The organism is Hyphobacterium sp. SN044, from assembly GCF_021864465.1.
Lineage (GTDB): Bacteria > Pseudomonadota > Alphaproteobacteria > Caulobacterales > Maricaulaceae > Hyphobacterium.
In genome coordinates this window covers 45,521-102,031 of record NZ_JAKKUV010000007.1, presented here as the reverse complement: position 1 = coordinate 102,031, position 56,511 = coordinate 45,521, and the positions used below count along the sequence as shown (strand labels likewise).

53 protein-coding genes and 1 tRNA gene (1 of these 54 running past the window's edge) are annotated in these 56,511 nt (G+C 65.5%); 27 read left to right on the top strand and 27 right to left on the bottom strand.

Translation table 11 applies throughout. The annotated features are described in order from the left end of the window. A protein-coding gene (locus tag L5876_RS10915; RefSeq protein WP_236956391.1) for a hypothetical protein crosses the window boundary here: on the top strand, positions 1–836 show its 3' portion. 223 nt of this gene lie to the left of the window's left edge; the window shows 836 of its 1,059 coding nt (coding positions 224–1,059); the start codon falls outside the window, past its left edge; its stop codon occupies positions 834–836. A gap of 125 nt (positions 837–961) precedes the next feature. Further along, a complete protein-coding gene (locus L5876_RS10910) occupies positions 962–3,463 on the top strand; it encodes a DUF305 domain-containing protein (RefSeq protein WP_236956390.1) in 2,502 nt (833 codons plus the stop codon). On the opposite strand, the gene L5876_RS10905 is transcribed toward L5876_RS10910, so the two are convergent. Beyond that, the gene (locus L5876_RS10905) at positions 3,464–4,273 is read right to left on the bottom strand and encodes a DUF3108 domain-containing protein (RefSeq protein WP_236956389.1); all 810 of its coding nucleotides are present in this window, start codon (positions 4,271–4,273) and stop codon (positions 3,464–3,466) included. It abuts the gene before it with no gap. Between the two features lie 12 nt (positions 4,274–4,285). Continuing rightward, the gene (locus L5876_RS10900; protein ID WP_236956388.1) at positions 4,286–7,552 is read right to left on the bottom strand and encodes an amidohydrolase family protein; all 3,267 of its coding nucleotides are present in this window, start codon (positions 7,550–7,552) and stop codon (positions 4,286–4,288) included. 113 nt (positions 7,553–7,665) lie between these two features. Here L5876_RS10900 and L5876_RS10895 point away from each other — a divergent pair, with 113 nt between their 5' ends. The 4 genes from L5876_RS10895 to bfr all read left to right on the top strand — a co-directional run bounded on the left by L5876_RS10895 (position 7,666) and on the right by bfr (position 9,420). Next, positions 7,666–7,872 carry a hypothetical protein gene (locus L5876_RS10895; protein ID WP_236956387.1) on the top strand — a complete coding sequence of 69 codons (207 nt, stop codon included), beginning with the start codon at positions 7,666–7,668 and terminating at the stop codon, positions 7,870–7,872. An 80-nt stretch (positions 7,873–7,952) separates the two neighbouring features. Next, positions 7,953–8,561, top strand: a complete 609-nt coding sequence (locus L5876_RS10890; RefSeq protein ID WP_236956386.1) for a DUF6445 family protein — start codon at positions 7,953–7,955, stop codon at positions 8,559–8,561. A gap of 85 nt (positions 8,562–8,646) precedes the next feature. Continuing rightward, complete coding sequence (locus tag L5876_RS10885; RefSeq protein ID WP_236956385.1) at positions 8,647–8,841, top strand: bacterioferritin-associated ferredoxin; 195 nt, start codon at positions 8,647–8,649, stop codon at positions 8,839–8,841. Between the two features lie 99 nt (positions 8,842–8,940). Next, positions 8,941–9,420, top strand: a complete 480-nt coding sequence (gene bfr, locus L5876_RS10880) for a bacterioferritin (RefSeq protein ID WP_039712531.1) — start codon at positions 8,941–8,943, stop codon at positions 9,418–9,420. Between the two features lie 19 nt (positions 9,421–9,439). Here bfr and L5876_RS14830 read toward each other — a convergent pair whose 3' ends face one another. After that, on the bottom strand, positions 9,440–11,926 hold the full coding sequence (locus L5876_RS14830) for a cytochrome c peroxidase (RefSeq protein WP_236956384.1): 2,487 nt from the start codon (positions 11,924–11,926) through the stop codon (positions 9,440–9,442). Between the two features lie 225 nt (positions 11,927–12,151). Between L5876_RS14830 and L5876_RS10870 the strand changes: the two genes are divergently transcribed. The 4 genes from L5876_RS10870 (at position 12,152) to L5876_RS10855 (ending at position 14,403) form a co-directional block, all read left to right on the top strand. Further along, a complete protein-coding gene (locus tag L5876_RS10870) occupies positions 12,152–12,640 on the top strand; it encodes a DJ-1/PfpI family protein (protein WP_236956383.1) in 489 nt (162 codons plus the stop codon). Positions 12,641–12,722: 82 nt separating this feature from the next. Then, positions 12,723–13,838, top strand: a complete 1,116-nt coding sequence (locus tag L5876_RS10865; protein ID WP_236956382.1) for a DUF2891 domain-containing protein — start codon at positions 12,723–12,725, stop codon at positions 13,836–13,838. A gap of 2 nt (positions 13,839–13,840) precedes the next feature. Beyond that, on the top strand, positions 13,841–14,104 hold the full coding sequence (locus L5876_RS10860) for a DUF4287 domain-containing protein (protein ID WP_236956381.1): 264 nt from the start codon (positions 13,841–13,843) through the stop codon (positions 14,102–14,104). A gap of 26 nt (positions 14,105–14,130) precedes the next feature. Beyond that, positions 14,131–14,403, top strand: coding sequence for a DUF5655 domain-containing protein (locus L5876_RS10855; protein ID WP_236956380.1), 273 nt, complete (start codon positions 14,131–14,133; stop codon positions 14,401–14,403). 396 nt (positions 14,404–14,799) lie between these two features. On the opposite strand, the gene L5876_RS10850 is transcribed toward L5876_RS10855, so the two are convergent. After that, positions 14,800–15,486 (bottom strand): SDR family oxidoreductase, encoded by a 687-nt coding sequence (locus L5876_RS10850; RefSeq protein WP_236956379.1) that lies wholly within the window; start codon positions 15,484–15,486, stop codon positions 14,800–14,802. 145 nt (positions 15,487–15,631) lie between these two features. Here L5876_RS10850 and L5876_RS10845 point away from each other — a divergent pair, with 145 nt between their 5' ends. Next, positions 15,632–20,521: an NAD-glutamate dehydrogenase gene (locus L5876_RS10845; RefSeq protein WP_236956378.1), complete on the top strand. Its 4,890-nt coding sequence runs from the start codon at positions 15,632–15,634 to the stop codon at positions 20,519–20,521. 4 nt (positions 20,522–20,525) lie between these two features. Here the strand turns inward: L5876_RS10845 and L5876_RS10840 are convergent, their stop codons facing one another. From L5876_RS10840 to L5876_RS10815, 6 genes are all read right to left on the bottom strand, one after another. Then, entirely contained in the window at positions 20,526–21,377 is an 852-nt protein-coding gene (locus tag L5876_RS10840) for a dienelactone hydrolase family protein (protein WP_236956377.1), read from the bottom strand. Then, entirely contained in the window at positions 21,374–22,237 is an 864-nt protein-coding gene (locus L5876_RS10835; RefSeq protein WP_236956376.1) for a dienelactone hydrolase family protein, read from the bottom strand. Before L5876_RS10835 ends, L5876_RS10840 begins: the two co-directional genes overlap by 4 nt. Positions 22,238–22,239: 2 nt before the next feature. Next, on the bottom strand, positions 22,240–23,835 hold the full coding sequence (gene purH, locus L5876_RS10830) for a bifunctional phosphoribosylaminoimidazolecarboxamide formyltransferase/IMP cyclohydrolase (protein ID WP_236956375.1): 1,596 nt from the start codon (positions 23,833–23,835) through the stop codon (positions 22,240–22,242). Between the two features lie 79 nt (positions 23,836–23,914). After that, entirely contained in the window at positions 23,915–25,669 is a 1,755-nt protein-coding gene (locus L5876_RS10825; RefSeq protein WP_236956374.1) for a heparinase II/III family protein, read from the bottom strand. Between the two features lie 6 nt (positions 25,670–25,675). Then, entirely contained in the window at positions 25,676–26,338 is a 663-nt protein-coding gene (rpe, locus tag L5876_RS10820; protein WP_236956373.1) for a ribulose-phosphate 3-epimerase, read from the bottom strand. A 61-nt stretch (positions 26,339–26,399) separates the two neighbouring features. Further along, positions 26,400–27,701 carry an RsmB/NOP family class I SAM-dependent RNA methyltransferase gene (locus tag L5876_RS10815; RefSeq protein ID WP_236956372.1) on the bottom strand — a complete coding sequence of 434 codons (1,302 nt, stop codon included), beginning with the start codon at positions 27,699–27,701 and terminating at the stop codon, positions 26,400–26,402. Between the two features lie 66 nt (positions 27,702–27,767). Here L5876_RS10815 and L5876_RS10810 point away from each other — a divergent pair, with 66 nt between their 5' ends. Together L5876_RS10810 and L5876_RS10805 are read left to right on the top strand one after the other, a co-directional pair. Then, positions 27,768–27,965: a DUF1674 domain-containing protein gene (locus L5876_RS10810; protein WP_369281031.1), complete on the top strand. Its 198-nt coding sequence runs from the start codon at positions 27,768–27,770 to the stop codon at positions 27,963–27,965. Between the two features lie 83 nt (positions 27,966–28,048). Further along, a complete protein-coding gene (locus tag L5876_RS10805; protein ID WP_236956370.1) occupies positions 28,049–29,167 on the top strand; it encodes a hypothetical protein in 1,119 nt (372 codons plus the stop codon). A gap of 169 nt (positions 29,168–29,336) precedes the next feature. Here the strand turns inward: L5876_RS10805 and pyrF are convergent, their stop codons facing one another. The 3 genes from pyrF to L5876_RS10790 all read right to left on the bottom strand — a co-directional run bounded on the left by pyrF (position 29,337) and on the right by L5876_RS10790 (position 31,433). Then, positions 29,337–30,029, bottom strand: coding sequence for an orotidine-5'-phosphate decarboxylase (pyrF, locus tag L5876_RS10800; RefSeq protein WP_236956369.1), 693 nt, complete (start codon positions 30,027–30,029; stop codon positions 29,337–29,339). Positions 30,030–30,041: 12 nt separating this feature from the next. Next, complete coding sequence (locus L5876_RS10795; RefSeq protein WP_236956368.1) at positions 30,042–30,668, bottom strand: LysE family translocator; 627 nt, start codon at positions 30,666–30,668, stop codon at positions 30,042–30,044. Positions 30,669–30,743: 75 nt separating this feature from the next. Further along, positions 30,744–31,433, bottom strand: coding sequence for a YggS family pyridoxal phosphate-dependent enzyme (locus L5876_RS10790; protein WP_236956367.1), 690 nt, complete (start codon positions 31,431–31,433; stop codon positions 30,744–30,746). Here L5876_RS10790 and L5876_RS10785 point away from each other — a divergent pair. After that, a complete protein-coding gene (locus L5876_RS10785) occupies positions 31,432–32,043 on the top strand; it encodes a thiamine phosphate synthase (protein WP_236956366.1) in 612 nt (203 codons plus the stop codon). The two genes, L5876_RS10790 and L5876_RS10785, sit on opposite strands and share 2 nt — an antisense overlap. Before the next feature lie 60 nt (positions 32,044–32,103). Here the strand turns inward: L5876_RS10785 and L5876_RS10780 are convergent, their stop codons facing one another. After that, entirely contained in the window at positions 32,104–32,535 is a 432-nt protein-coding gene (locus L5876_RS10780) for an NtrZ family periplasmic regulatory protein (protein WP_236956365.1), read from the bottom strand. A 133-nt stretch (positions 32,536–32,668) separates the two neighbouring features. Further along, positions 32,669–33,904, bottom strand: coding sequence for a porin (locus L5876_RS10775; protein ID WP_236956364.1), 1,236 nt, complete (start codon positions 33,902–33,904; stop codon positions 32,669–32,671). A 269-nt stretch (positions 33,905–34,173) separates the two neighbouring features. Between L5876_RS10775 and L5876_RS10770 the strand changes: the two genes are divergently transcribed. The 4 genes from L5876_RS10770 to holA are packed head-to-tail and all read left to right on the top strand — an operon-like array spanning position 34,174 to position 38,845. Next, on the top strand, positions 34,174–34,665 hold the full coding sequence (locus L5876_RS10770) for a DUF3576 domain-containing protein (protein WP_236956363.1): 492 nt from the start codon (positions 34,174–34,176) through the stop codon (positions 34,663–34,665). A gap of 51 nt (positions 34,666–34,716) precedes the next feature. Further along, positions 34,717–37,314 (top strand): leucine--tRNA ligase, encoded by a 2,598-nt coding sequence (gene leuS / locus L5876_RS10765; protein WP_236956362.1) that lies wholly within the window; start codon positions 34,717–34,719, stop codon positions 37,312–37,314. Positions 37,315–37,318: 4 nt separating this feature from the next. Next, positions 37,319–37,810 carry an LPS assembly lipoprotein LptE gene (gene lptE, locus L5876_RS10760; protein ID WP_236956361.1) on the top strand — a complete coding sequence of 164 codons (492 nt, stop codon included), beginning with the start codon at positions 37,319–37,321 and terminating at the stop codon, positions 37,808–37,810. Continuing rightward, entirely contained in the window at positions 37,811–38,845 is a 1,035-nt protein-coding gene (holA, locus tag L5876_RS10755) for a DNA polymerase III subunit delta (protein WP_236956360.1), read from the top strand. It begins immediately after the preceding gene. Here the strand turns inward: holA and L5876_RS10750 are convergent. Continuing rightward, on the bottom strand, positions 38,842–39,621 hold the full coding sequence (locus L5876_RS10750) for an SDR family oxidoreductase (protein WP_236956359.1): 780 nt from the start codon (positions 39,619–39,621) through the stop codon (positions 38,842–38,844). The genes holA and L5876_RS10750 overlap by 4 nt on opposite strands. After that, complete coding sequence (locus tag L5876_RS10745; protein ID WP_236956358.1) at positions 39,618–39,896, bottom strand: 4a-hydroxytetrahydrobiopterin dehydratase; 279 nt, start codon at positions 39,894–39,896, stop codon at positions 39,618–39,620. The genes L5876_RS10750 and L5876_RS10745 overlap by 4 nt, the downstream gene beginning before the upstream one ends. 126 nt (positions 39,897–40,022) lie before the next feature. On the opposite strand from L5876_RS10745, the gene L5876_RS10740 reads away from it, so the two are divergent. Continuing rightward, positions 40,023–40,295 carry a histidine kinase gene (locus L5876_RS10740; protein ID WP_236956357.1) on the top strand — a complete coding sequence of 91 codons (273 nt, stop codon included), beginning with the start codon at positions 40,023–40,025 and terminating at the stop codon, positions 40,293–40,295. 315 nt (positions 40,296–40,610) lie between these two features. On the opposite strand, the gene bioB is transcribed toward L5876_RS10740, so the two are convergent. After that, a complete protein-coding gene (bioB, locus tag L5876_RS10735; RefSeq protein ID WP_236956356.1) occupies positions 40,611–41,588 on the bottom strand; it encodes a biotin synthase BioB in 978 nt (325 codons plus the stop codon). On the opposite strand from bioB, the gene L5876_RS10730 reads away from it, so the two are divergent. Both L5876_RS10730 and L5876_RS10725 read left to right on the top strand, forming a co-directional pair. Continuing rightward, positions 41,587–41,979, top strand: coding sequence for a hypothetical protein (locus tag L5876_RS10730; RefSeq protein WP_236956355.1), 393 nt, complete (start codon positions 41,587–41,589; stop codon positions 41,977–41,979). The genes bioB and L5876_RS10730 overlap by 2 nt on opposite strands. Beyond that, the gene (locus L5876_RS10725; protein ID WP_236956354.1) at positions 41,976–42,794 is read left to right on the top strand and encodes a heme-dependent oxidative N-demethylase subunit alpha family protein; all 819 of its coding nucleotides are present in this window, start codon (positions 41,976–41,978) and stop codon (positions 42,792–42,794) included. Before L5876_RS10730 ends, L5876_RS10725 begins: the two co-directional genes overlap by 4 nt. A gap of 47 nt (positions 42,795–42,841) precedes the next feature. Here L5876_RS10725 and L5876_RS10720 read toward each other — a convergent pair whose 3' ends face one another. Beyond that, complete coding sequence (locus tag L5876_RS10720) at positions 42,842–44,377, bottom strand: sodium:alanine symporter family protein (RefSeq protein WP_236956353.1); 1,536 nt, start codon at positions 44,375–44,377, stop codon at positions 42,842–42,844. 165 nt (positions 44,378–44,542) lie between these two features. Between L5876_RS10720 and L5876_RS10715 the strand changes: the two genes are divergently transcribed. Beyond that, positions 44,543–45,844 (top strand): S41 family peptidase, encoded by a 1,302-nt coding sequence (locus L5876_RS10715; RefSeq protein WP_236956352.1) that lies wholly within the window; start codon positions 44,543–44,545, stop codon positions 45,842–45,844. A gap of 2 nt (positions 45,845–45,846) precedes the next feature. On the opposite strand, the gene L5876_RS10710 is transcribed toward L5876_RS10715, so the two are convergent. The 3 genes from L5876_RS10710 to L5876_RS10700 form a co-directional block, all read right to left on the bottom strand. After that, complete coding sequence (locus L5876_RS10710; RefSeq protein WP_236956351.1) at positions 45,847–46,404, bottom strand: molybdopterin-dependent oxidoreductase; 558 nt, start codon at positions 46,402–46,404, stop codon at positions 45,847–45,849. A gap of 61 nt (positions 46,405–46,465) precedes the next feature. Next, positions 46,466–46,879: a CBS domain-containing protein gene (locus L5876_RS10705; protein ID WP_236956350.1), complete on the bottom strand. Its 414-nt coding sequence runs from the start codon at positions 46,877–46,879 to the stop codon at positions 46,466–46,468. 122 nt (positions 46,880–47,001) lie between these two features. Then, positions 47,002–47,181, bottom strand: coding sequence for a hypothetical protein (locus tag L5876_RS10700; protein ID WP_236956349.1), 180 nt, complete (start codon positions 47,179–47,181; stop codon positions 47,002–47,004). 67 nt (positions 47,182–47,248) lie between these two features. On the opposite strand from L5876_RS10700, the gene L5876_RS10695 reads away from it, so the two are divergent. The 3 genes from L5876_RS10695 (at position 47,249) to L5876_RS10685 (ending at position 51,141) form a co-directional block, all read left to right on the top strand. Then, positions 47,249–47,509, top strand: a complete 261-nt coding sequence (locus L5876_RS10695) for a hypothetical protein (protein WP_236956348.1) — start codon at positions 47,249–47,251, stop codon at positions 47,507–47,509. 64 nt (positions 47,510–47,573) lie between these two features. After that, complete coding sequence (locus tag L5876_RS10690) at positions 47,574–50,087, top strand: vitamin K epoxide reductase family protein (RefSeq protein ID WP_236956347.1); 2,514 nt, start codon at positions 47,574–47,576, stop codon at positions 50,085–50,087. 19 nt (positions 50,088–50,106) lie between these two features. Beyond that, a complete protein-coding gene (locus L5876_RS10685; protein ID WP_236956346.1) occupies positions 50,107–51,141 on the top strand; it encodes a sodium:calcium antiporter in 1,035 nt (344 codons plus the stop codon). A 71-nt stretch (positions 51,142–51,212) separates the two neighbouring features. Here the strand turns inward: L5876_RS10685 and L5876_RS10680 are convergent, their stop codons facing one another. After that, on the bottom strand, positions 51,213–51,419 hold the full coding sequence (locus L5876_RS10680; protein WP_236956345.1) for a hypothetical protein: 207 nt from the start codon (positions 51,417–51,419) through the stop codon (positions 51,213–51,215). 126 nt (positions 51,420–51,545) lie between these two features. On the opposite strand from L5876_RS10680, the gene L5876_RS10675 reads away from it, so the two are divergent. Next, a complete protein-coding gene (locus tag L5876_RS10675; RefSeq protein WP_236956344.1) occupies positions 51,546–52,145 on the top strand; it encodes a superoxide dismutase family protein in 600 nt (199 codons plus the stop codon). Between the two features lie 388 nt (positions 52,146–52,533). Here the strand turns inward: L5876_RS10675 and L5876_RS10670 are convergent, their stop codons facing one another. From L5876_RS10670 to L5876_RS10655, 4 genes are all read right to left on the bottom strand, one after another. Then, positions 52,534–53,736, bottom strand: coding sequence for a hypothetical protein (locus L5876_RS10670; RefSeq protein WP_236956343.1), 1,203 nt, complete (start codon positions 53,734–53,736; stop codon positions 52,534–52,536). A gap of 157 nt (positions 53,737–53,893) precedes the next feature. After that, positions 53,894–55,165 (bottom strand): 26S protease regulatory subunit, encoded by a 1,272-nt coding sequence (locus L5876_RS10665; RefSeq protein WP_236956342.1) that lies wholly within the window; start codon positions 55,163–55,165, stop codon positions 53,894–53,896. Between the two features lie 45 nt (positions 55,166–55,210). Continuing rightward, a complete protein-coding gene (locus L5876_RS10660) occupies positions 55,211–55,606 on the bottom strand; it encodes a hypothetical protein (protein WP_236956341.1) in 396 nt (131 codons plus the stop codon). Positions 55,607–55,663: 57 nt separating this feature from the next. Next, a tRNA-Arg gene (locus tag L5876_RS10655) sits at positions 55,664–55,740 on the bottom strand. Positions 55,741–55,826: 86 nt separating this feature from the next. Here L5876_RS10655 and L5876_RS10650 point away from each other — a divergent pair. After that, positions 55,827–56,511 (top strand): cation:proton antiporter (locus L5876_RS10650; protein WP_236956340.1); only part of this gene is annotated, 685 nt, incomplete at its 3' end.

Here is a 56,511-nt window from a genome sequence, read left to right as displayed (position 1 = left end):
CCTTTGCTCAGGCAGGCCACCTAGACGGAGCCGCTTGGTCATCTTGGAGCAGGGGAAATCTACTCCAGCAATTCGGTGACCATCGTGCAGCGCTGGTATCTTTCACGGCATCTTTGAAACATGCGATTTCGGCAAGGAACAGCACAGCCGCGAAGTATGCGCTGGCGGGAAATGCGGAGGTTTTGCGGATATGTGGTCGCTATCGCATGGCCACGCAAAGGCATATCGAGCTGAGAGACCTCTTTCGAAGCGTTCAAGACTATCGCGGTGTCGTCTGGGCTGAACAGGGACTGGCCCAGATCGCCTTGAGGCAAAGCGATTTCGGGAACGCGATGAAACGGTTCGAACTCAGCCTGGAATTCGCCTCCGGACTTAACGACCGACGCGGTATTGCATGGGCGAAGCGAGGGATAGCGGAGGTCTTGCACCGCGAGGGGCGGCATCGGTCTGCATTAAACGGAGCGGTCGAGGCGCGCGCCATTTTTGCCGAGGCGGGGATCCGAATTGGTGCCGCCTATGCGATGGTCACTTCAGCGCGCTGTCAAATAGCATTGCGGAAATGGGACGAGGCGCTCCAATACCTGTTGGAGGCCGACAGAGAATTCGAGCTCTGCCGACATGCGAGGGGATTATACTTTTCCGGAATTGAGCAGAATCGTCTGATGCGGCATCACCCTTGGGCGGCGGCTGAACTGCCGAAGGGGCCGCGCATTGCTCCGGCCCTCACAGGGAAACGGGCGCCGATTGCTGTTGTCGACGGCGTACGGCGGTCACCGGATTCGTCCTGTAACCACAATGGCGCGCTTCCAAAGCGATCGCCGACATCGATGTCGTGAGTTCGAATCTCATCGCCCGCTCCATTCTTTCTCCTCGATTTTCAGTTCCGGCACCGGCTTTTCTTGCCGCCCCCGCCTCCCATGCTAGCTTTCCGGGCAAGGATAATTGCCTCGGGGAGTGAGACATGCCGATCCGTTCCTTCAAGTCCGCCTGTCTGGCGGGCGGTTTCGCGTCCGTCCTGATCGCCGCAGGCGCGGTGGCGCAAGAAACGCAAGCCGACATTCCCATCGTCCAGCCCGGCGCGCCGGGTCAGGCGGGGCGCACGCTGACGCCCGACGAGGCGACGCGGATCGCCGACAACCGCTACTCGCAGGACGATGTGCGCTTCATGCAGAACATGATCCTGCATCACTGGCAGGCGGTGGAGATGGCGGCCTTGGTCGAGGACCGGACCAACAATCCGGAGATCGTCACCGCGGCGGGCCGGATCGATGCCTCGCAGGACGACGAGATCGCCTTCATGAGAGGCTGGCTGACCGAGCGCGGCGAGGACGCACCCGACCCGGCCAACGCCCATGCCGATACTCAGACCGGGCACCATGGCGGCCATGCCATGCACGGCCAGCACGCCATGATGGACGGGATGGCGAGCCCGGAAGAGATGGCGGAACTGGCCGCGGCGGACGGGACGGAGTTCGACCGGCTCTTCCTGCGGCTGATGATCGCCCACCACGAAGGTGCGGTGACCATGGTCGACGAGCTGCTCTCCCGCCCCGGCTCCGCCTATGACCCGGTGCTGCTCGATTTCGTCACCGACGTGAAGAATGAGCAGCGCTCCGAAATCCGCCGGATGACGGCCCTGCTCGGCGATCTGTCGGAAGACCCGCGCGTCGGCCTTTCCGCCGGCTTCCGCGACGCGGGCGAGGCGATTTCCAACCTGACGCTGGTCGCCAGCCTGCCGAAACCGACCGGCTTCTTCGATCCGGCCAATCCGTCGGGCCTGCCCCCGGTGCTGGAAGATGACGAAGATGACGGGGAAGACGCGGATGAAGCCGGTGAAGATGGGGGGGAAGATGAGGGTGATGAACCGCGCCGCCGCTTCGGCGAGCGCGCGCCCTTCCTCAGTTTCTCCAACACCGACATGGCCTTTGCCGGCAGTTTGATGGCGGTCGGGAATTATCACGGCTTCAACCTCTACCGCCTCGGCGAAGCGGCGGAACCGCAACTGATCTCGTCCGTCGTCTGCCCCGGCGGCCAGGGCGATGTGTCGATCGTCGGCGACCTGCTGATCATGTCGGTGGAGCAGACGCGCGGCCGCGTGGATTGCGGGCTGCAGGGCGTTGACGAGGACGTCAGCGCCGAGCGTTTCCGCGGGCTGCGCATCTTCGACATTTCCGATCCGCTGATCCCGGTCCAGGTCGGCCAGGTGCAGACCTGCCGCGGCTCGCACACCCATTCCGTCGTGTCCGGCCCGGATCCGGACGGGGTGATCGTGGTCTATAATTCCGGCACGTCCTCGGTCCGCGACGAGGAAGAACTGGCCGGCTGCGTCGACGGGAATATCGGCGACGAACGCACCGCCCTCTTCCGCATCGACGTGATCGAGATTCCGGTCGCCGATCCGTCGCAGGCGCGGATCGTCGACAGCCCCGCCGTCTTCGCCGATGACGAGACCGGCGCGCTCGCCGGGCTGTGGCGCGGCGGGGATCATGGCGACGGCACGCAGACCACCAGCGTCACCGACGAATGCCATGACATCACCGTCTTCCCGTCGCTGAACCTCGCCGCCGGGGCGTGCTCGGGCAATGGCATCATCATGGACATTTCCGATCCGCGCGCGCCGCGCCGGATCGATGCGGTGTCCGATACCGGCTTTGCCTACTGGCACTCCGCCACCTTCAACAATGACGGCACGACCGTGTTGTTCACCGACGAGTGGGGCGGGGGCGGACGTCCGCGCTGCCGCGCGCAGGACCCGATGAACTGGGGCGCGAACGCCTTCTACGACGTGGTCGACGGCCAGCTGGTCTTCGCCAGCCATTACAAGCTGCCCGCCGCGCAGAGCGAGGAAGAGAATTGCGTCGCCCATAACGGGTCGATCATCCCGGTGCCGGGCCGCGATATCTTCGTGCAGTCCTGGTATCAGGGCGGCATCTCGGTGATCGATTTCACCGACACGTCGAACCCGGTCGAGATCGGCTATTTCGACCGCGGACCGATCGACCCCGACACGATGGTGCTGGGCGGTTACTGGTCGTCCTACTGGTATGACGGGCGGATCTACGCGACCGAGATCGTGCGCGGCCTCGACGTGTTCGAACTCGCGCCCAGCGAATTCCTGTCGGAGAACGAGATCGCGGCCGCCCGCCTTGGCGACCAGGGCGCGGTGTTCAACCCGCAGCAGCAATTCCCGGTGACATGGCCCGACCACCCGGTCGTGGCGCTGGCCTATCTCGACCAGCTGAACCGTTCGGAGACGCTCGATGCCGGCATGGCCGCCGCGATCGGCGAGGCCCTGCAACGTGCCCTGACGATCGTCGAAGCCGGCGAGACGGACGCCGGCCTTGCGGCCGAACTCAACGCGCTGGCGGGTGACATGCCGGCCGACGCCGGGGACGCCATCACGCAAAACCGGCTTGAGGAGTTGCGCTTCAATCTCGAGGGCATCGCCGCCACGCTGGGCTGATCAGCGCAGCGTGATCTCGCGGGCTTCGATGGTGACGCCGCCGAAGCCTGCGCGCGTGTGGGCGCGGACCGGGATGAAAGCCGCCCCATCGCCGACCGGCGCGATCCACAGGCGCAGCGGATGGCTTGTCTCGCCCGGCTCCGGCCAGTCTTCGGGGTCATAGCCGGAGACCGGTTCGTAATAGGCATCGCAGACCAGCGCCTCGCCGCGCCAGCCGCGCGTGCGGATCTCTTCCGTGCCCCGGGCGGTGAGGTTCAGATTGTAGCGCTGCTTGCCGTCGAAGACGGGCAGGCTGCCGGTGCAGGGCTCGCCCCCCGCCTCGGCGAGGGATTGGGACAGGAAGAGCACCGCCGTCATCGGGTCGATCGTACCGGTGCGGTCGGCCTCGCTGGCCGGCGGCTCGCCCCATGAGGAGAAGGGCGGCTCGGCGCTCGGCTGCGCCACGCCGGTCCCGAACCCCACTTCGACCGTGCGGACCTTGTTGCCTGTGCGCTCGACATGGCCATAGCGGTCCGGGCGCGGGGCCAGGCCGTCCATCCGGCCCTCGACCTCGCTGTCGATCTCGAAATCGGTGAAGAGCGCGGCCAGCCCCGCCGCTTCGACATGGGCATCGGCGGCATAACGGCCGCCCGCGACCTCGGCGGTCACGTCGATCCGCCCGACCGGGAAGATCAGGACCGAAGTGGAATAGGTCGCGGTGAGGCGCAGGGTTTCACCCTGCGGTGCAGGAGCATTGTCGCCGCCCGCGCCCGGCGTCCAGCACAGCGCGGTGAGCGCGGCGATCGGGACGAGGGCGGGGCGGGCGATCATGACGGCGTCAGACTACTCCCAGAAATAGGGCGAACGTTCGGCATCGCCCGTGACGACTTCATCCATGGTGACGGGATCGTACATCCGGCCATTGAGCATGATGTATTCGATGTCGTCGGTGTTCTGGATGTCGTCGAGCGGGTTGGCGGTCAGCACGACGAGGTCGGCCAGCATGCCCGGTTCGAGGCGGCCGATATCGGTGAAGCCGAGGAATTCCGCAGGCGTCACGGTCGCGGCCTGAAGCGCCTGAAGCGGCGTCCAGCCACCCCGGACGAAGGACCACATCTCCCAGTGCGCGGCGAGGCCTTCGCGCTGGCCATGCGCCCCGATCGACACCATCACGCCGGCATCGGCGAGCTGGCGCGCGACAGCGGCGGCATCGTCATCGACGAAATCCTCCTCCGGCGCGGTGGTCCGGCGCACGGTCGCGGCCTGCAAAATTCGCGGCGGCACGTGCTGCGACAGGATCGGGTGACGCCAGACATCGGTCGCCTGGGTCCAGTACGGGTCGGCGGCGAGACCGCCATAGGTCACGACCAGGGTCGGCGTGCTGGCCACATGGGTCTGCGACCACATCTGGAGGACGTCGTCATAGATGCGGGCAGTCGGGATGTTGTGCTCGATCGACGTATTGCCGTCGGCCACCATCGCCATGTCCATGTGGTAGTTCGACCCGCCTTCCGCGACGACGGCCAGATCGGCCTCGATCGCGGCGGCCACGACCTGCTGGCGCTGGTCACGGCGCGGCTGGTTGTAGTTCTTGATCGAGTGCGCGCCCTGCGCCTGCAGGCGGAAGACGTGCTCGCGGGCATCGTCGATGTCGTCGATCTGGGCATAGACCGAGGCGGCGCGGGCGCCATAGACGATCTCGCCGGTCGAGTAGAGGCGCGGGGCGAGATAATCGCCGGCCCGCTGCAGTTCGCTCGCCGCGAAGATCTGGCTCGCCGCGTTGGACGGGTCGTGGATGGTCGTGACACCGAAGGCGAGGTGGGCGATCGCCGACCAGTTCTGCTGCGGGATCAGGTCATCCGTGCCCTGCGGGCCGTGCGCGTGCGCATCGATATAGCCCGGCACGATGGTGCGGCCCGCGACATCGACGGTCTGCGCGCCGGCCGGGATTTCGACCGCGTCGGCAGCGCCGACGGCGGCGATGCGATTGTTCTCGATCACGATCGTGCCGTTCTCGATCACGCCGCCCTGATCGTCCGACATGGTGATGATGCGCGCGCCGGTCAGGGCGACGGCGCCGCTCGGAATGTCCGCATTCACCGTCATCGACAGCGATACGCCGGTCTCCGGCGGCGTGAATTCGAAGGCATCCTCGCCCTCGCGGCGGGGATGGGTCGGGAACATGTCGGCAGTGCGGGCGGTGTAGAGCACCGGTCCCATCGTCCAGTTCAGGCGCGAGCCATCCTGCGACCAGTGATAATAGGTCGCGCCATTGCCGCTGACCTCGGTGACCGGCACGGCATTGCCGCCCGGCGCCGCCGAGAGGTTCTGCGGACCCGGCGCCATCGGCATGACATAGACGTCGTAGTTCTGGCGGAAGGCCAGGTGACGGTCGTCCGGCGAAACCTCGAACCGGGTCGCCATTTCGCCGCTGGCGTGGGTGCGCTCTTCGCCGCCATCGAGATTGACGCTGACGAGGCTTTGCGAGCCGCCGCCGCCACGCGTCACGAAGATGCGGTCGTTCGATGCCGCGAAATGCGGCGAAGACCCGCTGTCGGTGACGTGATGCATCTCGCCGCCGCCGACGGGGATGGTGAATATGCCGTGGGATTGCGACCAGTCCGGGCTGGTCAGATAGCCGCCCTCACCCTTTTCGAACACCAGCGTCCGGCCATCGGGAGAGAAGCGCGGACGGGCATAATGGCCCGGCTCCGACGTCACGGCCCGCTCGTTGCGGCCATTGGCCGAGATCGTGCGGATCGAGCCGAGGCCCTCATCCGTCCAGGCGACGAAGGCAAGCGTGCGGCCATCGGGCGACCAGGAGGGGAAGAGCTCGCGGCGATCCTCATTGGAGCGCGTCAAGCGCTGCGGCGTGCCGCCCGCGGCGTTCATCGTGTAGAGGCGTCCGAGGGATTCAAAGACGACCTGGGAGCCGTCCGGCGAGACCACGGCGAAGCGCGGCATGCGGGTCTCGAACGTCGCCGGAGCGACTTCGACCTGCGGCCGCGGCGGGTCGATCACGGTGCGGGTGTCGCTCACTTCGAACGGGATGGTCTGAACATCGCCGCTGGCGACATTCACGCGGTGAATCTCGCCGTCCGACCAGAAGACGATGGCGGAGGAATCCGGCATCCAGTCCATGTTCGGATACATGCCGGTCACGCCCCAGGTCTCCATGTTGTCGGGGTCGAGGCCGGAATAGATGCGGCGCTCCTGACCGGAGTTCAGATCGCGGATCCAGAGCCCGCCCTGAAGGCGGTCGCCCTCACCATCGGCCACGCGTTCGCGGCGCACGAAGGCGATATGGCGGCCGTCCGGCGACGGCGCCGGGCGGATCGCGCCGCCCGCGCCGGACACGACCGTATCGGTCTCACCGGTCTCGAGATCGTAGCGCAGGATGTTGAACAGGTCGGTGTTGGAATCCTGGGCGTAGATGAAGGTGTTACCCGGGGTCACATTCATCGTGTAGTAGACGTAGCGCCCGTCCGGCGAAAAGATCGGCTCGCCCAGCTCCTTCTGGAATTGCTCGCTCGGCCGCTCGACCAGGCGCACGCCCGACCCGCCCGACACGTGATACATCCAGATCTCGCCGGTCCCCGCCGAGCGCGAGGTCGTGAAGTGCTTGCGCGCGGCGATGTATTGCCCGTCCGGCGACCAGGCCGGGTTGTTCAAGAGGCGGAAATTCTCGTTCGACACCTGCAGCCGGTCGGAGCCGTCGACATTCATCGTCCAGATATTGTCGCCGCCGCCGCGGTCGGAGATGAAGGCGATGCGCGCGCCGTCCGGCGAGAAGCGCGGCTGGATCTCCCACGGCAGGCCGGACGAGATCGAGGTCGCGCGGCCGCCGGTGATCGGCATGGTGTAAATGTCGCCCAGCATGTCGAAGGCGATGGTCTGACCGTCGGGGCTGACATCGAGGCTCATCCATGTGCCCTGCGTGACGTTGATCGTCACTTCCCGGGTCGGCAGCGGGGGATTGGCCACGTCCCAGCGGGCATCGGCCGCTTCGGCTTCCGCCTCCGGTGCGGCGGCTTCGGTGTCGGCATCCTGTGCCCAGGCGGCGGCGTGAACCAGCGCCGCCAGCGAGACGGCGGTCAGGTAGCGTTTCATGGAAATCCTCCCCGGAATTCGTCTTTTCGGCCGGAAAGCTAGGGCGCGGCCTTGACTGAATCACATGAACATCCTGTAATGAACTTTATCGGAACCGCTGGGGAGGGGTAACGATGAAGGTGATTCTGGGCGGTATTGCCGCTCTCGCAATCGCGACAGGTGCCGGGCTTTGTCCCGATCATGTTCGCGACAGGGCCGCCAATTCGATCGAGATTTCCGAAGAAACCCGCGCCGAGTTCGCGCGGCAGATGGATCTGTTTCTGGAGTCGATGCGGCCCGAAACCGCGGACTTCAGCCGCAACGAACCAGCCCGCAGCTAACAAAGTTGTAAACTGACCCGCCGGGTCGTTCCGGTTTAGTTTCGCCAGCCTTTATTTGGCTGTGCGGGTAACCCGGTTTCATGTTCCAGTCGCTGATCGTCGTCGATGACGTGCTGCCGAATGCGCGGCAGTTGCGGGAGATCGCGCTTGGGCTGGACTATCCCGAACCCGGTCCGGACGAGCATTATCCCGGGCGGAACTCTGCCCGGCCGCTGCGGCTTCCCGAGCTGGAATCCCGGATCGAGACGATCGTGGGCGAGCGGCTGGCGCCGGGCACGCCCGATCATGGCAAGTTCCGGATCACGCTGGGTTCGGATTCCTCCGACACCGACATCCATGTCGACGAGTGTCACTGGTCGGGCATCTATTACCTGTCCCGGCCGGAGGATTGTCAGGGCGGCACCGACTTCTTCCGGCACAGGGGCACAGGCGCGGATCACGCGCCCTACAGCCAGAAGCATCTGTCAGACTGGGGTTTTGCCTCCTACCGGGAATTCGTCGAGCGCGTCTCGAAGCCGCATTCGAAGGACCGCAGCCAGTGGGAGCACCTCATGCGGGTGCCGATGAAGTTCAACCGGCTGATCCTGTTCCGCCCCTGGCTGTGGCACACGGCAGGCCCGGCCTTCGGTGACCGGCCCGAAAATGCGCGGCTGATCTATCTGCTCTTCATGAACAGCGCCGGCGCGTGACGCCCGTCCGCCCTGCGAACGTGTTTGACAATCATTCGCAGGTGTGGCTCAATCCGGTGGTGATCGGAAGGGGTCTGGCACGCTCATGTATGTGTGCATCTGCAACGCGCTGAAACACGGCCAGCTGTCCGCCGCCGCGGCAGATCCTTCGGTCGAGTCGGTGCCGCACCTGTTCAAGACATGTGGCGCGCGCCCGAAATGCGGGCGATGCATTGATGACATGGCCGATTTGATGAGCGCCGTTCGCCAGCCCGAATCCGCCGCCCTCGCCGCCGAATAATTTCAGCACCTGCAAGTCATTCACCCGTTTTCCGGTTGGACCCCGACCGGAAAAGACTAGGTTGTGGGCCAATCACAAGGCAGCGACAGGAGACCAGCCATGAAGGGCGACGCGACCGTCATCGAACACCTGAACAAGGCGCTGAAGCTCGAACTGGCGACCATCAACCAGTATTTCCTGCATGCCCGCATGTTCAAGGACTGGGGCTTCGCCCGGCTCGCCAAAATCGAATACGACGAATCGATCGACGAGATGAAGCACGCCGATGCGCTGATCGAGCGGATCCTCTTCCTCGAAGGCCTGCCCAACGTCCAGGATCTCGGCCGCATCTATATCGGCGAGACGGTCAAGGAATGCCTCGAGTGCGACCTTCGCGCCGAGCGCAACGCCCACCCGACCTATATCGCCGCGATCGAATACTGCGAGAGCGCGAAGGACTATGTCTCGCGCCAGCTGCTCGACGAGATTCTGAAGTCCGAGGAAGAGCATATCGACTTCCTCGAGACCCAGCTGGGCCTGATCGAACGCCTCGGCGAAGAGCGCTACATGCAGCTGCAGGTGCGCGGGGACGACGACTAGCGCCGCCCCCGCAGCCGGGTCAGTTCGCGAACGGGTCCGAGAACCGCTCGTCCGTGAGGAATTCCTGATCGGTCAGCGTGTGCAGGAAAGCCTCCAGCGCGGCCTTTTCCTCGTCGGTCAGATTGAGCCTTTGCGGGTTCGGTCCCTGGCGCATCCGGCCGTCGAGATCGGGATTGGCCTGGACCCCCGAATTGTAGAACTCGATCACCTCGGCCAGCGTCGTGAAGCGGCCGTCATGCATGAATTGCGGACGGACCGCCACATTGCGCAATGACGGTGCCTTGAACGCGCCATTGCCGGCCCCGGCATCGGCATCATTCGTCGCGTCGAGGCCGATATTGTGGATGTCGTCGCTGATATGGGCGAGCGTCGTATGGCACGCGCCGCAATTCAGTGCCTGGATGTCCGACCCCGGCACCGGCATGAAGAGCTGCAGGCCGAGATATTCCTGCTCCGTCAGCTGTGCCTGAAAGGCCGCCGACCCGACCGGACCGGCATCAAGTGCCTGATCGAAGCGGGAATTGTGGCTGGTCATCGAGCGGACGAATTGCGCCATGGCCAGGGCCATGCGCTCGGCTGTCACACCGGCATCGCCGAACGCGTCGGTGAACAGGCCCGCATAGAAGTCTTCCGCCGCAACGCGCGCGACGGCCTGATCGAGCGGCAGGCCCATCTCGACTTCGTTCGGGATCGGGATCAGCACCTGGTCCTCGAGCGTGTCGGCCCGTTCGTCCCAGAAGAAATGGCCGCGGTCGTAATAGCGGGCATTGGTCAGGCCGGGCGAATGCCGGCCGGTCAGACCGCCCTCGAATCCGGTTGAAAACTGGCCGTCATCGGAAAAGCCGAGCGCCTGGACATGGCAGGAGGCGCAGGACACGGCGTTGTTGAGCGACAGGCGCCGGTCGTAGAACAGCACACGGCCCAGCGTTGCGCCGGCATTGGTGATCCGGTTGTCGATCGGCGTATTGTCCGCCGCCACGACCGGACCGTTGCGGTAGTAGTTCGGCAGGTTTACGTCGGCATCGGCATAGAGGAAGGACACTTCCGGCAGGATCGGTTCGGTCAGCAGCGTCCGGATCGCGACCGTGGTCGAGCCGCGCACCGCGCCGCCCTCACTGAACAATACCCGGATCCGGTTGGTGGCCGGAGCGAAGGCGATGGGCACATCGCCCGCGGCGAACACCGCAAAACTCGGCGTCGCACCGGCATTTATGTCGAGCGTCAGCTCGGTGGACGGCGAGGCGAGGCAGGCTCCTGTCCCGGCGTCGGTCTGGCACACCCGGACGGTGACCGGGATGTCCGATGTCGGGGCCGCGGACACGGTAATCGTGCCGGAGGCGCCGACATTGGCAGTGGCGACCGCAAACGGGCCGCGCCGCTGGCGGTCGAGAATATCGACCACGCCGGGCAGGGCATTCAGCCCGACCGACGCGCCGGTGTCCGCAATCGCGATGATGTCCGGCACGGCATTCGCCGAAGCCGAGAACCACAGCGTGTTCACGCCCGAATTCATGACGGCGGAGGCCCGGTTCGTACAGGTGAATTCCAGCGGCAGGTCGCCGCCCGGTTCGAACGTCGTCGAAGGGGTGAAGGAGAAGATGTAGGACTGCGCGCCATTGGCCGGGATGTTGACCGGCGTGTCCGGCGTCCCGGCGGGCTGATTGAGCGCGTCGGTGATCTGGTAGCTGAAACTGCCCGCGGGCGACGCCCCGGTGAGCGCCAGGCCGCAGGACGTCGCCTCTCCGGCTCCGGCATTGATGATGGTCGCGAAGGCGGTCGCGGGATCACCCACACGGACCGCCCGGCTCGACGGCAGGACGGCGGCGACGATCACGTCCGCGGCGATGGTGTCGAGACCCGCAAAGGCGATGCCGGGCGTCGAGGATGCGCCCGTGTCAGCGCCGCGCAGCGCGACGAGCTCGATCGAGACCTCCCGGCCCAAATCGGCCAATGCGGCATTGACGGCTTCGGCGAGATCCTGTGCGCGCAACCGCGATGCGAGACCGTGACGGCGCACGAAGCTGTCACTCAGTTCAGCCTGTAATTCGAGAATTCCAGAGGCATCGTGCGGCAGAGCCGCAAGGGTTTGCGCCACGACAAGGCGCTCTTCCTCGGCGAGATCGGAGGATGCAAGGCTTCCCGGCGCCAGGAACTGGCCCTGACCGGACCCATTCGGGCGCCAGCGTTCCATACCGGCGGCGGTGTAATAACCGGTACCGCCCAGCGTCAGCCGCACCGGTTCGCCGGTGCCATCGACCGTGCCGGTGACCGCGACATCGCCCAGCGGCCGCGCGGCGATCGTGGCGACACGGATACGCACGCCTGCCGCGCCATCAGGCAGACGAATGACCGCGCCCGGTTCGATACGGGCCGCGGCATCCATCGGGAGCGCCGCATCGGGAGCGGAGAGGTCAAATGTCCGGGAGGTCTGGCCATCCGACGGCGAGGCGGCCACCAGACAAAGGGCCGTTGTCAGCGCAAGGGCGCTGCTGAATGTCCGGGTCACGTTTCATCCTTCCGTTCCGGTACAAAACAAGCGCGTCGCCCCCAATGCCTCCAACGCGGGACGATGTTTCAATCCGTTGCGTTTGACCGCAAATAAGTTCGATCCGGGTGTGAAGGGTTGCGGACCCCCCGGCCAACTCCCTATATCCATGCCCGTACCCGACCATAGATATCAGTAGCGCGCGTGGGCCTGCGCATCGCCTGCTCACGTGCAGAAGGAGGTTTCGTGAACCGTTTTTCCCGCCGCAGACACCAGCTTAAAGGCCGCGTTGCCGCCATTGCCAGCGACCGGCTCAATGCAGAAGATCTCATGCGTGCCACCCGCCCCCTCGAACGCGCGGGCTATGGAGTGGCGGTTGTGAGCGGCGGAGAAGCGATGCTCACAGCGAAGTCCGAACGGTCCGACGATGTCCAGCTTCTGGCCGCATCGACCATCGGCGACATGGATTTCGACCGCTATTGCGCGCTGATCCTGCCGGGCGGCGTGGGCGAGATTTCCGAGTCCGCGCGCCTCGTGGCCGACCGCTTCCTCGAAGCGGGCAAACCGATCATCGCAATGTCCGATGGTGTGAAACTGCTTGCCGATGCCGCCAATTCGCCGGACGCCGCCGACGCAACGGCCGCGATTTCCATGCGCGGCCAGGTCTTCGCCGCGCGCGGCGAGACTGCAATCGAGGACGCGACCGAGCTGTTCGCCGAAGGCCTCGCGGCTTGACTCACGTGATGGAATGACTCGACAGGCGGCCCCGGATTTCCGGGGCCGTTTTCTTTTGCGGGTTCGGCGCTAGGCTGGGCGCATGAAAACGCTCTTCCGCCTTGTGCTTCCCGCCCTGTGTCTCATGGTGACGGCCATGCCCAGCGCCCGCGCCGACACGCCCGATCCCGAACTCGCCAATCGCTTCGCGCGCCTCGCGCTCGATTGCGTGCAGCGGGAATACCCCAACAAGATCGCCCATGTGCTGCAGTCCGATGAGGACGCGCGGCCACCGAGCGAACTGACCCCGGTCTTCTACGGTTGCTATGACTGGCATTCCGCCGTGCACGGGCATTGGCTGCTGGTGCGCCTTATCCGCCTGATGCCGGATGCCGGGTTCGCGGAAGAGGCCGAAGCCGCCCTTGCGGCGAATTTCACGGCCGAGCGTGTCGCCGGAGAGGTCGAGTATTTCGCCGGAGATGGCCGGGCGAGCTTCGAACGCCCCTATGGCCTTGCCTGGTTCCTGCAGCTGATGACCGAACTGCGCGAATGGGACGATCCGCGCGCCGCACAATGGGCCGAAGCGCTCGCCCCGCTCGAAACCGTGGTGGCTGATCGCTATCGCAGCTGGCTGCCCAATCTCGCCTATCCGATCCGCATCGGCACGCACAATCAGTCCGCCTTCGGCCTGGCGCTGGCGCTCGACTGGGCGCGGACAACCGGCGATGTGGCGCTGGAACAGCTGATCGTGTCGAAGACACTCGAATTCCACCTCGAGGACGTCAACTGCCCGCTGAATTACGAGCCGTCGGGCGAGGATTTCCTGTCGCCCTGCCTCTACGAGGCGGATCTGATGCGCCGCGTCCTGCCTTCCCCCGTCTTCGCGGCCTGGCTCAGCAACTTCCTTCCGGGCATCCCCACGGACGGGTCCGGCGACTGGCTGGAACCCGGTGTCGTGCTCGACGCGTCGGATGGCAAGCTCGTCCATCTCGACGGTGTGAACCTCTCCCGCGCCTGGAATCTGGAAGCCATTGCGGCGGCCCTGCCCGAACGTGACGAGCGCATTGCCTCCCTGCTCGCCGCGGCGGACATTCACCGGGAGACCGGCGTCGCTTCGGTGTCCGACGAACACTATGAAGGCGGGCACTGGCTGGGCAGTTTCGCGACCTATCTGGTGACCGGGCGCGGCCTCGAAGCGCCGCGTATGAGGGAGGAGTAGTCATGGCAACGCCGGAGGAAATGGCGGCGACGATGGAAGCCAATCTCGCCGAGAAGACCGGCAAGCCGCTCAGCGAATGGGTGAAAATCGTGAAGGCGTCGGGGGCGGCGAAGCATGGCGAGATCGTCAAGCTGCTGAAGACCGACCACGGCATGACGCATGGCTATGCCAATCTCGTCGCGCATCGGGCGCTGGCGTCGTCTGCCGACATGGCCGAGGACGCCGATCTCGTCGCGGCGCAGTATACGGCAAGAAGGCGGATCTGAAACCGCTCTACGACCGGCTGACGGCGATGGTTTCGGGCTTCGGCAAGGATGTCGAGATCGCTCCCAAGAAGGCTTATGTCAGCGTGCGGCGGAAGAAGCAGTTCGCGATCTTCCAGCCGTCGACCGCGACGCGGCTCGATGTCGGGATCAATCTCGGCGAGGCTTCGCCCGAGGGCCGTCTCGAGGCTTCGGGCAGCTTCAATGCGATGGTCTCACACCGCGTGCGGGTCGAAGGCGCTGACGGGATCGATGCCGATCTCGAGGCCTGGCTGAAGGCGGGCTACGACCGCGCGGGCTGAACCGACCGTCTGCGCAGTCATTATGCGCAATTTTGCATAACAGAATTCACGCGGACGTGACGCGAGCGGGACTTCCAAAAGTCACCGACCAACCCATATGCGCTTTTCTCTCCACGCGGCAACACTGCCGAGTGGAGCAAGAAGACGAGGGAAAACAATGAAATCGGTTGCGTCGTTTGGCGTCGTCCTGCTGGTCCTTGCCGCTTCTGCTGCGGCATGGTCTTCCGTTTCGGGCGGCACTCTCTATATCGCTTGAACTGACGCTTGTCTTGAAACAGGAAGCGCCAAGAGATCAGGCCTCAATGTGCGTCCCCCCAGCCTGCCATTAGGGGCCTGACAGGCACCGCCGGACTCCCCCCTGTCCCTGTCCGGCGGTGCCGCCCTTCCTTCCCCGCCCTACCAGGGCAGAACCTCCCCCGACTGATGCCAGAAGGTCCCCGACGTCTCGAGCGAGAGATCGTCGATCAGTTTCTGTTGTCCGGAGACCGCTTCGTCGGCCGACAACGGGGCGGATGATCCCCCCATGTCGGTCTGCACCCAGCCGGGATGCATGATCGCGACCGAGATGCCCTTGTCCTTCAGATCGATCGACAGGGATTTGCCGATCGCATTGAGCGCGGCTTTCGACGGGCGATAGACATAGCCGCTGCCGGAATCATTGTCGGCGATCGAGCCCATCCGGCTCGACTGCAGCACGATCTTCTTCTGCTCCGATTGAGCGACAAGGCCGGCGAAAGCCTGGGCCAGCAGGAGCGGCGCGAGGGCGTTGATCCTCAGCGCGTTCATCCAGTCATCCGGTGACACCTGGCCGAAGGCCTGCTTGCCGCGCTCCGCGCCCATCACGCCGGCATTGGCGAACAGCACGTCGACGGGCTGGGCCACCGCATCGGCCAGATCAGCCGGCGCGGCAGAATCGGCGGCATCATAGCGATGGATGTAGAGGTCGCCGCCAAGCGCGTTCAGGGCGTCGGCCGCCTCAGGGTCCCGGCAGGCCGCATGCACCGTCCAGCCCCGCTCGAGATAGCGGCGCACATGCGCCAGACCCAGTCCGCGATTGGCTCCTGTGATGACGATAAGCGGCATCGGCATTTCCTCCTTGCAAGCCTGTTCGGAATGAGAAACTAGCGGGCTGAGCAAATGAGTCTAATCCACCGTCCGCACGGCTTGCGTGCGCCGTCAGTCGGGCTAGGCTCGCAGCAAATCAGACCCGCAGGCAAAGGGGCACTCAATGACTGCTGTCGTGGGCGTGGCACACGCCTTCACCAAGGCCGCCTTCAGCAAGGCCGCCAAGGCCCGATGGACCTCCGTCTTCAGTGCCGATGCCTACAATGATCGGGTCAGATCCTATATCGACCAGATCTACGAGGACGCGCTCGCGGAAGACCTCGAAGGGATTTCCGCCGCCGACCTCGCCGCGCTGGTCACGGAATTCTACCGCTGGGGACAGACCCGCAAGCCGGGCGAGATCATCATCCGCGTGCGCCCTTCGGGCGAAGACGGCCAGCCCGATGTCGGCCGCGACATTGTCGAGATCTGCGGCCCGGACCGGCCCTTCCTGGTCGATTCCGTCATGGGCGAGATCGGCGCGCAAGGCCTCGACGTCCTCGCCATGTTCCACCCCATCCTCGATCCCGTCCGCAAGGGCGGCCGGCCGGAATCGCTGATCCAGGTCCATATCGAGGCACTGGACGCGGAACGCCGCAAGGAATTGCAGGCCGACCTGACCGCGACTCTGCAGGATGTCGAACTGGCCACGGACGACTGGGCCGACATGCGCGCCGCGATGGATATGGCCATCGCCCATATCGAGAACGCGAACACGCCGGCCAGTTTCGAGGAAAAGGCCGAGACGCTGGATTTCCTGCGCTGGCTGCGCGACGACCACTTCGCCTTCCTCGGCTGCCGGGTCTACGAATTCCAGATGGACAAGGACGGCAAGATTGCCGACCGCCAGCCCGACATCCAGCCGAATTCCGGCCGCGGCATCCTGCGCGATCCCGATCGTCAGGTCCTGCGCCAGGGATCCGAGCCCGCGCTTCTGACACCAGCCATCGAGAGCTTCCTCAACGAGCCTTCGCCGATCATCGTCGCCAAGGCGAACATCAAGTCGCGCGTCCATCGCCGCGTCTACATGGATTATATCGGGGTCAAGCGGTACCGCGAGGACGGGACCGTGTTCGGCGAGGCCCGCTTCGTCGGCCTGTTCACCGCCGATGCCTATGACCGCATGGCGCGCGACGTGCCGCTGATCCGGCGCAAGGTCCGCCGGGTGCTGGAGCGGGCCGACCGGGTGCCGGGCACGCACAGCGACAAGAAGCTGCGCAACATCGTCGAGAATTATCCGCGCGACGAGCTGTTCCAGACCGAGGAGGATGATCTCCTCCAGCTCAGCCTCGGCATCCTGCACCTCTATGACCGGCCGCGCACCAAGCTGTTCATCCGCCGCGACCGGTTCGACCGCTTCGTGTCAGTGCTGCTCTTCGTGCCGCGCGACCGCTACAATTCGAAGGTCCGGGAACTGGCCGGCGAACTGATCCGAAAGGAGTTCGGCGGCCGCCTCTCGGCCTACTACCCGCAATTCGGCGACGGCCCGCTGGCGCGCGTCCACTACATCATCGGCCTCGACCCGTTCGACCATCCCGAACCGGACGTGCTGGAGCTTGAACGCGCGGTCGCCAATCTCGCGCGGACCTGGGACGACGATTTCGAATCTCTCGCCCGCCGCCGCCTGACCGAGCATCTGCGCGACCGCATCAGCGCCTATGACGGGGCCTTCTCCGCCGGGTATCGCGAGCGCTTCACGCCGGACGACGCGATCGAGGACCTGATCAAGATCGAGAGCCTCGGCGAGGAGACGCCGCTGGCCGCGCGTGTCTATCGCAGTGCCCGCGACGGCGAGCATGGCCTCCGGCTGAAACTCTACCGCGCCGGGGAAGCGGTGCCGCTCACCGACATCATGCCGGTGCTGGAGAATATGGGCCTCACCGTGCTGCAGGAGTCGGGCTACGAGGTCGAGCGCGAAAACGGGGAGGCCCCGGTGGCCTTCGTCCATGACTTCGAAATGCGTTTCGCCGGCGGCTCCGGCCGCAGCTGGGAGGAGTTCGCCCCCGCCTTCGAAGACGCCCTGCTCGCCATCCTCGCCAACCGTGCGGAAAATGACGGCTTCAACAAGCTGATCCTCCAGCTTGGCGTGTCCTGGCGCGGCGCGGCCTTCCTGCGAACCTGCGCGCGCTACCGGCAGCAAACCGGTCTCGATCCGTCGCAGGCGATCCAGGAAGAGGCGCTCGCCGCCAATCCGGAGATCGCGCAGGGCCTGCTCGATCTCGCGCGGATCAAGTTCGACCCGTCGACCGGCCAGGACCGGGAGGCGCGCCGCAGCGAGGCCGAGGCCAAGGCCGAGGAGTTGCGCGGCAAGCTGGAAGCGGTCGCAAGCCTCGACCATGACCGGGTGCTGCGCCGTCTGCTTCGCCTGATCGAGTCGACGCTGCGGACGAATTACTACCAGACCGGCGAGGACGGCCTGCCGAAGGCGCATATCTCGATCAAGATCGCCAGCCGCGAAGTCGAGGAATTGCCGCTTCCCAAGCCGTATCGGGAAATCTTCGTCTGGGCCCCGAATGTCGAAGGCGTGCACATCCGCTTCGGCCCGGTCGCGCGCGGCGGGCTTCGCTGGTCGGACCGGCGGGACGATTTCCGCACCGAGGTGCTGGGCCTCGTGAAGGCGCAGCAGGTGAAGAATGCCGTGATCGTGCCGGTCGGCTCGAAGGGCGGATTCTATCCCAAGCAGCTGCCGAAAGCCGGCTCGCGCGAGGAATGGCTCGCAGAGGGCCAGAACGCCTACCGCACCTTCATCCGCGGCCTCCTCGACATTACCGACAACATCGTCGACGACACGGTCAGCCCGCCGGAAGACACCGTCCGCTGGGACGATGACGACCCCTATCTGGTCGTCGCCGCCGACAAGGGCACGGCGACCTTCTCCGACCTCGCCAATGGCGTGGCGACCGGGGAATATGATTTCTGGCTCGGCGATGCCTTCGCGTCGGGCGGGTCGGCGGGTTACGACCACAAGAAGATGGGCATCACCGCGCGCGGCGCGTGGGAATCGGTGAAGCGCCACTTCCGCGAACTGGGCAAGGACGTCCAGAACGAGGCCTTCTCCGTCATCGGCGTGGGCGACATGTCCGGCGACGTGTTCGGCAATGGCATGCTGCTCTCGAAAAAGATCTCGCTGGTGGCCGCGTTCGACCACCGCGACATCTTCATCGACCCCCACCCGGCCGATCTCGAGGCCTGCTGGGCCGAACGCCAGCGCCTGTTCGACCTGCCGCGCTCGAGCTGGCAGGACTACGACAAGTCGTTGATCTCCAAGGGCGGCGGGGTTTTCCCGCGATCGTCCAAGACCATCACGCTGACCTCGGAAATCCGCGAACTGACCGGGATCGAGGCCGACAAGGCCAGCCCGACCGAGCTGATAAGCGCGCTTCTGAAAGCCGAGACCGAACTTCTGTGGTTCGGCGGGATCGGCACCTATGTGAAGGCGACCGCCGAACAGCATTGGGAGGTCGGCGACAAGGCGAATGACGGACTGCGCGTCAATGCGTCGGAAGTCGGCGCGAAAGTCGTCGGCGAGGGCGCCAATCTGGGCTTCACCCAGGCGGCGCGGATCGAGTTCGCTCGCCATGGCGGCCGGGTCAATGCCGACTTCGTGGACAATTCCGCCGGCGTCGACACGTCGGACCACGAGGTCAATATCAAGATCCTCCTGAACCCGCTGATGCGGGCGGGCGATCTCAGCCGCGAGAAGCGCAACACGCTGCTCGGCAAGATGACCGACCAGGTCGCGCGCCACGTGCTCAAGCACAACTATGACCAGACGCTGGCCCTGACGATGGCAGAAAGCGAGGCCGTCGCCGATATCGACGCCCACGAGCGGCTGATGTCCAAGATGGAAGCGCTCGGCCGGCTCGACCGCAGGGTCGAAGGCCTGCCAACCAGCGCCCAGATCGCCAATCTGAAGGAGCAGGGGCAGGGGCTGACGCGGCCCGAACTCGCCATCCTGATCTCCTACGCCAAGATCTCGCTGTTCGACCAGCTGGTCGCCTCCGACGTGCCGGACGATCCGCATTTCGCGGCAACGCTGAAGGGCTATTTCCCGGAAGACCTCGACAAGTACGAGGACCGGATGCAGGCCCACCGGCTGCGGCGCGAGATCATCGCCACGGTTCTGGCCAACGACATGATCAATCTCGGCGGTCCGACCTTCGTGCACCGGGCCAAGGAATCGACCGGGGCCTCCACTGCGGCGATCGCCCGCGCCTTCGAGGCGGGACGGCAGATCTTCCGCTTCGCGGAGCTGACCGAACGGATCAATGCGCTCGACAACAAGGCACCCGCAGAAGTGCAGATCGCGCTGCACCGCGAGATCATCCGCCTCCTGCGCCGTCAGACCTACTGGCTGGCCCGCCGCGGCCGCGGCAAGGAGGCCGACGCGCCGGTGTCGATCGATGGCGTCATCGACGCCTATCGCCCCGGCGTCGACGCATTGCGCGGCAAGGCCGGCGACATCGTCTCCGATTTCGAGCGCAAGCGCGTCCGTCAACGCGCCAAGGGCTTCGTCACGGCCGGCGCGCCGAAGGATCTGGCACACGATGTCGCCAGCCTGCGACCGCTGACCTCCTCGTCCGACGTGGTCGACCTCGCCCTTCGCAAGGACTGGCCGCTGGAATCGGCAGCGTGGGTCTATCACGCCGCGGGATCGCGCTTCACCTTCGACCGGCTGCGGTCGATGGGCGGCGAAGTGTCCTCCGACCTGCACTGGGACCGTCTGGCCGTCCGGCGCCTGATCGAGGACCTCTATGCCAGCCAGTACACGGTCGCCGCCTCGGCGATGCGCCACGCGCGGGAATCCGGCGGCGCGCTGGCGAAGGGGATCGAGGAGCCCGGCGGCGAGTGGGCGCAGGACGTGATCGAGGCGTGGAGCGTCGCGAACGCCGAAGAGGCCGGCCGGGTCGATTCCGCGATCGAGGAACTCGATACGACCGGCAGCTGGACGCTGTCCAAGCTGGCCATTGCCTCGACCCAGCTTCGCGAGATGGCACAGAACGCCGAACCGTGAGGTATCAGGCGAGCAGCCGGCGTTTCAGGAAATCCGTGAAGGCCGCTTCGGCGGCCTTCACCTTTTCCGGGTCGAAGACGAGGCCCGATCCGGGCAGGTGGTTGTCCTCGTCAAAGCCGTGCGTCACGCCGGTCCAGACCTGCCAGCCGACCTCGGCCCCTTCGGCGCGCTGGCGCTCGAAGACGGCGATCGTCTGCTTCTCGTCGCAGACCGTGTCGCCCTCCACCAGAATGGCATCGACGGGAATACCCTTGGTCCAGCTGCGGATGCGCGAGCGCGCCGGAAAGCCGGAATAGGGATAGAAGACCAGCGCCGCTTTCACGCCGCGAAGCGCCCGGTGCGGCAGGTGGTAGAGGCTGGGCGGGGCCTTGCCCTCCGCGACAAAGGTCAGAAGATCGAGGACAGTCCACGCCCCGTGACTCCAGCCGGCGATCGCAATGCGGCGCTTGTCCACGCGCGGGTCGCGGCGGGCGATTTCGAGCGCAGCGAGCAGGTCACCGGCACGTTCCGGTGCGCGCAGCCGCGCCCCGGTGCAGACCGACCTGATCGCCGTCTCATAGTCGATCCCGCGCAGCGCCAGAGAATCCGGGGCGTAGGCGATAACCCCGTTGGCGGCGGCGATCCGGCCATAACGCTCGGTCACGCCGCGCGGTCCGCCACAGCCGTGAAGCAGGATGACGGCCGGAAAGGGCCCGTCGCCGTCGGGCCGGTAGATGTCGGTGTGCCGGCGCAGCCGCGCGGCAAGCGTGACGAGCCTGAATTGCGGCATGCCGGACACCAGTCCGCGCGCCCTCGCCCCGAAATAAAGCGTGGCCAGCGCCGCCGCGAGGACGATCAGAACCAGTGCCGCGATCATTCGCCTTCGACGCGCATCGCGGCAATCACGCGGTCGCGCGCCCGCTCGGCCGCCTCGGCATCATAGCGCATGCGCGGATCGAAGGCCGGAGCATTGGGCTCGTCAAAGGCGTGGGTCAGCCCGTCCCAGGTCTCGATCCCGACCGGCTGACCTTCCGCGATCGCGTCAGCCGCCAGTTCGCGGCAGGGCGTCTTGCGGGCGACGAGGTCGTTTCCGGCGAGGATGATCGACAGGGGGCGGCCGGTATCGAGGCCTTCCCGGTCGGTGCGCGAGGGCCAGCCACACCAGGGATAGAAGATGATGGCACGCTCGACCCCCGGCAGGCGCGCCGTCGTATTTTCGAGGGCGGGAATGGCCGTTTCCCGCGCCTCGAAGCCGAGCGCGTCGAGGATGGTCCAGCCGCCATGGCTCCAGCCGATCAGGGTCAGGCGGTCGCCATCGATGCGGGGATCGGCCCGGGCCAGTTCCACCGCGGCGAAGACGTCAGCGGCGCGCTCCTGCCCCCAGAGACGGAAACCGCCGCAGACCTGGGTCATGGCTCCGATGCGGCCGATATTGCGAGCGCCGTTGCTGTCGACGATGACCGCGGCGAACCCTGCCGCGTTCAGCGCGTCCGCATAATCGGACTGGACCTGGCGCACGCCGCCGCAGCCATGGAACATCAGCGCGGCCGGGACCGGGCCTTCGGCGCCCTCTGGCACGCGGATTTCGACATGGGAGGACAGAAACTCGGCCTGAGCGGGAAGCGGCCGGGAGTCGATCCCGGCGGCGGTCGCATTGGACATCACGCCTGCGAAGGTGATCACGGCGAGGAAGACTGCCGTACCGAGCCCGATGGCGAGATATCCCTTGAGCCGCATCGTCAGTGGCGGAAATGGCGCATGCCGGTGAAGACCATGGCGATCCCGGCCTTGTTCGCGGCCTCGATCACCTCCTCATCGCGCACCGAACCGCCCGGCTGGATCACCGCCGTGGCCCCGGCGGCGACAGCGGCCTCAAGACCGTCGGCGAAGGGGAAGAAGGCGTCCGACGCGCAGACCGACCCTTGCGTCATCGGGACATCCCACTCGTTTTCCTTTGCCGTATCCTCGGCCTTGCGCACGGCGAGGCGGGCAGCCTCGACGCGGCTGGTCTGGCCCATGCCAATGCCGGCAGACATGCCGCCCTTCGCGTAGACGATGGCGTTCGACTTGGTGTGCTTCACGACCTTCCAGGCGAAGAGGAGGTCGGCCAGCTCCTGCTCGGTCGGCTCGCGTTCGGTCACGGTCTTCAGATCGACCGGGCCGACCATGCCACGGTCGCGTTCCTGGACCAGGAGGCCGCCGGCGACGCTCTTGGCGGTCCAGCTCGCCTGATCCGGTGCGGGCATTTCGCCGGTGAGGAGGACGCGGAGATTCTGCTTGCCCGACAGCACGTCGAGCGCGGCCTCGCTCGCCGACGGGGCGATCACGACTTCGAGGAAGATCTTGGTCAGCGCGTTCGCGGTCTCCGCGTCGATCTCGCAGTTGAAAGCGACGATGCCGCCGAAGGCCGAGACCGGGTCGGCGGAGAAGGCGCGCTCATAGGCGTCGAGCACGTCCTTGCCGGTCGCCACGCCGCAGGGATTGGCGTGCTTCACGATCACCACGGCCGGACCGTCGGCCGCGTCGAACTCGGCGGCGAGCTCGAAGGCCGCGTCGGCGTCGGCGAGATTATTGTAGCTCAGCGCCTTGCCCTGGATCTGCCTGGCGGTCGCGACGCCCGGACGGGTCTCACCGCCGGCATAGAAGGCCGCCGCCTGGTGCGGATTCTCGCCATAGCGCAGCGCCTCGATCCGCTTGCCACCGAAGACGCGGTAGGCGGGTGCGGTCTCGCCTATCTCATTGGCGAACCAGGTCGACACGGCGGCGTCATAGGCCGCGGTACGGGCATAGGTCTTGGCCGCCAGCCTGCGGCGAAGCTCGAGCGTCGTCGCGCCGGAATTGGACTCCATCTCCGCAAGCACGGCGTCGGCGTCCTCATTGTCGGTGCAGACCGCCACGAAGGGATGGTTCTTCGCCGCCGCGCGCAGCATCGCCGGGCCGCCTATGTCGATATTCTCGATGCATTCGGCGAAGGGCGCGTCTTCCGCGACCGTTCGCTCGAACGGGTAGAGATTGACGAATAGCAGGTCGATTTCCGGGATGGCGTGCGCGGCCATGGAATCGCGGTCCTCGGCATGATCGCGGCGGCCGAGCAGGCCGCCATGAACGCGCGGATGCAGCGTCTTCAGCCGTCCGTCCATCATCTCCGGGAATTCGGTCACGTCGGACACGTCCCGCGCGGCAATGCCGGCGGCCTTCAGCGTGTTCAGCGTGCCGCCGGTGGACAGAATCTCGACGCCGGCGGCTTCGAGTTTGCGGGCGCGGTCTTCAAGTCCGGACTTGTCGGACAGGGAAATCAGGGCGCGCCGGACGGGAACGAGATCGATCTGGGTCATGAGGCTCGAATTCACAGAAACGGGAGTTATCGGGAGTATCACCAATGCGGGCGGGCGGCCAAGCGTTCCGCCTGCTCGCTCAGCCGGACTTGCCGGCCGCATTGCCGACCCGGCCGAGCCGCTGGAACGCCCAGCGTACGCGGTTGGGCGGGCGTTCGCCCGCGCCATAGGGTTCGGCTTCGCCGGAAATCACCAGTTGTGACGTGCGTTTGGGCGGTGCGGAGCCACCGAGCCAGACCGAACGTTCGATGCGCACCGGACCGCCATCGGTGCGGAAGCGCCAGCCATCGCCGGTCGGCAGGACGAGTAGCGCGCTCATCGCGTCGCGCGACAGGGAGGCGCGCACGCCGGGGTGGAGATGGAAGCGAATCGCGAAGCGGATATGCGCCTCCGGATTTTCCGGCGGGCCATCCTCGACCGGACGCGAGAGCGCGTCCTCACCGCGCAGATCGCCGCCATCGGCCGCGAGGAAGATGCGGCGGCGGTGCATCAGGCCGAAGGGCGCACGATAGCCGTCATGGCTCGCTTCGAGCCACAGGCCAATCTCTTCCTCGGTCCGGCGGGCCGTCACATTGCCGGGACCGGACAGGAAGCGGGGACCCAGAATCTGCTGGCCCCGTCCCGGCGGCACGAGCCGGCAGGACGAGGTTTCCTCCAGCGTCAGCGTCGAATGTGCCGCGGTCGCGCGGACGACCTGCCGCCAGCTGCGGGGCTGGTCATCGGACCAGCCGCAATTGACGATCAGCCGCCCGCCGGGCGCGGAGAACTCCATCGCCAGCGCGCTGGCATGCGCGTCCGTACCGAGCGCGCCGCCGGCCGGCTTGCCGGCATCGAGAATGACGGTCGCCCCACCCGCTTCGGAGCGCTGATAGCCGGAATGGGGGGCGTAGCCGAAGCTGCGTTCGCCGGTCCTTGAGTGCGAGAGGGCTGTCTCGATCGCCTTGCGGTCGCCTGCCCCGCCGCCATGGAAACAGGCGAGGCCGCCATCATGCATACGGAAGAAGCGCGTGACCGGCGCGATCCGGTCGGTCGCGCGGCGGACTTTCTCCGGCAGGGTCTGGTTGGCGGTCTCTGCGGCGGCATCGAGCGTGACGAGGTCGATCATCGTGTCGGCGGCGGCCTGCGGCGCGCGGCTGACATGACCGCCATCGGCGAAGATCTGGCGGTCGAGTTCCTGTTCCAGCAGGGCCAGACCCGCCGCCCCGGCCGGCCCGCGCTCGCCCAGGCAGATTCCGCCGAGCGATAGCGCGAAGGCGGCCTTCAGGCGTGGACGGCCGTCGCTGGCCAAGGTCGCGGTGCGTTTGAGGTGCCGGATTTGCCGGTCTAGCGAGGCCAGACGCTTCCGTCCGGCCTCACCGGTAAACAGGATCTCTCCGGCCTCGAGCCACTGAACGACGCGCTCGGGCAGGACGTCGGGTGACCAGGAAAAGCTGTTCCAGCGGCCCAGCGTCCCGATCCACTGATCGACCAGCCCGCAGGCGAGGTCCGGGGCTTCGGCGTCGGCGCAGGACAGAAGATCGCGCAGCCAGTGAAATCCGTGGAGCCGGAGGGCGAATTCACGCGATGGCAAGGGCCGGGCCCAGGGCGACGGGTTCTCGTCGTCGAGCGTCAACGTGTCTCCGCAGAAAGCAAAACGGCCATCGAGAATGGCCGAACCGCGGGCGGTGTCCGGCGTGCGCAGGCGTGGCGGAAGCGCGTCGATTCGCGGCGCGGATTTCGGCGGGACGAGCGCGGCGCGCAGCGGCGGAATGGCGTGCACGGTCTCGGACGCTTCGCGGCGCAAGGCCAGCGTCAGTGCGTCGGAGAAATCCGTGAACCCGATGCGGCGGACCATGTCCGATCAACCGCCGCGCAGGGCGGCGATATTGCCCGCATAGGCCTCAGGCCCGCCCTTGAAGACGGCCGTTCCCGCGACCAATGCGTGCGCACCGGCGTCGCGGCACTGCCTTGCCGTGTCGGGGTTCACGCCGCCATCGACCTCGACGAGCGTTTCAAGGCCCATCGTGTCGATCCGGGTGCGAAGGGCGGAGATCTTGCGTAACTGGCTGTCGATGAAGCTTTGTCCGCCAAAGCCGGGATTGACGCTCATCACCAGGATCACGTCGAGCTCTTCGAGCACATAGTCGAGCACGGTATCCGGCGTCGACGGATTCAGCGCCGCCCCGGCCTTCGCGCCGGTCGCGCGGATCGCCTGGACCGTGCGGTGGAAATGCGGTCCGGCCTCGGGATGGGCGGTGATGATGTCCGCGCCAGCATCCCGGAACGCCTGAATGTACGGATCGACCGGCGTGATCATCAGATGCACGTCGAACGGCTTTGTGGTGTGCGGACGCAGCGCCTTGATGACGCCCGGGCCGATGGTGAGGTTGGGCACGTAATGCCCGTCCATCACGTCGATATGGATCCAGTCGGCCCCGGCCGCGTCAATCGCACGGACTTCCTCGCCCAGACGGGCGAAGTCGGCGGAGAGGATCGACGGGGCGATCAGCGCGTTTCTGGCCATGGCCAAGGGGCATAACAGCGCGGGTCAGACGGGGCAAGCGGCGGGCGTATCCCCGCCTGCATCACGCTTTCCGGCGGATGAGCCGGGCGATGAAAAACCCGTCGATTCCGTTGCGGTTGGCCCACATCTCCGGGGTCAGGCGGACGCTGCCGTCCTTCTCAACCGCCTCGCGCAGCCCGGGCAGTTCTTCGGGCTTCACGGGATCGAGCTTCAGACCGGGCTCTACGGCGAGGATGCGCTTCAGCCAGAGCTCGCCCTCCTCGGGCTGCAGTGAACAGGTGCAGATCACCATCCGCCCGCCGGGTTTGAGGTTCGCGAAGGCGGCCTTGACGAGATCGTCCTGAATGGAGGCGAGCGAGGCCACATCCTCGGGCGATTTCGCATAGGCGACATCGGGCCGGCGGCGCAGCGTGCCGGTGGAGGTGCAGGGCGCATCGACGAGGATGGCATCGAAGGGTTGCGGGGCGGTCCAGTTGCGGCCGTCGGCGGCAACGCATTCGGCCTTCAACCCGGTTCGGGCGAGATTCTCCTCGACCCGCTTCAACCGTTTCGGCGAGGCATCGAGCGCCGTCACCGACGCTCCTGTCGCCGCGAGCTGCATGGTCTTGCCGCCGGGCGCGGCACACAAGTCGAGCACGCGCTCGCCGGTCTTCGCGCCAAGCAGAAGCGCGGGAAGCGCCGCGCCGGCGTCCTGCGCCCACCATTCCCCTTCGGCATAGCCCGGCAATGCAGTGATGTCGCCGATCCCGGCCTTGCGCAGCGTGCCCGTAGACAGGACTTTCGCCTCGAGCGCTTCGGCCCATTTCTCGGCATCGGCAGGGTTTTTCACGGTCAAGTCGAGCGGCGGGTCACGCGTGACGGCTTCGGCGATGGCCGCGGCCCGCTTGCCCCCGTAGGCCTTCGTCCAGCTCTCCCTGAGCCAGGCCGGCAGGTTCAGAACCACCGGAATGCGGTCGGCGTCCGTCCGGCCCGCCCTGGCGACCTTGCGCAGGACGGCGTTGACCAGTCCGGCGAGGCGCTCGGTTGCCTTGTTTTCCTTGGCGATGGCCACGGAGGAGGACACGGCGGCATGGGCCGGCGTGCCGAGCCAGAGCATCTGCGCTGCGCCGACCAGCAGAATTGTGCGTCCCAGCGCAGCATTGTCCGGCAGCGGGCGGTTGAGAAAGCGGGCCAGCAGGGCTTCGGTCTGGCCGGCGCGGCGCAACGTGGTCGCGGCCAGCTGGCGCGCGAAGGCGCGGTCGCGCGCTTCCATCACGCGCATTTCGGGCGTGTTGTTCAGTGCGCCATCCAGCGCGCTCTTTCCGGCCATCACGGCATGGACGGCGGCGATCGCCGCGCGCCGGGCTTCCAGTCCTTCGCTCATGACGCGGGCGTTAGCATGCGCGCGCGGGCTTGGACAGAGAGGCACGCACGGCCTATCTCTGTTCCCATGACGCACCCGCCCGAGAATGCCGCCCCCGGAAAGACGTTGAGCCCCGCCGCAATCCGCGCGCTGGAAGAGGCCGAAGCGCGCCGCAAGGCCGAGACCGAGGCGGCCGAACAGGTTGCCGAAGAGGGCGGGCCGAAGCGGCCTGAACCGACGCGCTATGGTGACTGGGAGCGCAAGGGCGTGGCGGTCGATTTCTAACCGTGCCGGAATTAACCCTATCGCCCTCGCCCGCAAAGGGAATCCGCTTCGCGAGGGGTTAACCTGCTGTTAACCTCCAGGCCATGCGCCAGATCCTCGCCTGCCTCATCGCCCTGACCGCCTTCGCCGCGCCCGCCGCGGCGCAATCGGGCTATCTCGCCGGCGGTCCGGGCAGCGACCGCCCGGAGTATCGCGGCAGCGGCGGCGAGGCCCCGCCCGGAACGATTGAAATCTGGGATGGCGAACGCTGGCGGCCCTATGCCTACTGCCAGACCAATCCGTGCGGCACCTACAATGCCGACCGCTATCGCCGCGATGAGTACCGGACCAATGTGCAGACCTATGCGCATCTGGATGGGCGCGATTACAGCTATGCCGACTGCCCGGCCGGAACCGAACCCAGCATTGGCGATGACGGCGAACGCATCTGCCTCAGGCGCTCCGGGCGGGTGACGACACGCGACGATCTTCCGCGTCACGCGCCGCGCTATGAATCCCCCGCTCCGCGTTATGTGAACCACACACCCCGCTACGAGGAGCGTGGCGGGTATCGCGAAACCTATGACGAGCGCCGCTACAGCTATCGCGACGAGGAGCGCCACTACCCGCCGGCTTCACCCTGCCAGTATCGCCGCGAAGAGCGCCGCGAGTACCGGCATTCGGGCTGGAATGATTGCTATCAGAGCCGGGAATGGACCGACTACCGCCGGACCGAATATCGCGGCGATATCGACCTCAGGGTCTATCCGCGCGAATGGTATGGTCAGGATGGCCGTTACTGGCACGAGGTTCGCGGATCGGGCGGCCGGTCCGGCTGCGCCTGCGAGGGCTTCTCGCGCGACCGCCACTATTCGGAATGCGGCCATTACGACCACACCACGCATTACGATGGCGGGTATGGCTATTACGATGACGACCTCGCCTGGTCGTATTTCGGCGCGCGGTCAGGCGCGTATTACGGCACGGCGGGCGGCGGCGGATTTCACCGCGAGCTGGTCCTGCCGAGTGCCGGCGCTCGGGCACGCGCCCTGGCCGGGGCCGGCGCGGGGGCCGGGGCCAATGCGAATGCCAGTGTCAGCGTGAACACGCGGGTGAATACCGGCGTGCATGTCCGCGTTGGAGGGCGGTGGGGCGGACGCGGCGGCCATGGCGGCGGAGGTTGCCGGTCAGGCTGCGGCCATGGCGGTGGCAGAGGGCACTGAGTCAATCCGTCCGCCCTTCGAGACGCGGTAATTAATCCGCCCGCAAGACCCTTCTATCGACGTTCCCCGGTTTCGGGGTCCCCGCATTCGCGGGGAAAACGAAGACCGGGGTCCGGATGGATCCCGGACCGGCTTTGCCGTCCGGGAAACGTCAGGACTGACCATCGGGTCAGCCCAGCGCTTCGGCGATTTCCGCATTGATGGCGTTGGCCGCGGCGACCGGGTCGGCGGCTTCCGCGACCGGACGTCCGACGACGACATAATCCGCGCCCATCCGCATCGCCTCGCCCGGCGTGGCGACGCGCTTCTGGTCGCCGACATCCGACCCGGCCGGGCGCACGCCCGGCGTCACGATCAGGAAATCATCGCCGAAGCGCTTGCGCGCTTCCGTGGCTTCGAGCGGCGAGATGATCATGCCGTCCATGCCCGCCTCGATCGCCTGCTCGATCCGCCGGAAGACGAGGTCGCGGGCGGTGTAGGCATAGCCCATCTCGGTCAGCATGGCGTCGTCGTAGGCGGTGAGCACGGTGACCGCGAGGAGTTTCAGGTCCGGATCATCCGCCTTGCCCTGCACGGCTGCCCGCATGATGTCGGGCTCGGCGTGGATGGTCAGGAAATCGCCGCCGGCCTCGGCGATCGACCGCGTGGCCCGCTCAACCGTCTTCGGGATGTCGTGAAGCTTCCAGTCGAGGAAGGTCTTCTTGCCCTTCGCCCTGAGGCGCGCGGAGACGTCCATCGCCCCGAGCGGGAAGAGCTGGAGTCCCAGCTTGAACCAGGAAACCGCGCCATCGAGGCGCGCGGCGAGCGCTTCGGCGTCCGCAATCCGCGGGACGTCGAGCGCGACGATCAATCGGCTGTCCATGAGACGGGCCGTTTACCCCGCATCGCGGGCGATGAGCAAGCGCAAACCGAGTCCGCCGAATGCGGTCGCGGCCAGTGCGTTGAGAGCGCGTCGCCAGGCCGCCGACCGTTCGAGCCGGGACCGCGCGGCCCCGGCGGCGAGAACGACTGTCAGCAGGACCAGATCGCCGATCACGAAGAAAATCGCCGCGAGCGTCAGCATCTGGATCCAGACCGGGCCGATCTCCGCATTGGTGAATTGCGGCAGGAAGGCCATGTAGAAGAGGCCGACCTTCGGGTTGAGCAAATTGGTCAGGAAGCCGCGCCGGAAGGCTGGCCACATGCCCTTCGCCGCCCGGCCCTCGGGCAAGGCATCCAGCTTGCGGATGGTCTGGATGGCGAGCCAGACGAGATAGGCCCCGCCGATCCAGCGCACGACGGTCAGGGCGTGTTCCGTTGCCGCCAGCATGGCCGAGAGGCCCAGGACGGTGGCGAGCGTCCAGCTCGCGGCGCCGAGATTGATCCCAGCCAGGGCCATCAGGCCCGCGCGCCAGCCCTTCGAAGCGGTGGTCGCCAGCGTGAAGGCCATGTCGGGGCCTGGCGCGATCGCAAGGGCGAAGGCACCGGCCATAAAGAGAGGCAGAAGGCCGAGGTCGAGCATTCTTGCAGGAGCGCATGCGCCGCGGATTCCGGCAATCTGAATCTTGCGCGACGCGTGATCACATTGCGGAGAGGTTCAGCCGCGTTCACCAAACAGGGCGGTTCCGACCCGGACCGAGGTCGCGCCGAAGCGGATGGCGGTTTCGAAATCGCCGCTCATGCCCATGGACAGCTTTTCAACACCGCAGGCTCGGGAGAGATCCGCCAGAAGGGCGAAATGCGGGCCGGCCGGTTCGCCGACCGGCGGAATGCACATCAGGCCGTCAATGTCGAAGCCGTACTCCAGACGCATACGCTCCACGAATGCCACGGCCTCCTGCGGAGGAATGCCGGATTTCTGGTTTTCCTCGCCGGTATTGACCTGGACGTAGAGGCGCGGGGTGCGGCCCTGCTTGTCCATCTCCTTGCGCAGCGCCCTGGCGAGGCTGTCGCGGTCGAGCGTCTCGATCACGTCGAACAGGGCGACCGCGTCGCCGGCCTTGTTCGATTGCAGCGGCCCGACGAGGCGCAGTTCGAGGTCGGAATATCGCTGCCGCCGTTCGGTCCAGCGCGCCTGCGCTTCCTGCACGCGGTTCTCGCCGAACACGCGCTGACCCGCCGCGAGCATGGCGTCGACGCGGTCGTCCGGCTGGACTTTCGAGACGGCGACCAGCGCGATATCGCTCGCACTGCGACGGGCGGTTTGCGCGGCGGCGCTGATGCGCTGCAGGATGGCGGTGCGGCGCTCCGCGATTTCGGCGGCAATATCGGGGACAAGATCGGTCATGACGGGCGGGTGGTATGACGCAGGCCGGGCGCTGGCAAGGGCCGCGGCGCGCGTGGCGCGGGGGTCGCCCGGCCCGTTGCCGCCGCTGATCGTGCTCACCGATCCGCGCCGTTATCCCGATATCGAGGCGTTTGCCGAATCCATCCCGTCCCGTTCCGTGCTGGTCCACCGGCATTTCGGCCGCCCGGAGGCCGCACGTGAGGCGCATGCGCTGCGCCGCATCGCCGACCGGACGGGGCTGATCCTCCTGATCGCCGCCGATCCGACGCTCGCCCTGCAATGCGGAGCGGACGGGGTGCACTGGCCGGAACGCCTGATCGGTCAGGCCCGGACGCGGCATCCTTCGGGCCTGATCCTGACCGCTTCGGCGCATTCGCGGCGCGGCGCGAAGCGGGCAGCCCGGCTGGACGCCGATGCCGTGCTGCTGTCGCCGGTGTTTCCGACCCGGAGCCCCGGCGCCGGACGCCCCATCGGGATCTGGCGCGCCGGTGCGATCGCCCGGTCCGTCGCGGCGCCGGTCTATGCGCTCGGCGGCATCACGCCGGAACGGGCGGCTCGGCTTTCAGGGCTGGGCTTTTCGGGGGTCGCCGCAGTATCCGCAGCGTACTGAATCCGGGCCATAAAAAACCCGGCGCTCGGGCCGGGCGAACACGCGGGCTGGGCGCTTCGTCTAGAAGCGCAGGGCGGATTCGAATTTGACCTCGGGCGCACGCTCGTCATCGGCCAGCGTGCCCGTCAGCAAGTCTTCCTGCGCCGTGAAGCGCACCGCGCCGCCGAAGCGGAAGCGTTCGCCGACATTGACGAAGGCGCCGGCCGAGAAGCTGTCGAGGTCGTAGCGCTCGTTTGGATCGTTATCGAGGCCCAGCGTGAAGCCCCAGCGTTCGGTCGCGTTGAACTCGAACTGGGTTTCCGGGTTGTCGAAGGCGACATTCGGCACGTTGTCGGACGTGGCGAAGGTGAAGGCCTCATACCACGGCTGGACCGCCGCGGAGCCGGTTTCGCTGGTCTGTTCCTGGAAGGCAAAGGCGGACGGCGCCGTCACGCAGAGCGTGGCAGCGGCGAAAACACTTGCAAAACCAATTTGGTAGACCCGACTGGTCATGGTTTTGGTCCCTTCCAGTTGGTCAATATAGCGACATGACCGGGTGAATCGAAGCCCTTTTCAGGGATGAAACGACTCTCGCCGGAAAGTGTTGCGCAGAATCCATGCTTCTTTTCGCGGACGGGGGCCGCAATCAGTAGCGCAGGCCCGCCTCGATCAGCAGGGAAACGTCCTCGCGCTCGCCGGACAGGCGCTGTCCGGGCCCGCCAGGCAAGGCGAATCCGGTCTCTTCCCGGCGCAGGGCAGCCCCGATCAGGCCGTGATCGCCGACGAGGCGCGACACACCGACCTGAATGGCGCGCTGCGATTCGTGGATCAGGCTGTCATCCGACAGGCCGGCCTCGATCCCGACCCGCCACGGGCCGAAATCGCGGGCGAGTCCCGCCGTCAGGGCGGAATAGGTCTCCGCATCGAGCGCCGACACCCCGAACAGCCAGTCCTCCCGCTCCACCCGCACACCCGCCTGTACGGCAGTGTAGCCGCCTGGCGCCGCAGGATCCGAGGGGTCGGCGGTCAGAGCCGATAGCGCGGCCTCGAACCGGGTTTCGCGCGAAAAGGTATGATCGAAGGAGACGGCGAGCTCGGCAGCATTGTCGAGCCGGTTGCCGGCCAGGGCCGTGACGGGCGTGCCCGGTACCGATACGGCCTGCCGGCCCCGGACGCAGACATCGACGCCGCAGCCCTGCGTTTCCGCCGCGAAGGAGGCGGACAGACGGAAGCCGACGATGCGCTGGCTCTGCACCGCGATTCGCGGCCCGAAGCCGGACGCGTCATTCACGGTCCGGATTGCGGCATGGCCGCCCGGATCGAGCGTGCCGCCATCGAGCGCGAGGCTGCGCATGGCCGTGACGGCGGGAATGGCTTCCATCGCCGCCGCGCCTGGCGTCAGACCGGCGCGCACCTCGCCCCAACCGCCCCGCACGAAGAGATGCGCGCTTTCCAGGGCGACGCGGCCCGGCTCATCCGGCCGGGAAGCCGACACATGACGGCCGGTCGCGATGGAGCGCTGCAGGACCGTGCCGCTGACGGGGCAGCCCGCCGCGGCATCGGTGCAATCACCCACGCTGTCGGCGAAACCGGAGCGGCCAGTGTCACGCTGGGCCCGCAGGCGGAAGCGCGCGCCATAGCGCAGCCCGTCATCGGTGATGGCTTCGGCGTCGAGGAAGGCGTCGAGTTCGGCGAGGAGGCCGTCATGAACCGGATCGGTATCGCCCGCGCCGGCGGCAAGGGTCAGGTCGAGACCGGTTTCGATCTCGAACGGACCCCATTGATGGTCTTGAAGTATGACAGCCGCAGCGGGCGATGGCGTGGCCGCGAGGACTGTCGAGAGCAGGATGGCGGAGTATGAAACTGCCGTCGTCCGCTTCATGGTCGCTCGCGGCCTCACCGGTCGGCCCCGTCCCCCCGGACGTTCGGGCATGAAAACACGCCAGCCGACCCCCTCCGGTCAAGCGCGCCCGCCATGAAATGCGGCAGGAAGATGGCAGCTGTGTCGTTCCCGCCACAGATTAAGATGTCACCTGCGAACGCATCGCGGCGCTGGCACTGAACGGATTGCATGTTATAGAGCGGTCCCGTCTTGCGGCGCCGCCGCGTTCCATGCTCTGGTTTCGCGCCGTTTCAAGGAGCCTTTTCACGATGCCTGTCCGTCAGCCGATCCTGTGGGCGATTCTCGCCTCGATTCTCGTCCTTTCGCCGGCCTGTTCCTCGCTTGGCGGGGGCGGTGACAATGCCGAGTCCGAGGGCCGCAGCGGGCTTCGCATCCCGAGCTTTGGCGGCGGCGGTTCCGACGAAGTCGCCGGCATCGGCGTCAATTCCTATCTGTGGCGCGCCAGCCTCGACACGATCAGCTTCATGCCGCTGCAGGAAGTCGATCCGTTCGGCGGCGTGATCATCACGGACTGGTACGCCAATCCGGAGATGACGACCGAGCGCTTCAAGGTCACGGTCTATATCCTCGACACGCGGCTTCGCGCCGACGCGCTATCGGTGCGCGTCTTCCGCCAGGAGCAGCAGGAGAACGGTGGCTGGATCGATGCCGCCGTGAGCCCTGAAACCGCCGTTGAAATCGAGAACGCGATCCTGACCCGCGCCCGCCAGCTGCGGATTTCCAACCTGGAAACCGAATAAGCCGGCGCCGGATCTCCGGTCGCGCCCTGACCTGTTGAGGGCGCCGTCATCATGACCCGTTACAATCCCCGCGAGGCCGAGCCGAAATGGCAGGCCGCCTGGGCCGAAGCCGGCGTTGACGCCGCCGCCGATCCGACCCAGTCGGACCGGGAGAAATACTATGTCCTGGAGATGTTCCCCTATCCGTCGGGGCGTATCCATGTCGGCCATTCGCGCAACTACACGATGGGTGACGTTGTCGCCCGCTACAAGCGCGCCAAGGGCTTCGACGTGCTGCACCCGATGGGGTGGGACGCGTTCGGCCTGCCGGCGGAGAACGCCGCCCGCGAACGCGGCGTGCATCCGCGCGACTGGACGCTGGAAAACATCCGCGTCATGCGCGGCCAGCTGCAGCGCCTCGGGCTGGCCATCGACTGGACGCGGGAGATCGCGACCTGCGAGCCGGACTATTACAAGCATCAGCAAGCCATCTTCCTGAAGCTCTTCGAGCGCGGCCTGGTCGTGCGGAAGAAGGCGAAGGTGAACTGGGACCCGGTCGATCAGACCGTGCTGGCCAACGAACAGGTCGTCGACGGGCGCGGCTGGCGCTCCGGCGCGATCGTCGTGCAGCGCGAACTCGACCAGTGGTTCTTCAAGATCACCGACTATGCCGACGAATTGCTCGAAGGGATCGAGACGCTCGACCGCTGGCCGGACAAGGTCCGGCTGATGCAGAAGAACTGGATCGGCAAGTCGCGCGGCGCGCGCATCCTCTTCCCCTTCGTGGAAAAGGATGATGCCCGACGGTTCGGCTGCGAGGGCATCGAGGTCTTCACCACGCGCCCCGACACGCTGTTCGGCGCCAGCTTCCTGGCGCTGGCCCCCGATCACGCAGTGACGAATGCGCTCGGCGCGGAAGACCCTTCGGTCGAGTCCTTCCAGGATTATTGCCGCCGCACCGGCGTCAGCGAGGAAGAGATCGAAAAGGCCCCCAAGCGCGGCCTCGATCTCGGCGTGAAAGTCCGTCACCCGTTCGACAAGGATTGGGAGCTTCCGGTCTGGACCGCGAATTTCGTGCTGTCGACCTATGGCACGGGCGCAATCTTCGGTTCGCCCGCGGGCGACCAGCGCGACCTCGACTTCGCGCGCAAATACGATCTGCCCGTGACGCCGGTCGTGCTGCCGCCGAACGCCGATCCGAAGACGCACAAGATTACCGACGAGGCCTATACCGGCGACGGTACGCTCTACAATTCGCGCTTCCTCGACGGTCTGACGACGGCGGAAGGCATCGATCGCGCCATTGCGAAGCTGGAAGAAGTCGGGCTCGGCGAAGGCGCGACGACCTATCGCCTGCGCGACTGGCTGGTGTCGCGGCAGCGCTATTGGGGCTGCCCGATCCCGATCATCCATTGCGACAATTGCGGTGTCGTCCCGGTCCAGGAAGAGCTGCTTCCGGTCCGCCTGCCGGACGATGTGCGCTTCGACAAGCCGGGCAATCCGCTGGACCGTCACGATGGCTGGCGCCATGTCGACTGTCCGGAATGCGGCGCGCCGGCGCGGCGCGAGACCGACACGCTCGACACTTTCGTATGCTCGTCCTGGTATTTCCTGCGCTTCACCTCGCCGTGGCGCGAGGACATTCCCTTCGACCCCGAGGTCGCGAAGGCATGGATGCCGGTCGACCAGTATGTCGGCGGGATCGAGCACGCCATCCTGCACCTGCTCTATGCGCGCTTCTTCACGCGCGCGCTGCGCGATGCCGGACTGATCGACCTGCCGTCCGGGGAACCCTTCGCCGGCCTGTTCACCCAGGGCATGGTCACGCACCGGACCTACCGGTCCGATGATGGCCGCTGGCTGGGGCCGAACGAGGTCGAGGAGAGGGACGGGCAGACCGTCGAGATCGCGACCAACAAGACGGTGTCTGTCGGTCAGCTCGAGAAAATGTCGAAGTCGAAGAAGAATGTCGTCGATCTCGACGCCTTCATCGAGGATTTCGGCGCCGACGCGGCGCGCTGGTTCGTGCTGTCGGATTCGCCGCCCGAACGCGATGTGGAATACACCGCCGAGGGCGTGGACGGGGTCTGGCGCTTCATCCAGCGGGTCTGGGCGCTGTGCGACGGACACCCGCAGGGTGCGCCTTCGCCGTCGGCGGACGTTCCGGCCTGCGACGGCGCGGATCTCGAACTGCGCCGCACGGTCCACCGTGCGGTCAAGGACGTGTCCGACGCGATCGAGGGCTTCCGCTTCAACTCGGCGGTCGCCAGCATCCACGAACTGGTCAATGAGATCCGCCGTCACAAGGGCGAAGGCGATGCCGCCATTGCCGCGCGCAGCGAAGCGCTCGGCCTGATGGCGCGCCTGATCTCGCCTTTCATGCCGCACCTGGCGGAATCCTGCTGGGAGCGGATCGGCGGCGAAGGCCTTGTGGCCACGCAGGGCTGGCCCGACTATGATCCGGCCCTCATCACGGCGGACAGCGTCACCCTGCCGGTGCAGGTCAATGGCAAGCGCCGCGGCGAGATCGTCGTGGCGCGCGGCGCGCCGTCCGACGCCGTTGAAGCCACCGCGCTCGCCGAGGCCGGGGTTGCGCGCTCGCTCGAAGGGCTCACAGTGCGCAAGGTGATCGTGGTACCGGACCGGATCGTCAATATCGTCGCGGGGTAGACGCATGCATCGCCGGACTCTTCTCGCCGCCGCTCTGGCGGCCAGCGCGATCGCCCTTTCGGGCTGCGGGTTTCAGCCGCTCTATGGCGGGCCTTCGGGCGTCTCGCTCGATGGGGTCAGCCTTGAGCAGACCGGCGACACACGGCTCGACTATTTGCTGCGCGACGAGTTGCGCAACAGCTTCCGGTCGGGCGGGCAATACCGGCTCGTACTGGAACCGGTCGACGTCCAGCGGGTCGGGACCGGGATCGGCGCAGACGGCCTCGCCACGCGCTACGCCCTCAATCTGACGGTCAGCTACCAGATTTTCGAGACGGGCAATGCCGAACCCGTCTTCGACGGGTCGGTCTCGGGATCAGGCACGTACAACATTCCGTCCCAGCCCTATGCCGCGATCGCGAGCCAGCGCGAGGGCGAGGAATTAGCGGCGCGCGCGGCGGCAAACCGGCTGACGCTCCAGGTCGCGCGCTTCCTGCGGACGCAAGAAGGCAACTAGATGAAGGCGAGCGCCCGCGAAGCCGCCGGCGCGATTGCCCGCCCGGGCGATTTCCGGGCCTGGCTGATTTACGGACCCGACCGGGGCCTGGTGCGCGAACGCGCGGCCGAACTGGCGAAGAAACTCCTGCCGGATGGCGATGATTTTTCCGTCACGCGCCTGACCGAGGACGACATCAAGTCCGACCCGGCGAGCCTAGCCGATGCCATGGCGGCGATGTCGCTGATGGGCGGGGGCCGGCTCGTGGAATTGCGCCTTTCGACCGGCAGCGCCCCGGCCGCCAATTATCTGAAAGACCTAGAGAAAGGCGAATACCAGGCCGAGGCCCGCCTCATCATCGAAGCCGGGGATCTGAAGGGTGGCGACGCGCTGCGCAAGACGGTCGAGGCCAGCGGCATCGCACTGGCCGTGCCCTGCTATTCCGACAGCGCCGCCGACACGGCGAGCCTCGTCAACGAGGCGCTGGCCGCGGAAGGCCTGTCGCTCGACCCGGAAGCGCGCGCGCTCTTCATCCCGCAGTTGGAAGGCGACCGGGGCGTGGCTCGCTCCGAGATCGAGAAGCTTCTGCTCTACAAGGGTTTGCGCGGCCAGCGCGCCGAGGGCGATGATCTCGTCACCGCCGAGGACATTCGCGCGATCGCCGCGGCGGGCGGAGAGGATGCGATGGACCGGCTGGTCGAACCTGCGCTGGCCGGCGATGTCGCAGCGGCGGACCGGGCCTATGCGCGGCTTCTGGCCGCCGGGGACAATCCGGTCGGCATATTGCGCGCGATCCAGCGGCGGCTCGACCTGATCGGCGAGGCACATGCCGGCGGCGGCCCCGCAGCGGCCCAGCGGTTCGGCGCCCCGCGCTTCGGCCCTTCACAAGCGATTTTCGGCCGCCAGGTCGAAATCTGGCGCACGGCGGGCCTCGAGGCCGCCCGGGAAGCCGCGCTCGACACCGAGCGGGCGGTCAAGACGACCGGCAGTCCGGCGGAAAGCCTGGTCGGGGATCTGATCCTGAAACTGGCGATGCGGGCGGCGCGGCGGCGCTAGGGCTTTTCCTGCAGACCCGAGATCGCCTTCATCAGGATCGATTTGGGCGTGAGCTTGGCGATCGCGATCGTGATCTTGTTCGACACGCCGGTGACGACGACGCGTTTCTTCTTCTCGTACCCGTCCATGCCGATCCGGGCGACGGCGTCCGGCGTCATCATGCGCGAGGCCTTCAGAAGCTTCGAGCCTTCCATGTCGGCCTTTTCCTGAAATCCCGACCAGGTCGGGCCGGGGCAGACGGCCGTGACGGTGATGCCCTTCGGCTCCATCTCGACATGCAGGGCTTCCGACAGCGACAGGACGAAAGCCTTGGTCGCGTAATAGGTCGCCATGCCCGGTCCGGGCAGGAAGGCGGCGGTCGAGGCGATATTGATGATGCCGCCGCGGCCGCGCTCGATCAGGCCCGGCGTGACGGCATGCGACAACCCGGTCAGCGCCCCGACATTGAGATCGATCATCTCCGTCAGCTTGGGGGCATCGGCCCGGTCGAACGGTTCGAGATCACCGAAGCCCGCATTGTTGACCAGAAGATCGACCCTCAGCCCGGCCTCGTGGACGGCCTGCATCAGTTTCGACGGTCCGTCCGCCGCACTGAGATCGGCGGGAAAGACATGGGCCTCGACGCCTTGGCCCCGCAATTCTGTAGCAAGCGTTTCCAGCTTCTCCACCGAGCGGGCGGCCAGGCCCAGATCGTAGCCACGCTTCGCGAGTTCACGCGCAAAGGCCTCACCAATACCCCCGGATGCGCCGGTGACGAGAGCGAGCTTGCGGCTCACGCGACCTTGTCCATGAAGCGGGCGAGGACAACGTCCTTCTCCGTCACGCCGCCGGCATCATGGGTGGCGAGCGTCACATCCACCTTGTTGTAGACATTGAACCATTCGGGGTGGTGGTCCATCTGGTCGGCCTTCAGCGCGACGCGGGACATGAAGCCCCAGGCCGCATTGAAATCACCGAATTCATAAACCTTTCGAATGGCGTCGCGTCCATCGACCGCGCTCCAGCCGCTCAGCTTGCCAAGGGCGGCTTCGGCCCCGATGCGCTCGGTCATGATTATCGCTCCCTTTACCGTGTTTGCCGAAAAGCTGGCGTCTTTCCCCTGCCGGGGCAAGGCATCAGCGCAATTTTAACCAGTCGGCATGCAGGCTTTCCGTCTCTTTTGGGAAAGGAGGGCGTCATGACACGCTTTCTCGTCTCTGACAGCAATCCGAACGGGCGCAAGCTCGAGGATATCCTGATGGATCTCCGGTCGGACGTGCTGAAGCGCTGCACCAAGATCGCCGAGGACCACCGGCCCGAGGCGCTGCAGGTGCTGGCGAACAATGTGAAGGTGCTCGAACACCTCACCGCCGCGATCGATCTGGCGCATGCCTCGACCGTGCTGCTCGACCGCGCCTTCGGCCCGTCGGAAGCCGCCGAGGGCGGCCCGCCGCGGATCGGGGTGGCTTAGGTCACACGCGTCACCTCCCCTCCTCTTGAAGGGGAGGGACGCGAGCGGCTTCCGGAAGGAAGTCGGGAGCGGGGTGGGGTGACGGATCATAGCATTTCTTGACGTTTCCCGGACGGCGGAGCCGGTCCGGAATCCGTGTCTTGTAACTTCTGGACCCCGGTCTTCGCTACGCGAAACCGGGGAACGTCAGAGAGAGGCGATTGAAATTACCCCCACCCCGGTCGGCTAGCTGACGCTCAGCCTCACGGCCCTTTTCCCCTCGAAACGCTCCATTGGAGCGTTTCGAGGGGAAAAGCCTCAAGGGGGAGGGCGAACTCACTCCGCCGCGGTCAGGCCCAGCGCGTCGAACATGCCGGTATCGGCCGACAGGTCCGGGTTGGGCGTGGTCAGCAATTCCTCACCGACGAAGATCGAGCCCGCGCCCGCGAGGAAGCAGAGCGCTTGCAGTTCGCGGTTCATGCCTTCGCGGCCGGCCGAAAGGCGCACGGTCGATTCCGGCATCATGATCCGCGCCGCCGCGATGGCGCGCACAAAGTCGAGACCGTCCAGCGGTTCGGCATGCGCCAGCGGCGTTCCGCCGACCGGGACGAGATGGTTGATCGGCACGCTTTCCGGGTGCGGATCGAGATTGGCGAGCTCCATCAGGAGGCCGATGCGGTCGTCCTCGCTCTCGCCCATGCCGATGATCCCGCCGCAGCAGATCGAAATGCCCGCATCGCGGACCCTGGCCAGCGTGTCGAGCCGGTCGTCATAGGTGCGGGTGGTGATCACCGAGCCGTAATATTCGCGGCTGGTATCGAGATTGTGGTTGTAATAGTCGAGTCCGGCGCGTTTCAGCGTCTCGGCCTGGCCCTCCTTCAGCATGCCGAGCGTAACGCAGGTCTCGAGCCCCAGCGCCTTCACGCCCTCGATCATGTCGCACACGGCCTTCTCGTCGCGTGGTTTCAGGTCGCGCCAGGCCGCGCCCATGCAGAAGCGCGTCGCCCCGCCCGACTTGGCCCGTCTTGCCGCCTCGATCACGTCATCGAGGGGCATCAGCTTGGACGCCTTCAGCCCCGTGTCGTGAAAGGCGGACTGGCTGCAATAACCGCAATCCTCGGCGCAGCCGCCGGTCTTGATCGACAACAGCTGGGATTTCTGGACCGCATTGGCATTGTGGTTTCGGCGATGCACGCTTTGCGCGGCGAAGATCAGGTCGTTAAACGGAGCGCGGTAGACGGCGGCGGCCTCCTCGCGGGTCCAATTGGTGCGCGGCGCGGAAAGGCGGTCGATGTCGGAAAGGTCGAAAGGCATGTCGAATCCCGTTCAGGCTGACCGGCAAACTAGGCAGGGCGTCTGGCTGCGGCAAGCAATCCGCGCGGCTTTCTGGATCGCGCTGATCGCGATTACCGCGCTGGCCCTGACGCCGGGTCCGGCCATGCCGCCGGTTCTGCTCGGGGCCGACAAGCTGAAGCATATCGCCGCCTTCGCGACACTGGCCGGACTGGTGCGGCTCGGCTGGCCGGGGCTTTCGCGATGGCTCGGTGCGGCGGTCCTGATGGCCCATGGCGGGCTGATCGAAATCGTACAGGCCTCGCCCGTCCTGCAGCGGGAGATGTCGCTGGCCGATCTCGCCGCCGATGCGATCGGGATCGCGCTCGGATTCGCGGCGATCTGGCTTTTGCACCGGGTGCGACGCGCATGATCAGACCGCCCTACAAGCCCTTCCATGACGGCCCGCCGCGTTTTCAGGTCGCGCTGCGGCAGATCGAACCCGAACGCTGGCTGTCGCCCGATCCGGACGCCCACTGGCTACCGGAGAAGAACCGCCGGCTCGATGCCGATCCCGAGCGCTATTATCGCGGCCTGCCCGAGGCCGCGCCGGCCGAGGCCGAAACGCTGCGCCGGGTCGCCGAGGCGACCGGCCAGCCACTACCGGACCGGGACGAGCCGGACCTGATTCGCGCCGGACGGCTGGTCAGTGACGATCTCGTCGTGATGGAGAACCGGGGTTCGGGCTGGACCGCGACGGCGCTTCTCCTGACCCAGCCGACCTTCTTCTCGCTGGAAGACAGTTTCGGGAAGGAGTTGTTCGCGCTGCACACGCCCGTGCCGGGCGGTGTGCCGGGGCTCGCCTCCAAGATCGCGAAAGTGTTCGACCGTATGCCGGCCGGCGGTGTGTTCGAGCGCTTCAACTGGACGGTCCAGATCGGCTCGGAGCGGTGGTGGCCGCACGGTTCGGCGATGCGCGAACAGCTGAAGGCGCTGCCGCTGAGGGACGCCGTCGATCACCTCTATCTGCGGGTCGAACGCCAGACGCTGGTGCGGCTCGAAGAGACCGGCGCGGTGCTGTTCTGCATCCGCATCTGCCTTGACCCGATTGCAACGGCCCTGGCCGACCCGGAAGACCGGGACGCCTTTGCCAGGAATTGGCGGGCGGCGTCCGACGACGCGCTGGCCTACAAGCGCTGGGGTCAGTTCGGCGGCCATGTCGAGGCGGCACTCAAGGCCCTGACATAGAAAAAGCCCCGGCGTTTCCGCCGGGGCTTTTCCTGTTCAGAACCGCCTTAGTTCTTCGGCGGCGTGTAGGTCGGATCCTCCGGATCGGAAGGATCGGGCTCACCCGGTGCCGGAGGCTCGCTGCCCCAGTGGTCACCGGCCCAGTTCGGCGGCAATTCGCCGGTCTTGTCGAAGCGGCGCGTCATCGCGATGACAACACCCGACAGCATCAGAAGGGCCACCACGTTCGGCAGCAGCATCGAGGCGTTGGCGATGTCGCCGAAGCGCCAGAGCCCATCGACATTGATGATCAGCGTGCCGATGAAGGCGACCGCCACCCAGAGGAAGCGGAAGGGCCGCGCCGCCCAGTCGCCAACCAGATAGGTCACCGACTGTTCGGCATAGTAGGACCAGCCGATGATGGTGGTGAAGGCGAACAGGCCCTGGGCCGCCAGGATGACCCATGCACCGCCGAGCATGCCCGTCGAGAAGGCCGCCGTGGTGATGGCCGAGGCTTCGAGTTCGGTCGACATCCAGGCGTAGGGCACGGTCGTGCCGTTTGACGGATAGGCCCCCTCGACGACGAGAATCACCAGCGCCGTCATGGTGCAGATGATCATCGTGTCGATGAACACGCCGAGCATGGCGAACTCGCCCTGCTTGATCGGGTTCTTGGTCTGCGCCGCAGCGTGGGCGATCGGGGCCGAGCCCTGACCCGCCTCGTTGGAGAACAGGCCGCGTGCCACGCCGGCGCGGATCGCCGCAAGCACGCCATAGCCCGCCAGGCCGCCAGCGGCCTGTTGCAGGCCGAAAGCATGGCCGAAAATCTGTCCGAACGCGCCCGGAATGTGGTCGGCATGGGTCACGAGCACGTAGAGCGCGGCAAGGATGTAGGCGCCCGCCATCAGCGGAACGAGATTGCCGGCAACCTTGCCGATCGACTTGATGCCGCCGATGATGACGAGGAAGACCAGCGCCGCGAGGAAGGCCCCGACCGCCCAGTTCGGCAGCGTGATGCCCAGCGTGGTCGCGGCCTCGACGGCGGACTGCGTCACCGAGTTGGCCTGCAGCGCACCGCCGGTCACGACCGCCGAGAGCAGCGTGCCGAGACAGAAGAGAATGGCGAGCCAGCCCCAGCCCTTACCGAGACCGTTCTTGATGTAATACATCGGACCGCCATGGAAATGGCCGTCGGGATGCTTCTCGCGGTAGCGCACGGCAAGGCTCGATTCGGCGAAGGCCGCCGCCATGCCGACGATCGCGGTAATCCACATCCAGAAGATCGCGCCCGGCCCGCCAAGCGCGATGGCGGTCGCCACGCCGGCGAGATTACCGGTGCCGACCTGACCCGATAGCGCGGTCGACAGCGCGTTCCAGGGCGTGATTTCGCCTTCCCCGGAGCCTTTCCGGCCCCCGGTGAACAACTCGCCCATCGCCGGGAAGAGCCGCTTGAGCGGCCGGAATCCCAGCATGAGCATGAAGTAGAGACCCGTGCCCAGAAGGGCGATGGTGATGATGCCGACCGGCAGAATGCGCTGGTCGCCCCACGTGCCACCCCACAGAAAGTCACTGAAGGTCGTGGCCGCGTCGAAAAATCCGTCCATGTTTCTCCCCGAGTTTCCCCTCGTTTGTGCGCAGCCTAGAAGGCCACGCACATGACGCAACGGGTTTTTGCGCCCGCCTTTCCGTCCGCTGACCGCGAATTAAGGTCCGATTCGAGTGATTTCGGTCTAGCGTCGGATTTGAATTTACTGACGGGAGATTTCGGGATGCGATCGATGATCCTCGGGGCGGCCGCCCTCCTTCTTCTGGCCAGTGGCGGCGTGCGCGCGCAGGACAGCGCCGCTCTCAACGCCAGCCAGCGCAGCGAGATCGTTGGTGCCGCCGCCGATGCAGTAGCGGAGAATTTCTACGATTCCGATCGCGGCGCGGAGATCGCTGCCGGGCTGCGCAACCAGCTGGAATCGGGCGCGTTCGACGATGCCGGTACGGTTGCCGACCTCGCCAACGCGCTGACCCAGGCGCTGCGTCCGCAGGACAATCACTTTGCCGTGCGGATGGCTCCATCCCGCCCGCAAGGCTCACCCGATGGCGAGCCCGGTGGCGGTGAAGCGGCCTGGCTCGCGGCGATGGCGCAGAGCAATTACGGCTTCCGGGAAGTGTCCATCCTGCCGGGCAATGTCGGCTATATCGACATGCGCAGCTTCGCCCCGGCGCAGGTCGGCGGCGACACCGCGCTGGCGGCACTGAATTTCGTGGAAAACACCGACGCGGTGATTTTCGACATGCGCCAGAACACGGGCGGCGCACCCTCGATGGTGCAGTTCATCATCAGCCATTTCCTCGATCCGCGCGAGGAGACGGTGATCAACACCTTCGTGTCGAGCGCGCGGGAATATCCCTCGGAGCTCGTCGCGCTGGCCTGGCTGCCGGGCGAATCGCGCCCGGACGTGCCGCTTTACGTGCTGACCAGCGTGCGCACCGGCTCGGCGGGCGAGGCCTTCCCCTATCACCTCCAGGCGATGGAGCGCGCGACAATCGTTGGCGAAACCACCTACGGGGCGGGCAATCCCGGCGGATTTCACCCGCTGCCCGGCGGGCTAGAGATTTTCGTGTCCGATGGCTCGGCGCGCAATCCGATCACCGGCACGAACTGGGAAGGGACGGGCGTGATCCCGGATGTCGACGTGCCCGCCGACGAGGCGCTCGATGCCGCCCTCCTGCTCGCCTATGACCGCATCCTGGAAACCCTCGACGACCCTGCGCAGCGACGGGGTCTGGAATGGGCCGGGGAAGCGATCGAGGCGCGCCGCAATCCGGTCAGCCTCAATGGCGCGCTCGCCTATGAAGGCGTCTACGGGCCGCGGCGGGTCTATTTCGAGGACGGGGCGCTCTTCTACCAGCGTCAGGGCGGACCGGCGCTTCGGATGGATCCGCTCGGCGGTGACCGTTTCATGCTCGAAGGGCTCGACGATATCCGCGTGGTGTTCAGCCGCGACGGCGATGCGGTAACCGGCATGACGATCCAGTCGCTCGACCGGCCTGACAGCCCGTCACCGCGGACGGAGTAGGTTCACTCGGAAGCGATTTCGATCGCGAACACGCCCCAGACCCAGTCGTCGTCATTCTGACCGGCCAGCGCGGCATCGTCGTCGCGCGGCCAGACCAGAATGGCAGGGCCGAAACCGCCGATGGCGAGCGGCTCGCCATTGCGGGTCAGGGCCAGGATGACGTCGTGGTCCTCGAAGCGCGCGCCCGGGATTTGACGCTGATAGCCGTCGAAGGCCGACACGATGGCGGTTTCGCCCTCGGCCCCGGCGGCGGTCAGGACATCGCGCACGAGCGGGCCTGTGAAGCGCTGAGGCTCGCCGCCGTCGGGATAGGTGACGGAGATTTCCGTCTGCTCCATCGCTGACAGGCCGGAAAAGGTGAAGCTGCGCGCCGCCGCGAAATCCATCCCGTAGCGCTCAAAGAGCGGTTCGAGGCCCGGCTCCACCGGGCCGCGATTGGTGTCGGACACATCGCCGTAAACGGTGAGAATGACCGGTCCGCCCGCAGCGAACGGCTCACTTGCCGGGGAACAGGCCGCGAGCAAGGCGGCTGCAAGCAGTACGGGAATCGAGCGGAGCATGGCAGACCTCGTCGGCGTTCGCCGACACTCTAGCCATGCCGCCACCCGCGGGGAAAGCCGGTCAGCCTGCAATCCCGTTCAGCGCCAGTCCGGCGCTGCTGGCCGAACCATGCGCGGCGATGTCGCCGGTCGTGATCATGCCGACGAGGCGCTTGTCCTCGTCGATCACCGGCAGGCGATGAACGCGCTGTTCGCCGAGATTGAGCGCGACGAAGTCGATATCGTCGGTGTCGCGGCAATAGAGGACCTTCTCCGACATCACGGAGCCGACCTGGGTGTCCGCGAGGTCCAGCCCGTGCGCGACGCAGCGCGTGACGATGTCGCGGTCGGTGATCATTCCGACCAGCTTGTCGTCCTTGCCGATCGGCAGCACGCCGATATCGCGGTCGTTCATGATCTTCGCGGCTTCGGTGACCGGCGTGGTCGGTGCCACCCAGTCCGGATTGGGGGTCATGATTTCCTTGACCAGTGTCATGGGACGTCCCTCTTGGCGGGGGCAGGCCGCCGGGCCGGGGACAGGCCTGCCCGTCGGGTGAACGAAGTCGGCATCCCGGCCACACCAAGCCAACGCGGCGGCCATGGCGATGTTCCCTCGCGCTAGGCCAGCAGAGACAGTGCCACGACGATCACTCCGGAAAAGGCGGCAACCGCGAGCGCGGCGATGAATATCCACCGGCTGCTCCTGTGCCGCAGCACGATATCGCCCTGCCGCGCCTTACGGGCGGGATAGCCTTGGCGCGGATCGGGCTGTCCTGTTTTCGGGTCAGGTGAGGTCATGCAGGGCCAACGCCGCCGCGCCGTCCATGTTCCGGAACACAGACCCGCTCTGTCGCGTTTTCGGAGCATGAAGGACCACAAGGACAAGAGTGGCGAGGTGCCCAGAGGCATTGATCGTCAGGAAATCCAGCAATTGCTGGCGGATTCGGGCTATTCCGGCGGCCAGCGCGAAGACCGGCTGAAGGAAATCCTGACCGAGCTGACGCAGGCCGAAGCCGACGCCCAACATCCGGACCCGGAGCGTTCCGGTCTGATCCGGGAAATCCGTTCCACGCTCGACCGCCAGGCCAAGGGCCAGGTCGAAGACCAGCCCGACGGCAAATTCTGATTTCGGAACACTGACCGGCACGCTGCGTTGAGTCCTGCGAGAAGCGATCCCGCAGGGAGGCTGCATGGCCTCGACAAAGGCGGCTGGTTCCGACCGGCGCAAAAGCCAAGCCCGGAAAACCCGCAAGCCCGTCGTTCTGATTACCGGCGCGGCCGGCAATGTCGGCAGCGCGATCATTGCCGCGCTCAAGTCCGACTACACGCTGGTGGGTCTCGACCTGCCCGGAAAAAAGGCGGACTGCGAGACATTCGAGACCGATCTCACCGATCCCGACTCCGTTTCGAAATCGCTCGCCGGCGTCGCGGACAAACATGGCAAACGCTTTGCCGCCGTCATCCACCTCGCTGCCTATTTCGATTTTTCCGGCGAGGCACATCCGCTCTACGAAAAACTGAATGTCGAAGGCACGCGGCACCTGCTACGCGCGCTTCGGGACTATTCCGTCGAGCGTTTCATCTATTCCGGCACGATGCTGGTGCACCGGGCGGGCGAGCCCGGCCTGCCGGTCACCGAGGAAACCGAGCTGGATCCGCAATGGATCTACCCGCAGTCGAAGGCCGATGCGGAAGCGGTGATCCGCGAAGAAGCCGGGGAAATCCCCTACCTGCTCTTCCATCTCGCCGGCCTCTATGACGAGGAGAGCGCCGTCCCGACGCTGACCGAGCAGATGCGCCGAATCTACGAGCGCGATCCGAAATCGCATGCCTATGCAGGGTCGACCGGGATCGGGCAGGCGATGATCCACAAGGACGATATGGCCGCCGCCTTCGCGGCCGCGGTGAAGAAACGCAAATCGCTGCCCGAAGACGCCGTCATTCTGGCGGGCGAACCGGAGGCAATCCCGTACGACGAGCTTCAGGACCGTCTGGGCGAACTGATCCACGGCGACGACCACTGGGCGACCGTGTCCCTGCCGAAACCGCTGGCGAAAGCGGCGGCCTGGCTGGAAGCCAAGGCGGAACCGGTGATCCCGGATTCCTTCGACCATGGCGAGAAGCCCTTCATCCGGCCCTTCATGGTCGACATGGCGAGCGATCACTATGAGCTCGACATCACCAAGGCGAAGGAATTGCTGGGCTGGGAGCCGAAGCATTCGCTGCACGACGCGCTGCCCGGCCTCGTCAAATCGCTGAAATCCGATCCGCTCGGCTGGTATCAGCGCAACGGCCTGACACCGCCCTACTGGCTGACGGCCGCGGCCGAACGGTCGAAGAATCCTGAAAACCTGCGGGTCAAGGCCGAGCGCGAACGGCGCACCGAACACTTCGCCAATCTGTGGGCTCCTTTCGTCAATATCGGCCTCGGCCTGTGGCTGATCACCAGCCCGGCCATTCTCGGCTATGAGAGTGCCGCCATGGGCTGGAGTGACGGGGTCAGCGGCGTGCTGATCACGCTCCTGGCCTTCCTGACGCTCGACTGGCGGTTTTCGCTCATTCGCTGGGCGGTCGCGGCGATCGGCGTATGGGTGATGTTCGCCCCGCTCGTCTTCTGGGCTCCGACAGCGGCGGCCTATCTCAACGGCACGCTGGTCGGCGCGCTGGTGTTCGGCTTCGCGGGCGCGGCGCGGCCCGCACCGGGGATCGACCCGGTCGCCGCCACCACCGGCCCGACCGTGCCGAAAGGCTGGGACTACACACCCTCGAGCTGGTTTCAGCGCATCCCCATCATCGTACTGGCCGTGGTGGGCTTCTTCGTCTCGCGCCACCTCGCCGCCTATCAGCTGGGGCATATCGAGGGCGTGTGGGAGCCCTTCTTCGCGGGCAGCGCAACCGACCCGCAGAACGGCACCGAGGAGATCATCACTTCCAGCGTGTCGGAAGCCTGGCCGGTGTCCGACGCCGGGGTCGGCGGGCTGGCCTACATGCTGGAGATTCTCGTCGGCCTCGTCGGTTCGGCGCGGCGCTGGCGCACCATGCCGTGGCTGGTGATCCTGTTCGGGATCATGATCGTGCCGCTCGGTATCGTCTCGATCACCTTCATCATCATCCAGCCGGTCGTGATCGGCACTTGGGCGACACTGACGCTGATCGCGGCGGCAGCGATGCTGATCCAGATCCCCTATTCGATCGACGAGCTGGTCGCGACGGGTCAATTCCTCGCGCGCCGGGTCAAGGCGGGGCGGCCCTTCCTGCGCGTCTTCCTGATGGGCGACACGGACGAAGGCGCGGACGAGCGCAAGGAAGACGATTTCGAACAGAGCCCGAAGGCCATCGTGGCCGACATGCTGGGCGGCGGCATGTCGACGCCCTGGTCGCTGCTCGCCTGTATCGCCATCGGTATCTGGCTGATGTTCACCCGGCTGACGCTGGGCACGGAAGGTGCGATGGCCAATGCCGACCACATCATCGGCGCGCTGGTGGTGACCGTGGCCGTGACCGCCTTTGCCGAGGCGGCGCGCTCGGCCCGCTTCCTGATCACCGTGCTGGGGATGGCGCTGACGATCATGCCCTTCATCGTCGGGGGCAACGGTATCCAGATCGCCGCCGACATGGCCGCCGGCCTGGCCCTGATCGGCCTGTCACTGCCGAAGGGACAGGTGAAGCACAACTACGGCAGCTGGTCGCGCTACATCGTCTGATGGCCAGGCGCTCGCGGCCATGATCGATTTCGCCGCCCTTCCGCTGTGGGGGCTGATCGCCCTGTTCGCGGTCTCGGCCGGCGCGGTCTGGGCCGCGGGCACGCGCCTCGCCTACTATGCCGACGCGATCGCACGGCGCACCGGGATCGGTTCGGCGGCGCTTGGCGTCCTCCTGCTCGGCGGCATCACCTCCTCGCCGGAAATCGCCGTCGCAGGCAGCGCGGCAATCACCGGCAATGCCGAACTGGCAGTCAACAACCTCCTCGGCGGCTTCGCGATGCAGGTCGCCATCCTCGCCTTCGCCGATGCGCTGATCCGCAAGGGCGCGCTGACCCAGGCCGTACCGGATCCGATCGTGCTCTTGCAGGGGACGCTCGGCATGTTGCTGACCGCGCTCGTGGCGGCCGGCATCACGGTGGGCGACATCGCCCTGTTCGGGGCCGGCATCTGGAGCTGGGGCCTGTTTGCGGCCTTCCTGTTCTCGCTGCGCCTCGTGGTGCAGTCGGAAGGCAATCCGTCATGGAAGGTGATCGGCCAGCCCCCGGCCGAGGAGGTCGGGCAGGCGGAGAAAGGCGCCGAACGTTCCGCGCTCGGCCTTTATGGCCGCACCGCGCTGGCCGGGCTGACGATCTTCGCCATGGGCTATCTGCTGGCCCAATCCGGCGAGAGCATCGCGAAGGAGACGGGGCTGGGGCAGAGTTTTTTCGGCGCGGTCTTCGTGGCGATCGCGACCTCTCTGCCGGAAATTTCCACCGTCATCGCGGCGATCCGCATCCGGCGCTATGTGATGGCGGTGTCCGACATCTTCGGCACCAATCTGTTCGATATCGCGCTGATCTTCCTTGTTGATCTCGCCTATTCCGGCGAACCCGTGCTCAACACGGTCGGGCCCTTCTCCGTCCTGGCAGCGATGATTGGCATCGTGGTAACCGGGATCTACATGGCCGGGCTGATCGAGCGCCGTGACCCGATGGTCGCGGGGGTCGGCTTCGATTCGCTCGCCGTGGGGACGGTCTATCTCGGCGGGATCTGGATGCTGTTCAATCTGCGCTGAGCCATACCGGAATCAGAACGGGCCGCCCCGGAAGGACGGCCCGCCTTCAATTTGCGTCCGCTTTATACGGATCAGGCCAGATAGCTGACAGCCTGGTTGGCGACCACGGCGATGGCGAGCGCGACGAAGGCGGTCAGCGCGGCGCGGTGGATCCAGCGCTGGGTGCGCGTGCGTTCCTCGCGCGGCAGCGGGAATTTCCGCGTCGGGTGCATCGGCTCGTGCGCGGTCATCACGCGCGCGGGCTTCTGGGGCGATTGGGTCTGGTTCATCTCGGTCATGGCTTGGGCCCTTCTTCTTGTTGGAGGAGGAAAAGTCCGGCCGTGTGATCCGACCGTTCAGATAGGGAACGTGGAGTGGGGGGTCGAAGTTTCAAGAGCATAGCTGCCGATTTTCGGAGTCCCCCGATGCCCCATTTCAAGACGTCCTCGCCTTTCGCCCTGATCTGCGCGCTTGCGCCGCTCGCCCTCGCCGCGCCCGCTGCGCAGGCCGACGACCCGATCGCGATGCGCGCCAGCGCCGAACACAGGCTCGCCTCGGCCCGGCTGAACCGGCCGGACGGCAGTGACGCCGGGTATGTGACGCTCACCGAAACGCCCAATGGCGTGCTGATCGAGGCGGAGCTGACCGGCCTGCCCGCAGGCGAGCACGGCTTCCATATTCACGAGACCGGGTCCTGCAGCCCGGACTTTTCCACTGCCGGCGAGCACATGACCGCCAGGCTGGACAACGCCGAAACCGCCGACGGCGAAAGCGAAGCGGTGCACGGCTTCGAACGCGCGGCCGGTCCGCATCCGGGCGACATGCCCAACATCCACGTGCCGGAAAGCGGCGCGCTCCACATCGAGGTGCTCAACGCCCGCGTCAGCTTCGAGAGCGAGAACGCCCTGTTTGACGCCGACGGTTCCGCCCTGATCCTCCATTCCGGCGCCGACGACTACGAGACCCAGCCCTCCGGCGCGGCGGGCGAGCGCATCGCCTGCGGGGTGATTGAAAGGGAGATGTAGGGGTCCCTCCGGGCCGCCACCAGGAACGCCTCAATCACCTCCGCCTGCGGCAGCAGGTTCGCCACGGCGCCCGCTCCTTTACGAAGGGGGTCGAGGCCGCACGCGCCGAACGCTTCGCAGCCTTCTAGGATAAGCGGCAGTCACAGACCCAAGACCGCACGCGGCCCAGAAGCCGCAATGGTTCCGATCTCAGCCGATAGAGAAGCGGCTGCAAACTCCCTTGCAGCCCATGCCAAGCCAGAGAAAGCGGGGAAGCGCCAGCAAGGATTAGTGCGGCAGCTGCGGCCTCGCCATAGAGTCAGCGAAGGCGGGCGATGCTCGGGAGACCGCACCCTTGCGCGTGCGTGGGGCGAAGCCCTTAATGATCAAGCCAATCATCTATCGCCATTTACCAGTAAATCGCAACGACCTCTACATCTAGCAAATTTGCCTTTGTTGAGGACCGCAAATCTTCTGGTGCAGCGACACGCTGGCTCGGCGGGTTGTAATCTTGTATAAATAGCGAAAGATTGTGCTCAGCGCGAACTGCGTTACGGATCTCTAAATCTTCAATAGGTTCATATTTAACCTCAAAAGCGCCTTCAATAAACGCTCTAATTTGCCAAAATGCCTCTCTCTGCGCTTCGGCAGAAGTATTAGTGAAATTCATCTGGGCGATAAAATTATTCATTTTCTGTGATTGATTTGTAGTGGGTATGAGTTTCTTATTCATAATGAGCGCGTCTTTATAACTCTGAAGAGCTAGCACCAAATGCGTAATTCTTGGCTCGACAGATGGTCGACTCGTCGATGCTGACTGCGTCATTGCGCTGCGGCTTGCAGCTTCTACCTGCAATGCCAAATCGGGCGCGAATTCTCGAAATATATCTGCGACCTTAATAGGGTTCCACTCAGTCTGAAGTCCCGGCTTCGCCACTCTGCACAGCATCGTGAATTCATTGTCTGCAAAGAGGATTCGTCTGATATCCTTCCAGTAAGCGAGGTGTTCCGTCACCCCAACCACCTTGAGCGGCAAACCGTTCAAGCCCGAAGTATCGAGTGCATCGTTGTGAATGATGTAACATTCATTGTTATAATCTATCACAAAGTAGTCAGTTGCCACGCCGTCAATCGGAATCAATCCGGCCAAGAGCTTTGTGATTATTTTATTGGCGTTGCGGGCCTGATAAACGTCAGAGAAGCGAACCTGATTCATAAAAAATAACGGACTTTCGTCAAACATTTCAGAAAACTCGGCAATCATCGTGCTCATTTGAAATATGAACGACGCAGAAAGGCGAAGCTTAATTTCAATAAGATCGCCCCTCTTTATATTTGATACGCGAAATTTTATATTTAGATCTTCCGATTCCAATAAATCATCTATTGAATCAAACTTCTCCTGAACTTTAGTGGGTTCAATTTTCTTCAAACCTTTTATCTTATGCAACTCTCGGAATAAAGATTGTGCGTTGGATTTTCTCATGGTTTGAAGCGCGGAACTATTTGACGTCTGAAATCGAGAATTCAGTTCCGCCGAGGGTGATAGAGGCGCAGCAGCTGATACTTTTGCGCCCACTTCCGCGATCAGTTCTTCACCAGACTGATCCACGATGTTGTCCGTTAACTCTCCCTTCTGCGACGCCAGGAGACTGGCTAGGCTTACCTCGTCTAAGTAGACGAATTCCCGCAACGGCTCTGGCACACGGCCATTCACAGGAGTGGAGAGATTCTTCCCGAATACGACCCAGGGAAATCGTCGAATAAGTCTAACCATTCAAACTACGGCTCTTCTGCTGTCGCTCCGGACGACGCGCGACTCGTTCATAGCCCTGCGCGAAATCTTCACCGGCTATTCTTTTTCTACCATCGCTCGCTGCGATTAGTGCCGCTTCTGTCCAAATTGAGGTTAGGCGCGCCGCGGACCAATTATGCGTTCTCGTAGCGACCTCAACGATAGGCAGATCGTCTGCACACCCGATCCTTCGCATCCCGATTCTCAATATCTCAGTTCGGTCCTTGAGCGTCGGAAGTCCAAACTCAATTTCCCAATCAAATCGTCCTGGACGAGTTAGAGCCGGATCAAGAGCCTCGACTCGGTTTGTGGCAGCGATCACAATTGTGGCGTTCTCGCCTGAATCGAAGCCGTCCAGTAGCGTGAGAAACTGTGCGACAAGCTTCCTTGACGAGTCTTGCATGTTTTCTGATCGGTTTTCAGCCAAACTATCTATCTCATCAAAGAATATGATTGATTTGCCGCGTTCTGATGCGTTGGCAGCCTCAAAGATTTTCCTCAGTATGTCCTCGGTGTCCCCTACCCATTTACTCACGATTTCAGGGCCGCCAATCTCGTAGAAATCAGCCCCTGACTGATTGGCAATAATTCTTGCAAGATGCGTTTTCCCGGTGCCAGGCGGTCCGGTGAACAATATTCCTTTCACGGGGCGCGCACCGATTTCTTCTAGCTCGCTCCGACGCTCCAGTTGAGTTTCGATCAACTCTTTCGCTCGCGCTACGACGTTTGGGTACCCTCCGAAATCATCGAAGGACAGTCCGTCGTCGTCAGGCCGAACAAGGAACGCCGATGGAGAAAGAAGTTCATAGTCGTGAGATGGCCTTGGGCGAATTGGTTGATCCGAGAGCACTCGCTGAATTGCGCCCCAGGTGTCCGTTTCGACCGTCGAGTCTTTTCTTAGCGAAAACCCAATCGGATTGGTAAGAATAGAAAGCAAACCACCTGACTCACCGAGAATTGTTCCGTCGTCCTGAACCTCGCGAACGATTGATATCTGCCGTGACGTTGGCCATGCCTCTCTTGAGACCTTGGTCAACCCATCAGCTCCATAAAAAACAACGTCGCCCAAGCTAAGCGATCCTGGTTCAATTCCTTGGGCTTTTGCCGATTTGCCATCGAGCATTCGGAACAGAGCAAACCCGCTTTCTTCATCAATGTTGATGACCTTCATCAGGTCACCTTCATCAAAGTTCTCCGGGTTCATAGTTTTTGCCGCACCTTGAAGATGATTGACGGAATCACGCAACCTTTGCATGCGTCGCTATGGACACACCAATGCACTACATCTTGGCTAAAGCTTGCAAGAACAAAAGACCCGGCCACGCCCAATCTGCGCGTGTTCGATCGGCAAGACGATCGCGGGAGGCTCGGGGGGAACTTGGAAGCCGACCGAAATCACCATATCGAGGCTGTAAAGCGTTATGGGTTTTGAGGAATTAGCAATATGCATTTTTTGCATATTCCCTTCCTCGTCCAACTCACCTTCCTCGAGAATATTGGCGATATGCCGAGAGATAACGGACTGATCTCGCCCGAAAAGCTGCGCGATCTGGGCCTGTGTCATCCACAGGGTTTCGCCTTCGTAGCGGATGTCGAGCCGGAATCCGTCCTTGCCGCCATAGACGAGAAACCGGTCGCCGGTTTCCTCGTCCTCGGTCAGGCGCACAGGCTCATCTTCGCGCGCCATTCGTCACTCCGAATCCGGGTCCGGAACATTCTAGCAACACCGTTCATCATTGGGAAATGGCGCACCCAAGAGGATTCGAACCTCTGACCTTTGCCTTCGGAGGGCAACGCTCTATCCAGCTGAGCTATGGGTGCGTTGAAGCATCCCTTACAGGGCTTGCGCGTTCCATTCAATGCGCCCATTCCCGTATTGCGCACTTCAGCCAGACCCGGCCGACCGAATGGACGCTGCCCATCTCCTGCTTCTCGTGGCCGCCGGCCTCGTCCTCCTCGCCATTGGCGGGGCGGCGCTGCTCAGGCTCGCGGGCGCGCCGCTCCTCCTCCTGTTTCTCGGCATCGGCATGCTGGCCGGCGAGGAGGGGCCAGGCCAGATCATGTTCAACGATTACGGGGTCGCCTATGCGGTCGGCTCGCTGGCGCTGGCGCTGATCCTGTTCGATGGCGGGCTGGGGACGAGCCTGCGGCGCCTCAAGGGCGTTCTCCGTCCCTCGCTGTCGCTGGCCACGGCGGGCGTTCTGATCACCGCGGCAGTGACCGGCAGTGGCGCGCACTACCTGTTCGGGCTGACCTGGGTGGAAAGCCTTCTGATGGGCGCGATCGTGTCGTCGACCGACGCCGCAGCGGTGCTGATGCTGATCGCGGGGCGCGAGCTGAAGGCGCGGCCGCGCGTGGCGACGACGCTGGAAGCGGAATCCGGGTTCAACGACCCGATGGCGGTGATCCTCGTCACCGCGCTCGTCGCCTGGCTGGGCGCGGGCGAAGCGCCGAACCCGGTGTGGTTCGGCATCGGCATTGTTTGGTCGCTGATCGCGGGCGGGCTGATCGGCTGGTTCGGCGGGCGCGGCATTGCCGTGCTGGAGCGGCGCATGGGCCTGCCGCTCGGCCTCTATCCGATCTTCGCGGCCG

Coding starts and splice junctions, on each gene's coding strand:
- L5876_RS10910 (WP_236956390.1), top strand. CDS start 962: ATGCCGATCCGTTCCTTCAAGTCCGCCTGTCTGGCGGGCGGTTTCGCG.
- L5876_RS10905 (WP_236956389.1), bottom strand. CDS start 4,273: ATGATCGCCCGCCCCGCCCTCGTCCCGATCGCCGCGCTCACCGCGCTG.
- L5876_RS10900 (WP_236956388.1), bottom strand. CDS start 7,552: ATGAAACGCTACCTGACCGCCGTCTCGCTGGCGGCGCTGGTTCACGCC.
- L5876_RS10895 (WP_236956387.1), top strand. CDS start 7,666: ATGAAGGTGATTCTGGGCGGTATTGCCGCTCTCGCAATCGCGACAGGT.
- L5876_RS10890 (WP_236956386.1), top strand. CDS start 7,953: ATGTTCCAGTCGCTGATCGTCGTCGATGACGTGCTGCCGAATGCGCGG.
- L5876_RS10885 (WP_236956385.1), top strand. CDS start 8,647: ATGTATGTGTGCATCTGCAACGCGCTGAAACACGGCCAGCTGTCCGCC.
- bfr (WP_039712531.1), top strand. CDS start 8,941: ATGAAGGGCGACGCGACCGTCATCGAACACCTGAACAAGGCGCTGAAG.
- L5876_RS10865 (WP_236956382.1), top strand. CDS start 12,723: ATGAAAACGCTCTTCCGCCTTGTGCTTCCCGCCCTGTGTCTCATGGTG.
- L5876_RS10860 (WP_236956381.1), top strand. CDS start 13,841: ATGGCAACGCCGGAGGAAATGGCGGCGACGATGGAAGCCAATCTCGCC.
- L5876_RS10855 (WP_236956380.1), top strand. CDS start 14,131: ATGGTTTCGGGCTTCGGCAAGGATGTCGAGATCGCTCCCAAGAAGGCT.
- L5876_RS10850 (WP_236956379.1), bottom strand. CDS start 15,486: ATGCCGCTTATCGTCATCACAGGAGCCAATCGCGGACTGGGTCTGGCG.
- L5876_RS10845 (WP_236956378.1), top strand. CDS start 15,632: ATGACTGCTGTCGTGGGCGTGGCACACGCCTTCACCAAGGCCGCCTTC.
- L5876_RS10840 (WP_236956377.1), bottom strand. CDS start 21,377: ATGATCGCGGCACTGGTTCTGATCGTCCTCGCGGCGGCGCTGGCCACG.
- L5876_RS10835 (WP_236956376.1), bottom strand. CDS start 22,237: ATGCGGCTCAAGGGATATCTCGCCATCGGGCTCGGTACGGCAGTCTTC.
- purH (WP_236956375.1), bottom strand. CDS start 23,835: ATGACCCAGATCGATCTCGTTCCCGTCCGGCGCGCCCTGATTTCCCTG.
- L5876_RS10825 (WP_236956374.1), bottom strand. CDS start 25,669: ATGGTCCGCCGCATCGGGTTCACGGATTTCTCCGACGCACTGACGCTG.
- rpe (WP_236956373.1), bottom strand. CDS start 26,338: ATGGCCAGAAACGCGCTGATCGCCCCGTCGATCCTCTCCGCCGACTTC.
- L5876_RS10815 (WP_236956372.1), bottom strand. CDS start 27,701: ATGAGCGAAGGACTGGAAGCCCGGCGCGCGGCGATCGCCGCCGTCCAT.
- L5876_RS10810 (WP_369281031.1), top strand. CDS start 27,768: ATGACGCACCCGCCCGAGAATGCCGCCCCCGGAAAGACGTTGAGCCCC.
- L5876_RS10805 (WP_236956370.1), top strand. CDS start 28,049: ATGCGCCAGATCCTCGCCTGCCTCATCGCCCTGACCGCCTTCGCCGCG.
- pyrF (WP_236956369.1), bottom strand. CDS start 30,029: ATGGACAGCCGATTGATCGTCGCGCTCGACGTCCCGCGGATTGCGGAC.
- L5876_RS10795 (WP_236956368.1), bottom strand. CDS start 30,668: ATGCTCGACCTCGGCCTTCTGCCTCTCTTTATGGCCGGTGCCTTCGCC.
- L5876_RS10785 (WP_236956366.1), top strand. CDS start 31,432: ATGACGGGCGGGTGGTATGACGCAGGCCGGGCGCTGGCAAGGGCCGCG.
- L5876_RS10790 (WP_236956367.1), bottom strand. CDS start 31,433: ATGACCGATCTTGTCCCCGATATTGCCGCCGAAATCGCGGAGCGCCGC.
- L5876_RS10780 (WP_236956365.1), bottom strand. CDS start 32,535: ATGACCAGTCGGGTCTACCAAATTGGTTTTGCAAGTGTTTTCGCCGCT.
- L5876_RS10775 (WP_236956364.1), bottom strand. CDS start 33,904: ATGAAGCGGACGACGGCAGTTTCATACTCCGCCATCCTGCTCTCGACA.
- L5876_RS10770 (WP_236956363.1), top strand. CDS start 34,174: ATGCCTGTCCGTCAGCCGATCCTGTGGGCGATTCTCGCCTCGATTCTC.
- leuS (WP_236956362.1), top strand. CDS start 34,717: ATGACCCGTTACAATCCCCGCGAGGCCGAGCCGAAATGGCAGGCCGCC.
- lptE (WP_236956361.1), top strand. CDS start 37,319: ATGCATCGCCGGACTCTTCTCGCCGCCGCTCTGGCGGCCAGCGCGATC.
- holA (WP_236956360.1), top strand. CDS start 37,811: ATGAAGGCGAGCGCCCGCGAAGCCGCCGGCGCGATTGCCCGCCCGGGC.
- L5876_RS10745 (WP_236956358.1), bottom strand. CDS start 39,896: ATGACCGAGCGCATCGGGGCCGAAGCCGCCCTTGGCAAGCTGAGCGGC.
- L5876_RS10740 (WP_236956357.1), top strand. CDS start 40,023: ATGACACGCTTTCTCGTCTCTGACAGCAATCCGAACGGGCGCAAGCTC.
- L5876_RS10730 (WP_236956355.1), top strand. CDS start 41,587: ATGTCGAATCCCGTTCAGGCTGACCGGCAAACTAGGCAGGGCGTCTGG.
- bioB (WP_236956356.1), bottom strand. CDS start 41,588: ATGCCTTTCGACCTTTCCGACATCGACCGCCTTTCCGCGCCGCGCACC.
- L5876_RS10725 (WP_236956354.1), top strand. CDS start 41,976: ATGATCAGACCGCCCTACAAGCCCTTCCATGACGGCCCGCCGCGTTTT.
- L5876_RS10720 (WP_236956353.1), bottom strand. CDS start 44,377: ATGGACGGATTTTTCGACGCGGCCACGACCTTCAGTGACTTTCTGTGG.
- L5876_RS10715 (WP_236956352.1), top strand. CDS start 44,543: ATGCGATCGATGATCCTCGGGGCGGCCGCCCTCCTTCTTCTGGCCAGT.
- L5876_RS10710 (WP_236956351.1), bottom strand. CDS start 46,404: ATGCTCCGCTCGATTCCCGTACTGCTTGCAGCCGCCTTGCTCGCGGCC.
- L5876_RS10705 (WP_236956350.1), bottom strand. CDS start 46,879: ATGACACTGGTCAAGGAAATCATGACCCCCAATCCGGACTGGGTGGCA.
- L5876_RS10700 (WP_236956349.1), bottom strand. CDS start 47,181: ATGACCTCACCTGACCCGAAAACAGGACAGCCCGATCCGCGCCAAGGC.
- L5876_RS10695 (WP_236956348.1), top strand. CDS start 47,249: ATGAAGGACCACAAGGACAAGAGTGGCGAGGTGCCCAGAGGCATTGAT.
- L5876_RS10690 (WP_236956347.1), top strand. CDS start 47,574: ATGGCCTCGACAAAGGCGGCTGGTTCCGACCGGCGCAAAAGCCAAGCC.
- L5876_RS10685 (WP_236956346.1), top strand. CDS start 50,107: ATGATCGATTTCGCCGCCCTTCCGCTGTGGGGGCTGATCGCCCTGTTC.
- L5876_RS10680 (WP_236956345.1), bottom strand. CDS start 51,419: ATGACCGAGATGAACCAGACCCAATCGCCCCAGAAGCCCGCGCGCGTG.
- L5876_RS10675 (WP_236956344.1), top strand. CDS start 51,546: ATGCCCCATTTCAAGACGTCCTCGCCTTTCGCCCTGATCTGCGCGCTT.
- L5876_RS10660 (WP_236956341.1), bottom strand. CDS start 55,606: ATGGCGCGCGAAGATGAGCCTGTGCGCCTGACCGAGGACGAGGAAACC.